Origin of the sequence: Aeromonas sp. FDAARGOS 1404, from assembly GCF_019047085.1 — a bacterium.
GTDB lineage: Bacteria > Pseudomonadota > Gammaproteobacteria > Enterobacterales > Aeromonadaceae > Aeromonas > Aeromonas veronii.
Genome location: NZ_CP077237.1, coordinates 2,425,001 through 2,467,500 on the forward strand (window position 1 = coordinate 2,425,001; position 42,500 = coordinate 2,467,500).

42 protein-coding genes, 1 tRNA gene and 2 rRNA genes (2 of these 45 running past the window's edge) are annotated in these 42,500 nt (G+C 60.5%); 28 read left to right on the forward strand and 17 right to left on the reverse strand.

Annotated elements, in window-relative coordinates; all coding sequences use genetic code 11:
* The 3 genes from I6L34_RS11255 to I6L34_RS11265 all read left to right on the forward strand — a co-directional run.
* Window positions 1-1,454: ribosomal RNA gene (locus I6L34_RS11255) — 23S ribosomal RNA — on the forward strand (it extends 1,436 nt beyond the left edge of the window).
* Window positions 1,455-1,563: 109 nt separating this feature from the next.
* A 5S ribosomal RNA gene (rrf, locus tag I6L34_RS11260) occupies window positions 1,564-1,678 on the forward strand.
* 96 nt (window positions 1,679-1,774) lie between these two features.
* Window positions 1,775-1,851 (forward strand) — tRNA-Asp (locus tag I6L34_RS11265).
* Window positions 1,852-2,118: 267 nt separating this feature from the next.
* Here I6L34_RS11265 and I6L34_RS11270 read toward each other — a convergent pair.
* Together I6L34_RS11270 and I6L34_RS11275 are read right to left on the reverse strand one after the other, a co-directional pair.
* Window positions 2,119-4,701 (reverse strand): bifunctional acetate--CoA ligase family protein/GNAT family N-acetyltransferase, encoded by a 2,583-nt coding sequence (locus I6L34_RS11270; protein WP_216954719.1) that lies wholly within the window; start codon window positions 4,699-4,701, stop codon window positions 2,119-2,121.
* Window positions 4,702-4,774: 73 nt separating this feature from the next.
* Window positions 4,775-4,966: a hypothetical protein gene (locus tag I6L34_RS11275; RefSeq protein WP_005339486.1), complete on the reverse strand. Its 192-nt coding sequence runs from the start codon at window positions 4,964-4,966 to the stop codon at window positions 4,775-4,777.
* A gap of 192 nt (window positions 4,967-5,158) precedes the next feature.
* Here I6L34_RS11275 and I6L34_RS11280 point away from each other — a divergent pair, with 192 nt between their 5' ends.
* On the forward strand, window positions 5,159-6,019 hold the full coding sequence (locus I6L34_RS11280; protein ID WP_216954720.1) for a transporter substrate-binding domain-containing protein: 861 nt from the start codon (window positions 5,159-5,161) through the stop codon (window positions 6,017-6,019).
* Here the strand turns inward: I6L34_RS11280 and ilvY are convergent.
* Window positions 6,008-6,901 carry an HTH-type transcriptional activator IlvY gene (gene ilvY, locus I6L34_RS11285; protein ID WP_005342097.1) on the reverse strand — a complete coding sequence of 298 codons (894 nt, stop codon included), beginning with the start codon at window positions 6,899-6,901 and terminating at the stop codon, window positions 6,008-6,010. The genes I6L34_RS11280 and ilvY overlap by 12 nt on opposite strands.
* 221 nt (window positions 6,902-7,122) lie before the next feature.
* Here ilvY and ilvC point away from each other — a divergent pair, with 221 nt between their 5' ends.
* Window positions 7,123-8,604, forward strand: coding sequence for a ketol-acid reductoisomerase (gene ilvC, locus I6L34_RS11290; protein WP_216954721.1), 1,482 nt, complete (start codon window positions 7,123-7,125; stop codon window positions 8,602-8,604).
* A gap of 156 nt (window positions 8,605-8,760) precedes the next feature.
* Here ilvC and pgi read toward each other — a convergent pair whose 3' ends face one another.
* The 5 genes from pgi to coaBC all read right to left on the reverse strand — a co-directional run bounded on the left by pgi (window position 8,761) and on the right by coaBC (window position 14,168).
* Window positions 8,761-10,410 (reverse strand): glucose-6-phosphate isomerase, encoded by a 1,650-nt coding sequence (gene pgi / locus I6L34_RS11295; protein WP_005339491.1) that lies wholly within the window; start codon window positions 10,408-10,410, stop codon window positions 8,761-8,763.
* A 348-nt stretch (window positions 10,411-10,758) separates the two neighbouring features.
* The gene (locus I6L34_RS11300; RefSeq protein WP_216954722.1) at window positions 10,759-11,595 is read right to left on the reverse strand and encodes a mechanosensitive ion channel domain-containing protein; all 837 of its coding nucleotides are present in this window, start codon (window positions 11,593-11,595) and stop codon (window positions 10,759-10,761) included.
* 165 nt (window positions 11,596-11,760) lie between these two features.
* On the reverse strand, window positions 11,761-12,357 hold the full coding sequence (gene slmA / locus I6L34_RS11305) for a nucleoid occlusion factor SlmA (protein WP_005339495.1): 597 nt from the start codon (window positions 12,355-12,357) through the stop codon (window positions 11,761-11,763).
* 68 nt (window positions 12,358-12,425) lie between these two features.
* Entirely contained in the window at window positions 12,426-12,884 is a 459-nt protein-coding gene (gene dut / locus I6L34_RS11310; protein ID WP_005339498.1) for a dUTP diphosphatase, read from the reverse strand.
* Between the two features lie 81 nt (window positions 12,885-12,965).
* Window positions 12,966-14,168, reverse strand: coding sequence for a bifunctional phosphopantothenoylcysteine decarboxylase/phosphopantothenate--cysteine ligase CoaBC (gene coaBC, locus I6L34_RS11315; protein WP_216954723.1), 1,203 nt, complete (start codon window positions 14,166-14,168; stop codon window positions 12,966-12,968).
* A 147-nt stretch (window positions 14,169-14,315) separates the two neighbouring features.
* On the opposite strand from coaBC, the gene radC reads away from it, so the two are divergent.
* The 6 genes from radC (at window position 14,316) to I6L34_RS11345 (ending at window position 17,978) form a co-directional block, all read left to right on the forward strand.
* Window positions 14,316-14,990 (forward strand): DNA repair protein RadC, encoded by a 675-nt coding sequence (gene radC / locus I6L34_RS11320; protein ID WP_075115946.1) that lies wholly within the window; start codon window positions 14,316-14,318, stop codon window positions 14,988-14,990.
* A gap of 136 nt (window positions 14,991-15,126) precedes the next feature.
* Window positions 15,127-15,363 (forward strand): 50S ribosomal protein L28, encoded by a 237-nt coding sequence (gene rpmB, locus I6L34_RS11325; protein WP_005307492.1) that lies wholly within the window; start codon window positions 15,127-15,129, stop codon window positions 15,361-15,363.
* A gap of 11 nt (window positions 15,364-15,374) precedes the next feature.
* Window positions 15,375-15,542 (forward strand): 50S ribosomal protein L33, encoded by a 168-nt coding sequence (gene rpmG / locus I6L34_RS11330; protein ID WP_005307500.1) that lies wholly within the window; start codon window positions 15,375-15,377, stop codon window positions 15,540-15,542.
* A gap of 93 nt (window positions 15,543-15,635) precedes the next feature.
* Window positions 15,636-16,091 (forward strand): hypothetical protein, encoded by a 456-nt coding sequence (locus tag I6L34_RS11335; RefSeq protein WP_058059079.1) that lies wholly within the window; start codon window positions 15,636-15,638, stop codon window positions 16,089-16,091.
* Between the two features lie 24 nt (window positions 16,092-16,115).
* Window positions 16,116-16,928, forward strand: a complete 813-nt coding sequence (mutM, locus tag I6L34_RS11340) for a bifunctional DNA-formamidopyrimidine glycosylase/DNA-(apurinic or apyrimidinic site) lyase (protein WP_021231536.1) — start codon at window positions 16,116-16,118, stop codon at window positions 16,926-16,928.
* A gap of 177 nt (window positions 16,929-17,105) precedes the next feature.
* The gene (locus tag I6L34_RS11345; RefSeq protein WP_058059078.1) at window positions 17,106-17,978 is read left to right on the forward strand and encodes a VirK/YbjX family protein; all 873 of its coding nucleotides are present in this window, start codon (window positions 17,106-17,108) and stop codon (window positions 17,976-17,978) included.
* Between the two features lie 93 nt (window positions 17,979-18,071).
* Here I6L34_RS11345 and coaD read toward each other — a convergent pair whose 3' ends face one another.
* Window positions 18,072-18,557 carry a pantetheine-phosphate adenylyltransferase gene (coaD, locus tag I6L34_RS11350; protein WP_058059077.1) on the reverse strand — a complete coding sequence of 162 codons (486 nt, stop codon included), beginning with the start codon at window positions 18,555-18,557 and terminating at the stop codon, window positions 18,072-18,074.
* A gap of 134 nt (window positions 18,558-18,691) precedes the next feature.
* On the opposite strand from coaD, the gene I6L34_RS11355 reads away from it, so the two are divergent.
* Window positions 18,692-19,729, forward strand: coding sequence for a glycosyltransferase family 9 protein (locus I6L34_RS11355; RefSeq protein ID WP_058059076.1), 1,038 nt, complete (start codon window positions 18,692-18,694; stop codon window positions 19,727-19,729).
* Between the two features lie 51 nt (window positions 19,730-19,780).
* Here I6L34_RS11355 and I6L34_RS11360 read toward each other — a convergent pair whose 3' ends face one another.
* The gene (locus I6L34_RS11360) at window positions 19,781-20,557 is read right to left on the reverse strand and encodes a glycosyltransferase family 2 protein (protein ID WP_216954724.1); all 777 of its coding nucleotides are present in this window, start codon (window positions 20,555-20,557) and stop codon (window positions 19,781-19,783) included.
* Between the two features lie 276 nt (window positions 20,558-20,833).
* Here I6L34_RS11360 and waaF point away from each other — a divergent pair, with 276 nt between their 5' ends.
* From waaF to I6L34_RS11380, 5 genes are all read left to right on the forward strand, one after another.
* Window positions 20,834-21,868 (forward strand): lipopolysaccharide heptosyltransferase II, encoded by a 1,035-nt coding sequence (gene waaF / locus I6L34_RS11365; RefSeq protein WP_042030388.1) that lies wholly within the window; start codon window positions 20,834-20,836, stop codon window positions 21,866-21,868.
* A 1-nt stretch (window position 21,869) separates the two neighbouring features.
* Window positions 21,870-23,135, forward strand: a complete 1,266-nt coding sequence (waaA, locus tag I6L34_RS11370) for a lipid IV(A) 3-deoxy-D-manno-octulosonic acid transferase (protein ID WP_216954725.1) — start codon at window positions 21,870-21,872, stop codon at window positions 23,133-23,135.
* A gap of 93 nt (window positions 23,136-23,228) precedes the next feature.
* Window positions 23,229-24,209: an MDR family oxidoreductase gene (locus I6L34_RS11375; RefSeq protein WP_058059073.1), complete on the forward strand. Its 981-nt coding sequence runs from the start codon at window positions 23,229-23,231 to the stop codon at window positions 24,207-24,209.
* A 74-nt stretch (window positions 24,210-24,283) separates the two neighbouring features.
* A complete protein-coding gene (locus tag I6L34_RS21955) occupies window positions 24,284-24,409 on the forward strand; it encodes a hypothetical protein (protein WP_005339521.1) in 126 nt (41 codons plus the stop codon).
* Window positions 24,410-24,546: 137 nt separating this feature from the next.
* Window positions 24,547-24,879, forward strand: coding sequence for a DUF2799 domain-containing protein (locus I6L34_RS11380; RefSeq protein ID WP_040069401.1), 333 nt, complete (start codon window positions 24,547-24,549; stop codon window positions 24,877-24,879).
* A 20-nt stretch (window positions 24,880-24,899) separates the two neighbouring features.
* Here the strand turns inward: I6L34_RS11380 and I6L34_RS11385 are convergent, their stop codons facing one another.
* Both I6L34_RS11385 and I6L34_RS11390 read right to left on the reverse strand, forming a co-directional pair.
* The gene (locus I6L34_RS11385) at window positions 24,900-25,064 is read right to left on the reverse strand and encodes a hypothetical protein (RefSeq protein ID WP_005339525.1); all 165 of its coding nucleotides are present in this window, start codon (window positions 25,062-25,064) and stop codon (window positions 24,900-24,902) included.
* A gap of 112 nt (window positions 25,065-25,176) precedes the next feature.
* Window positions 25,177-25,611, reverse strand: a complete 435-nt coding sequence (locus I6L34_RS11390) for a flagellar basal body-associated protein FliL (RefSeq protein WP_040069400.1) — start codon at window positions 25,609-25,611, stop codon at window positions 25,177-25,179.
* 145 nt (window positions 25,612-25,756) lie between these two features.
* On the opposite strand from I6L34_RS11390, the gene I6L34_RS11395 reads away from it, so the two are divergent.
* Together I6L34_RS11395 and ubiA are read left to right on the forward strand one after the other, a co-directional pair.
* Window positions 25,757-26,293 carry a chorismate lyase gene (locus I6L34_RS11395; RefSeq protein ID WP_139398996.1) on the forward strand — a complete coding sequence of 179 codons (537 nt, stop codon included), beginning with the start codon at window positions 25,757-25,759 and terminating at the stop codon, window positions 26,291-26,293.
* Window positions 26,290-27,159, forward strand: coding sequence for a 4-hydroxybenzoate octaprenyltransferase (ubiA, locus tag I6L34_RS11400; protein WP_216952367.1), 870 nt, complete (start codon window positions 26,290-26,292; stop codon window positions 27,157-27,159). The genes I6L34_RS11395 and ubiA overlap by 4 nt, the downstream gene beginning before the upstream one ends.
* Before the next feature lie 69 nt (window positions 27,160-27,228).
* Here the strand turns inward: ubiA and plsB are convergent, their stop codons facing one another.
* Window positions 27,229-29,652: a glycerol-3-phosphate 1-O-acyltransferase PlsB gene (gene plsB, locus I6L34_RS11405; RefSeq protein ID WP_019446525.1), complete on the reverse strand. Its 2,424-nt coding sequence runs from the start codon at window positions 29,650-29,652 to the stop codon at window positions 27,229-27,231.
* 204 nt (window positions 29,653-29,856) lie between these two features.
* Between plsB and lexA the strand changes: the two genes are divergently transcribed.
* From lexA to I6L34_RS11425, 4 genes are all read left to right on the forward strand, one after another.
* Window positions 29,857-30,480, forward strand: a complete 624-nt coding sequence (gene lexA, locus I6L34_RS11410; RefSeq protein ID WP_005339540.1) for a transcriptional repressor LexA — start codon at window positions 29,857-29,859, stop codon at window positions 30,478-30,480.
* A gap of 484 nt (window positions 30,481-30,964) precedes the next feature.
* Window positions 30,965-31,180, forward strand: coding sequence for a hypothetical protein (locus I6L34_RS11415; RefSeq protein ID WP_019446524.1), 216 nt, complete (start codon window positions 30,965-30,967; stop codon window positions 31,178-31,180).
* Window positions 31,181-31,390: 210 nt separating this feature from the next.
* Window positions 31,391-32,017 carry an SCO family protein gene (locus I6L34_RS11420; protein ID WP_005339543.1) on the forward strand — a complete coding sequence of 209 codons (627 nt, stop codon included), beginning with the start codon at window positions 31,391-31,393 and terminating at the stop codon, window positions 32,015-32,017.
* 74 nt (window positions 32,018-32,091) lie between these two features.
* A complete protein-coding gene (locus I6L34_RS11425; protein ID WP_254202968.1) occupies window positions 32,092-33,381 on the forward strand; it encodes an MATE family efflux transporter in 1,290 nt (429 codons plus the stop codon).
* A 13-nt stretch (window positions 33,382-33,394) separates the two neighbouring features.
* On the opposite strand, the gene trmL is transcribed toward I6L34_RS11425, so the two are convergent.
* The 3 genes from trmL to I6L34_RS11440 form a co-directional block, all read right to left on the reverse strand.
* On the reverse strand, window positions 33,395-33,859 hold the full coding sequence (trmL, locus tag I6L34_RS11430; protein ID WP_005339545.1) for a tRNA (uridine(34)/cytosine(34)/5-carboxymethylaminomethyluridine(34)-2'-O)-methyltransferase TrmL: 465 nt from the start codon (window positions 33,857-33,859) through the stop codon (window positions 33,395-33,397).
* A gap of 74 nt (window positions 33,860-33,933) precedes the next feature.
* Window positions 33,934-35,304 carry an ATP-binding protein gene (locus tag I6L34_RS11435; protein ID WP_005356054.1) on the reverse strand — a complete coding sequence of 457 codons (1,371 nt, stop codon included), beginning with the start codon at window positions 35,302-35,304 and terminating at the stop codon, window positions 33,934-33,936.
* Entirely contained in the window at window positions 35,286-35,981 is a 696-nt protein-coding gene (locus I6L34_RS11440; protein ID WP_005339549.1) for a response regulator, read from the reverse strand. Before I6L34_RS11440 ends, I6L34_RS11435 begins: the two co-directional genes overlap by 19 nt.
* Before the next feature lie 85 nt (window positions 35,982-36,066).
* Here I6L34_RS11440 and I6L34_RS11445 point away from each other — a divergent pair, with 85 nt between their 5' ends.
* The 4 genes from I6L34_RS11445 (at window position 36,067) to I6L34_RS11460 (ending at window position 39,523) form a co-directional block, all read left to right on the forward strand.
* Window positions 36,067-36,978 (forward strand): cation diffusion facilitator family transporter, encoded by a 912-nt coding sequence (locus I6L34_RS11445; protein ID WP_005339551.1) that lies wholly within the window; start codon window positions 36,067-36,069, stop codon window positions 36,976-36,978.
* Window positions 36,979-36,986: 8 nt separating this feature from the next.
* Complete coding sequence (cysE, locus tag I6L34_RS11450; RefSeq protein WP_005339552.1) at window positions 36,987-37,766, forward strand: serine O-acetyltransferase; 780 nt, start codon at window positions 36,987-36,989, stop codon at window positions 37,764-37,766.
* Window positions 37,767-37,786: 20 nt separating this feature from the next.
* Complete coding sequence (locus I6L34_RS11455; RefSeq protein ID WP_058059070.1) at window positions 37,787-39,067, forward strand: hypothetical protein; 1,281 nt, start codon at window positions 37,787-37,789, stop codon at window positions 39,065-39,067.
* A 246-nt stretch (window positions 39,068-39,313) separates the two neighbouring features.
* Window positions 39,314-39,523 (forward strand): cell division protein ZapB, encoded by a 210-nt coding sequence (locus I6L34_RS11460; RefSeq protein ID WP_005339554.1) that lies wholly within the window; start codon window positions 39,314-39,316, stop codon window positions 39,521-39,523.
* Between the two features lie 72 nt (window positions 39,524-39,595).
* On the opposite strand, the gene elbB is transcribed toward I6L34_RS11460, so the two are convergent.
* Window positions 39,596-40,246, reverse strand: coding sequence for an isoprenoid biosynthesis glyoxalase ElbB (gene elbB, locus I6L34_RS11465; protein ID WP_058059069.1), 651 nt, complete (start codon window positions 40,244-40,246; stop codon window positions 39,596-39,598).
* A gap of 400 nt (window positions 40,247-40,646) precedes the next feature.
* Here elbB and polA point away from each other — a divergent pair, with 400 nt between their 5' ends.
* Window positions 40,647-42,500, forward strand: partial view of a DNA polymerase I gene (polA, locus tag I6L34_RS11470; RefSeq protein WP_216954727.1) — the 5' portion only. The gene runs 912 nt beyond the window's last position; 1,854 of the gene's 2,766 nt are visible here — the first part of the coding sequence; it begins with the start codon at window positions 40,647-40,649; its stop codon lies off the right edge, out of view.

Consider the following 42,500-nt stretch of genomic DNA (forward strand, 5'->3'; position numbering starts at 1 on the left):
GCGACGGTTGTCCTGGTGAAAGTGCGTAGGTGGTGTTTCCAGGCAAATCCGGAGACACAACACTGAGACACGAGACGAACACACTACGGTGTGGAAGCCATTGATGCCCTGCTTCCAGGAAAAGCCTCTAAGCTTCAGATTACAAGTCATCGTACCCCAAACCGACACAGGTGGTCGGGTAGAGAATACCAAGGCGCTTGAGAGAACTCGGGTGAAGGAACTAGGCAAAATAGAACCGTAACTTCGGGAGAAGGTTCGCTCCTGACAGTGAAGTCCCTTGCGGATGGAGCAGTTGGGAGTCGCAGTGACCAGATGGCTGGGACTGTTTATCAAAAACACAGCACTCTGCAAACACGAAAGTGGACGTATAGGGTGTGACACCTGCCCGGTGCCGGAAGGTTAATTGATGGGGTTAGCGCAAGCGAAGCTCTTGATCGAAGCCCCGGTAAACGGCGGCCGTAACTATAACGGTCCTAAGGTAGCGAAATTCCTTGTCGGGTAAGTTCCGACCTGCACGAATGGTGTAACCATGGCCATGCTGTCTCCACCCGAGACTCAGTGAAATCGAATTCGCCGTGAAGATGCGGTGTACCCGCGGCTAGACGGAAAGACCCCGTGAACCTTTACTACAGCTTGGCACTGAACATTGAACCTACATGTGTAGGATAGGTGGGAGGCTTTGAAGGCGTGACGCCAGTTGCGCTGGAGCCGTCCTTGAAATACCACCCTTGTATGTTTGATGTTCTAACGCAGGGCCCTGAATCGGGCTCGCGGACAGTGCCTGGTGGGTAGTTTGACTGGGGCGGTCTCCTCCCAAAGAGTAACGGAGGAGCACGAAGGTTGGCTAATCCTGGTCGGACATCAGGAGGTTAGTGCAATGGCATAAGCCAGCTTAACTGCGAGACGGACAGGTCGAGCAGGTACGAAAGTAGGTCATAGTGATCCGGTGGTTCTGAATGGAAGGGCCATCGCTCAACGGATAAAAGGTACTCCGGGGATAACAGGCTGATACCGCCCAAGAGTTCATATCGACGGCGGTGTTTGGCACCTCGATGTCGGCTCATCACATCCTGGGGCTGAAGTCGGTCCCAAGGGTATGGCTGTTCGCCATTTAAAGTGGTACGCGAGCTGGGTTCAGAACGTCGTGAGACAGTTCGGTCCCTATCTGCCGTGGGCGTTGGATGATTGAAGGGAGTTGCTCCTAGTACGAGAGGACCGGAGTGAACGAACCTCTGGTGTTCGGGTTGTCACGCCAGTGGCACTGCCCGGTAGCTAAGTTCGGAATCGATAACCGCTGAAAGCATCTAAGCGGGAAGCGAGCCCTGAGATGAGTCATCCCTGACCCCTTGAGGGTCCTAAAGGGCCGTTGGAGACCACAACGTTGATAGGTGGGGTGTGTAAGCGCAGTGATGTGTTGAGCTAACCCATACTAATTACCCGTGAGGCTTAACCATACAACACCCAAGAAGTGTTCTAAGGCTTGTAACAGATACCAAGCGAACTACTAATTCAGTGATAATGACCTAGTCGTTATTCACGTCAGCTTTCTAGATTAAGAATTTGCCTGGCGGCCATAGCGCCGTGGAACCACCTGATCCCATGCCGAACTCAGAAGTGAAACGCGGTAGCGCCGATGGTAGTGTGGCATTCGCCATGCGAGAGTAGGACACTGCCAGGCACGCAATTAAACGGTGATGTGAAGAATCACGTCACTGGCTGCGAGGATGACACCTCACTGACGCGGCAAACAATTTAGCGCAAGCTAACCGAATGCGGAGCGGTAGTTCAGTCGGTTAGAATACCGGCCTGTCACGCCGGGGGTCGCGGGTTCGAGTCCCGTCCGCTCCGCCACTAATTTGAAGGCCTTCCCGATTGGGAAGGCCTTTTTGCTATGGGCGGTTTTCGCCCCGTGGCCCACAGATTTGTACGCAAGAACCAACACAAAGCCCGGTTTCATAACCGGGCTTTTGTATTTTTAGCGCCTTAAACCACCAATATCTGGCTTTTCCCTGCCAAGTAAGAGTGCCAGATAGCCGGTTATTTCTACCATTTTCTGGCTATATCCGAGCCCTATCAGTTTCATTCACAGCAATTTGAACGACTCTGCAGGTGGTCAAATCAGCCTTCTGCTGCTTGCTGACTACAGGGCAGTTCCATATTGACCACCCCCTCTTCCATTTGCACGTCGATCTTGAAGCCAAGCCGTTTGGCGAGGTTGACCATGCCGCGATTGCTGGGCATGGTCATGCCGGATAGCTGGCCAATCCCCTGCTCTTTGGCATAACGGATGATCTTCTCCATCATCAATTTGCCGAGCCCCACCCCTTTCAAGTCCGATCGCACCAGAATGGCAAACTCGGCATCGCTCTGGTCCGGGCTCGAAATGGCGCGTACCACGCCGAGGATCTGATCCTGCAGGTCGCCATCTTGCCCAACCGCTACGAAGGCCATCTCCCGGTCGTAATCGATCTGGGTCATGCGAGCCAGCTCTTCATGGCCCAGCTCGCCCACATCGGCAAAGAAGCGTTTGTACCTGTCTTCATCGGAGACCTGCAGTACGAACTGCTTGTGAGCAGGCTCATCTTCCGGCCGGATCGGGCGTAGCAGGATATGGCGCTGATCTTTAAGCCAGGCGCCCTCCTCCAGTTCGGTAGGATAGGGGCGGATCGCCAGTCGGTTGCTGGTCGGGATGGCGGGGCCAGCCAGCGTAAGGCTGGCATCCAGTACCACCATCTCGGTGCCGCACGCTTGTAGCGGGTGCAGGTCCAGCTCCTGAATCTCCGGAAAGGCGAGCAATAGCTCGGAGAGCTGGCAGAGCACCTGACCGAGGGCATCGATATCCAGTCGCTCCGGCGTGGCCTGTTCGCGGATCTTGCGGCTCTTGAGGGCACCGATGATCTGGTAACGAGCCAGCGCCTGATTGAGCGGTGGCAAGGCTGCTACCATCTCCTGCGGCTCGGCGCCTGATTCCCCCAGCAGGATGACGGGGCCAAAGATGGCGTCTTGCTGGATCCGCACCCGTAGCTCCAGGCCGCCGCTGCGGCGGGCCATCCGCTGCACCAGCAAGCCTTCGATGCGGGCGCCCGGATCATGTTGTCTGACCCGATCCAGAATGGCATCTGCGGCTTGCGCCACTTCGGCCGAGGTACGCAGATTGAGCACCACGCCGTGCACGGCAGACTTGTGCAGGATATCGGGCGAGCGCAGCTTCACCGCCACCGGATAGCCGATCTGCTCGGCGGTCAGGGTCGCCTCGATGGCGTCGGTGACGATCCAGGTTGGCAGGGTCGAGAGACCTGCGGCTTGCAAAATCGGGTGCACCAGATGAGTATCCAGCCTCAGCTGTTTGCGGCCTTGCGCCTGGCGGATCAGCTGCTGGCACAGCTCGACATTGAGCTGGTTGCCGTGCAGTGATGCCGGGGTTTCCATCAGTTGCTTCTGGTTGCGGCGGTATTCCACCATGTGCATGAAGGCCGCCATGGCGCTTTCCGGCGTGCGGTAGGTCGGGAAGCCCGCTTCAGTAAAGAGTTTACGCCCCTCCTGCGCCGAGTATTCGCCCGCCCAGTTGGTGAGGATATTGAAACGGCGCGCTCTGGGGTGCTGTTTCAAATGGGCGATAAGATGGCTGGCCAGCGGCGCGCTCGGTGCTGTGAGCGAGGGGGCGTGGATGATCAGGATGGCGTCGATGCCATCTTCCAGCAACACGCTGTCCAGCGCCTCCTGATAGGTGGTGATGGTGGCATCGCTGCCGATGTCGAGCGGCGGGCGAGCCAGCTTGCCGCCCCGCTCCAGCAGCACATCCACCGCCATATTGGCCAGCCCTCGGCCGTTGGAGATGATGGCGAGCCGCTCCCCCTTGAGGGTCATGGAGTGGCTGAGTGTTTCCACCGCGGCAAACAGTTCGTGGGTATCCCGTACCCGCAACATGCCGGCGCGGCGGATGGCGGCATCATAGACGTTGTCGAGACCGTGGGCCGGTTCGTGGCGCCCGCTTTTCAGTACCAGGATCGGCTTGTTGCGCGAGGCTGCCCGTGCTGCCGAGAGAAAGTGGCGGGCGTCGTGCAACTTGTCCATATAGATCAAAATGGCGCGGGTGACGCTGTCGCGGGAGAGCTGATCCAGCAGCTGGCCGAAGTCGATGTCGCAGTGATCACCTAGGGAGATGAAGGCGGAAAAGCCCAGTTCATGCTGCTTGGCCCAATCCAGAATGGTGGTGCTGACGGCGGCGGATTGCGACAGAAAGGCGACCTGTCCCGGCTTGGCGGCAATAGGGGAAAAGCTGGCGTTGATCCCCTGGCCGGGCAGCAGCATCCCCATGCTGTTGGGGCCGAGCAGGCGAATGCCATATTGTTGGCAGACCCGTTTCAGCTCCAGCCGCTCCTCGGGGGAAAAGTCGGCGGCCAGTATGATGGCAGCCCCCGCGCCCTTTTGGCCGAGCGCTTCCAGCAACGGCAGGACCCGCTCCCGTCTGGTGCAGATGATGGCGAGATCCGGGGTCAGCGGCAGGCTGGCGATATCGGGATAGGCCAGCACGCCGGCGATGGCCTTGTTACGTGGGGTGACGGGGAGGATGGGCCCTTTGAACTGGCCCGCCAGCAGGTGGCGCACGATCACATGACCCGCCTTGAGCGGGTCGGTCGAGGCGCCGATCACGGCGATTGAGTGGGGTTTGAACAGCCGATCCAGACCGCTTGCTTTCATGGGCACTCCCGACAAAAGGGGGAAGATACCAGTCTAATACGCCTTTGCTGCGGGTTCTGTGACCGGATCCTGATCACCGTTTGTTCAGGGCATTGGCACGCAGATAAAAGCGCAGTTCGCCCTGCACCCGGCGAATGGCTCCCAGGTGGCGTTCCTGCAGATAGATATCCTGCTCCCGATCGAGAGCCGTACTGGGCACGCCCATGCTCTGCAGATACTCGTCAAACAGGGTTGAACCCTTGATCTCTACCAGATGCTGTTTCATGGCTCTCCTCCCTGCGCCTTGGCGTTTGTTGATGAACGCCCAGTCTGCGATGACCTGCCGGGTTTGCCTATTGTCACTTTTGACACGAGATTTGACACGAGAGCGCTCACACATCTTTCAGAGAGGGCGCCGTTGAGGTGCTGGCTGGCGTTATAGTATGGCGAGGAGCATGAGGCACGGATGGTGCGCAGGATGATCAGAGTCTGGTGGTGGTGCATGGCACTGTGGACGGTTGGCGTATCGGCAACCGAGCAGCCTATCCGCGCCTGGAATCTGCTGCTGGATCACCCCAACCCCGCCGTCGTCCAGTTGCTGCGCCTCTCCCTCGATCTCACCGTGCCCGAATATGGCCCCTACCAGCTGATCTCCAGTCCGCAAATGGAGCAGGGGCGGGCGGTGAAGGAGCTGCGCAGCGGCGAGCTGGTTCAGGTTGGTGTCTTTGCCCCCGATGGTGAGCGAGAGCGGGAGTTGCTGGCAATCCACATTCCGCTGGCCAAGGGGCTGCTCGGCTGGCGGGTGTGTCTGGTTCGGCAGGGGGATGAAGGGCGTTTTGCCGCGATCGAGTCGTTGGCAGACTGGCATCGCGCCGGGCTCTCCATCGGTCAGCACAGATCCTGGCCAGACACCCAGTTGCTGCGGGCCAACGGCCTCAAGGTAACGGTGGGCAATCTTTATGAGGCGCTCTTCAACATGCTGCGCAAGAAGCGCTTTGACTGCTTCCTGCGCTCGGTCATCGAGGTCGAGGATGAGCTCAGGCAGCATCCCGATCTCGCCATCGAGCCCCGTCTGGTGTTTCGCTATCCGCTGGCGCTGCTGTTTTTCGTTTCGCCAAAATATCCGGAGCTGGCGCAGCGCATCGAGCTCGGCCTGCTGCGGGCGCGGCAGTCTGGTGCTTTTGACCGGGTTTTTGAAGAGGGATTTGGCAGAACTATTCGGCGGCTGAAACTGGATGAGCGGGTGCGCCTCGAGCTGCATAACCCCGACTTGCCGCAGCCCAGTCGCGTCATGATGGCCGATCCGGCCCTTATCTATAATCCGGTGTCAGCGCAGTGAGCCCTGATTCTGCGCAGTATCCCAGAAGGCGCGGATCAGCGGCTCTTCCAATCGCTTCTTGAGCACCCCGATCCCCACATCAAATGGTTTGAAGGCGGGTTTGAGGTCGATGATCCGCACTTTGTCGCCGAGCGGGCTGTGGTCGATTACCGCCGCCGGTACCAGCCCCACGCCACAACCAAGTGCCACCATGGCGACAATCCCCTCGTTACCCGCCACTTCGGCGTAGATGTTGGGCGCTATCCCCTTGTTGCGAAACCACTGATCGCTGCGTTTGCGGGCCAGCCCCTGCTCGGAGAGGATGACTGGCAACTGCTCCCAATCAGGTTCTCCCTGACGGAACCACTGGTTCAGTTGCGGGGCGTTGCGCGGCGCGATAAAGACCAGCGGCACCAGCTGAAGGCTGGCGAACTCCAACTTGGCGGGCAGGGCATCGGGGCGGGCGGCGATGGCGAGATCGGCTTCATCGGCCAGGATCTTGTCCACCGCCAGCGCCGGGTCGCCGGTCTCCAGCTTGATCTCCAGCTGGGGGTAGCGGCGGCGAAAGCGCTCCAGTACCTCGGGCAGCAGAAAGTAGCTGGCAGTGACCGAACAGAAGACCCGCAGCCGCCCCTGCAGCGGTTCATCGCTGCGTTTGAGCTCCTGCTTGAGCTGACGCCACTCCTGCAACAGGCCGCCGCCGAATTCGCGCAGCTTCTCGCCGGCGGGGGTGAGCCGTACCGAGCGGTTGTCCCGTTCGAACAGGATGCAGCCGGTCTCCTGCTCCAGCCGCTGGATCGCGCGGCTCAGGGTGGAAGGGCTGACCGCCATGGCATCGGCACTCTTGCCGAAATGAAGGGAGTCGGCGAGGTGGAGAAACAGCTCGAGATTGCGAAGATCCATCTTTCAGCTCCTGGCGCGGCTTGTGTGCCCGATATCCAGCGGTTGGCGGCTTGTTTCAGCCATCTCGCGGTACATTCAGCAGGCGATTATGAAGGGTTAACGTTTCAATTATTGCAACGTACTGTTTCGAATATATCAGTTCAGGCAATAAGTGTCCCGCGCTATAGTGGTTCAGACAACGCCGCCATCCGGCATGGAATCAATCGAACGGAGCAATCACCATGGCTAACTATTTCAACACCTTGAACCTGCGTCAGCAGCTGGCTCAGCTGGGCAAGTGTCGTTTCATGCAGCGCGAAGAGTTCGCGGACGGCTGCAACGTGCTGAAGGGCAAGAAGGTGGTGATTGTGGGCTGTGGTGCCCAGGGTCTGAACCAAGGTCTGAACATGCGCGACTCCGGGCTGGATATCTCCTACGCCCTGCGCAAGGCCGCCATCACCGAGAAGCGCGCCTCCTGGCAGAAGGCTACCGACAACGGCTTCGCGGTCGGCACCTATGAAGAGCTGATCCCGACCGCCGATCTGGTGCTCAACCTGACTCCGGACAAACAGCACTCCGACGTCGTCAAAACCGTGATGCCGCTGATGAAGCAGGGCGCTGCATTGGGCTACTCCCACGGCTTCAACGTGGTGGAAGAGGGTCAGCAGATCCGCTCCGACATCACGGTCGTGATGGTGGCGCCTAAGTGCCCGGGCACCGAAGTGCGTGAGGAGTACAAGCGCGGTTTCGGCGTACCGACCCTGATCGCCGTTCACCCTGAAAATGACCCGAAAGGCGAAGGCATGGCCATCGCCAAGGCGTGGGCCTCTGCCACCGGCGGTGACCGTGCTGGCGTGCTGGAGTCCTCCTTCGTGGCGGAAGTGAAATCCGACCTGATGGGCGAGCAGACCATCCTCTGCGGCATGCTGCAAGCCGGTTCCCTGCTCTGCTACGACAAGCTGGTTGCCGAAGGCACAGACCCGGCCTACGCCGGCAAGCTGATCCAGTTCGGCTGGGAGACCATCACCGAAGCCCTGAAACAGGGTGGCATCAGTCTGATGATGGACCGCTTGTCCAACCCGGCCAAGCTGCGCGCCTTCGAGCTCTCCGAGCAGCTCAAGACCCTGATGCGCCCGCTGTTCGAGAAGCACATGGACGACATCATCGCCGGTGAGTTCTCCCGCGGCATGATGGCCGACTGGGCCGAAGATGACGTCAAACTGTTCACCTGGCGTGAAGAGACCGGCAAGTCCGCCTTCGAAAACGCCCCGGCGTTCGCTGGCAAGATTGCCGAGCAGGAGTACTTTGACAATGGCGTGGTGATGGTGGCCATGGTCAAGGCGGGTGTCGAGCTGGCGTTCGAGACCATGGTGGCTTCCGGTATCTACGAGGAGTCCGCCTACTACGAATCCCTGCACGAGTTGCCGCTGATCGCCAACACCGTTGCTCGCAAGCGTCTGTACGAGATGAACGTGGTCATCTCCGATACCGCCGAGTACGGCAACTACCTGTTCGCCAACGCCGCCGTGCCGTTGCTGCGCGAGCAATTCATGCCGACCCTGAAAGCAGGCGATCTGGGTGCCAGCAAGGCGGAAGGGCAGAGCGTGGATAACCTGGCGCTGCTGGCGGCCAACGAAGCGACCCGCAACCACCCGATCGAAAAAATCGGCCAGGTACTGCGCGGTTACATGAAGGACATGAAACGCATCTCCGTTGGCGGTTAAGCCCGCATCGGGCTGGATGATGAAGGGGCGGGGATGACGATCCCCGTCGCCGGTCGGACTGGACACCCGACCGGCCAGCCAGAAAAATCAGCCCGACAGTCATAAAAAAGCCCCGCTCATCGAGCGGGGCTTTTGCATTCAGAAAGGCTGGATAAATCAGGCTTTCCACGCTTTCCAGGTGTTGATCAGACCGTTGGTGGAGCAGTCGTGGCTGGTGACAGCCTCGTTGTTGCCCAGCTCCGGCAGGATCTTGTTGGCCAGCTGTTTGCCCAGCTCCACGCCCCACTGGTCGAAGCTGAAGATGTTCCAGATTGCGCCCTGTACGAAGATCTTGTGCTCGTACATGGCGATCAGGGCACCCAGGGTTTTCGGGGTCAGGCTCTTGAACAGGATGGAGTTGGTCGGGCGGTTGCCTTCGAACACCTTGAACGGCACCAGATCCTTGACCTGCTCCAGGGTTTTGCCAGCAGCCAGGAACTCGGCTTCAACCTCTTCCTTGCTCTTGCCGAAGGCCAGTGCCTCGGTCTGGGCGAAGAAGTTGGCCAGCAGTTTCGGATGGTGGTCACCGATCGGGTTGTGGCTGATGGCTGGCGCCAGGAAGTCACAGGGGATCAACTTGGTGCCCTGATGGATCAGCTGGTAGAAGGCGTGCTGGCCGTTGGTACCCGGCTCACCCCAGATGATGGGGCCAGTCTGGTAGTCAACCGGCTTGCCGTTGCGATCCACGTACTTGCCGTTGGACTCCATGTTGCCCTGCTGGAAGTAGGCAGGGAAGCGGTGCATGTACTGATCGTACGGCAGGATGGCTTCGGACTCGGCACCGTAGAAGTTGTTGTACCACAGGCCAATCAGCGCCAGCAGCACCGGCACGTTCTGCTCATAGGAGGCAGTGGCGAAGTGCATGTCCATCTCGAAGGCGCCTTGCAGCAGGGCTTCGAAGTTCTCGAAACCGACAGACAGGGCGATGGGCATGCCGATGGCAGACCAGGAGGAGTAGCGGCCGCCAACCCAGTCCCAGAACTCGAACATGTTGTTGGTGTCGATACCGAACTCGGCCACGGCCTTGCCGTTGGTGGAGAGGGCAGCGAAGTGCTTGGCAACGTGGGCCTTGTCACCGGCGATATTGATAAACCAGTCGCGGGCGGTCAGGGCGTTGGTCATGGTCTCCTGAGTGGTGAAGGTCTTGGAGGCCACCAGGAACAGGGTGGTTTCCGGATCGATCTTCTTCAGGGTCTCGGCGATGTGAGTGCCATCGACGTTGGAGACGAAGTGCATCTGCAGGTGGTTTTTGTAGGGACGCAGCGCCTCGGTGATCATCACCGGACCCAGATCAGAGCCACCGATACCGATGTTGACCACGTGCTGGATCGCTTTGCCGGTGTAGCCTTTCCACTCGCCGGAGATGATTTTCTCGCAGAAGCCTTTCATCTTGGCCAGTACGGCGTTCACTTCCGGCATCACGTCCTTGCCGTCGCACTCGATGGGGCGGTCGGAGCGGTTGCGCAGGGCCACGTGCAGGACGGAGCGGCCTTCGGTCATGTTGATCTTGTCGCCATTAAACATGGCATCGATCGCGCTGCGAAGATCGGTCTCTTTGGCCAGATCAACCAGCAACTTGAGGGTTTCTTCGGTGATCAGGTTCTTCGAGTAATCAACCAGGATGTCGCCGCCGAAGGTAAGGGAAAACTTGTCAAAGCGCTTCGGGTCCTGCGCGAACAGATCCTTGAGTCGGGTCTCTTTGTTTGCTGCAAAGTGGGCTTCCAGTGCCTGCCAGGCCTGGGTTTGGGTTGGATTGATATTTTTCATAGGATTCCTGAAATGCCAAGTTGTGTTTGAACCTTGCAGGCAAGGTCCCGCCAAACCTTATTATCCGAGCATTATAGCGAGCCGGCCGAGCGGCCCGTGTAACAGATTTTTACCGATTGTCTTTTACCGCAATGGGGCAACCGTCGGGAGTATACAACCAGAACATCGGGATTATGAGTCACGAAAGCAAGGGGGATCTTGCGCTCGCTCATGATTGGGGCTGGCCCGCAGCTCTGAAATTGTTTTCATCCGGTTGGCGTGGTTATGCATCGGCATTGCCATGGGCTGGGGCCAGAAACGACAATGCCAGCCCGAAGGCTGGCATTGTCTGTTGCAGCAGAACCGCGATCACGCCTGCGTTTTTTGCATGTGCATCACCATCTGCGGGAAGGGGATCTCGATGCCTTCAGCATCAAAGGTCAGTTTCACCTTCTCGTGGAAGTCGAACCAGACACCCCAGTAGTCAGCGGTCTTGACCCACGGGCGCACCACGATATTGACCGAGGAGTCGGCCAGCGCGGCAACGGCGATGGTGGCTGCCGGCTCCTTGAGGATGCGCGGCTCTTCGCTTACCAGACGCTCCAGGATCTGCTTGGCCTTGCGCAGGTCGGAGCCGTAGCCGATACCGAAGGTCATATCGACGCGGCGGGTATCCATGCGCGAGTAGTTGACGATGGTGCCGTTGAGGATGGCGGAGTTCGGTACCACCACCATCTTGTTGTCACCGGAGGTGAGGGTGGTGGTGAACAGCTGAACGGATTGCACCACGCCAGACGTGCCTGCCACTTCGATAAACTCACCCGCCTTGATGGGGCGGAAGATGATCAGCAGGAAGCCGGCGGCAAAGTTGGAGAGCGAGCCCTGCAGCGCCAGACCGATGGCCAGACCGGCGGCACCAATGATGGCGACGAAGGAGGCGGTCTGCACCCCGACACGGCCCAGCGCGGCGATCACTACGAACACCAGAATGGCGTATTTGAGGATGCTGCCGACGAAGTGGGTGACTGTGGTGTCCAGCTTGCGGGCCTGCATCACCTTGACCACGCCACCGCTGATGAGGTTGGCGGCGATATAGCCGACCAGCAGGGTCAGCAGGGCGGCGGCGATATTGACGCCGTATTCGATCAGCAGTCCCTGATTATTGACCAGCCAGGTCTGCGCTTCGGTAATGATTTCGGGTTCCATAGGATGTCCTGTCAGGTTCTAAAAGGTTTATGGTGGATAAATCTAACACCGCAGCGCGACAGTACGGGTCGCATCTGGTACTTCTTTTCTGCCATAAAAACCTGACACAAAAAAGAAGGGAGGCTAAAGCCTCCCTTCTTTTTGCTGAATGATGCGAAAAAACCATCAGCTCTGCAGCAGTTGGCTGCGGATAAATTGCCACTGATCTTCAAAACCGGCGGTCGGCTTGAGCTTGAACTCGGAGCGCACGAACTGGCTGATGCGGCCTTCGGTGTAGGCCAGCAGCAGATTGGCCAGCATGGTCTCGTCGAGCTGGAAGCCCTGACCTTCGCGTAGCCGCTTTTCGCGCAGCACCTGCTTGATCTGGGTCTCCAGCTTGTCGAACAGGATGCTGATGCGATCCCGCAGCCGATCGTGCTCACCCAGCAGGGCGTCGCCATTGAGGATGCGGGTGATGCCGGGATTGCGCTCGGCGAACACCAGCAGCAGCTGCAGGATATGGTGGCAGCGCGCCATGGTGTCCTTCTCTTCCGCCATGATCAGATTGACCCGTGACAGCAGGGAATCCTCGATAAAGTCGATCAGCCCCTCGAACATCCGCGCCTTGCTGGGAAAATGTCGATAGAGGGCTGCTTCAGAGACGCCGACCTCGGCCGCCAGACGGGCCGTGGTGATGCGCTGACCCGGACTGGTTTCCAGCATATGGGCGAGCGCCTGCAGGATCTGATCGCGCCGACTCTGTTTCTGATTACTGCTTGCCATGGATTCCCCTAAAAAAACAATGGCTTGATTCTGTTATTAAGCACCGCCCATTGGGCTGGTGTGGTCTGTTATTGGCGACCAGAAGAACCAAAACCGCCTTCACCCCGTTCGCTCTGATTGAACTCATCGACCAGTTGGAAGCTGGCCTGAACTACCGGCATGATCACCAGCTGGGCGATGCGCTCGCCGGGTTGCATGGTGAACTCATCTTTGCCGCGGTTCCAGACCGAGACCATCAGCTGACCCTGATAATCGGAATCGATCAGACCGACCAGGTTGCCCAGCACGATGCCGTGCTTATGGCCGAGGCCGGAGCGGGGCAGGATGGTGGCACACAGACCCGGATCCTGGATGTGAATGGCCAGACCGGTCGGCACCAGGGTGGTATCACCCGGAGCCAGAGTCAGCGGCGCATCCAGCAGAGCGCGCAGATCCATGCCGGCAGAGCCCGGTGTGGCGTAGGCGGGCAGCGGGTACTCGGTACCGATACGGGCATCCAGAATCTTCAGTTCAATTTGTGTAGTCATGAATCGCTTTTTCAGTTGGATCTTGTATTGGCGCCCCTCTTGGCAAGGCGGGGCGCCGTGAGTCTTGTTCTTTCGGGACGCTCAGTGCCGGTAGTGGCGTGCAATCAGGGCGATCAGGTGACGGGCCAGCGTCAGCTTGTCGGCCAGCGGCAGCGGGGCCTGGCCCCCTTGCCAGAACACGGTCAGGGCGTTGTCATCGGCGTTGAAGCCTTGCCCCTCGCGGGACACATCGTTGGCGGCGATCATGTCCAGCCGCTTACGCTGCAACTTGTCGAGGGCGTATTGTTCCACATCCACGGTTTCGGCGGCAAATCCGACGGTGAAGGGTTTGTCTGAAAGGGCACCGACGGCCGCGATGATGTCGGGGTTTTTCACCAGCTTCACCACCATCTGGTCGTTGTCGCCGGTCTTCTTGATCTTCTGGCTGGCTACCTGCTCAGGACGGTAGTCGGCCACGGCCGCGCAACCGATGAAGAGGTCGCACTCGCCCACCCGGCTCATCACAGCCTGATGCATTTGCTCCGCGCTCTCGACATCGATGCGGGTGACCCCTGCCGGTGTAGCCAGCGCCACCGGCCCGCTCACCAGCGTCACCTCGGCGCCCGCTTCACGGGCGGCGCGAGCGATGGCGTAGCCCATCTTGCCGGAGCTGTGGTTGCTGATGTAGCGCACCGGATCGAGCGCCTCGCGGGTCGGGCCGGCGGTCAGCAGCAGCTTGACGCCCGCCAGCAAGGGTTCGGCGGCCAGCTGCTGGCAGCAGCGCTCCACAAGTTCGAGAGGATCCAGCATCCGGCCCGGGCCCACATCGCCACAGGCCTGGCTGCCGGCATCCGGCCCCCACAGCAGAATGCCGCGGCTGGCCAGGGTCTTGAGATTGGCCTGTGTGGCCGCGTTGAGATACATCTGCTGGTTCATGGCAGGTGCCAGCGCGATGGGCGCCGGGGTGGCCAGACAGAGGGTGGTCAGCAGTTCGTCGGCCATGCCTGCAGCCATCCGCGCCATCAGGTTGGCGCTGGCGGGGGCGATCAGTACCAGATCGGCCCACTTGGCCAGTTCGATATGGCCCATGCCCGCTTCGGCAGAGGGATCCAGCAGGCTGTAGGCCACCGGATGACCGGAGACCGCCTGCAGGGTCAGCGGCGTGATGAACTCCTTGGCGGAGCGGGTCATCACCACCCGCACTTCGGCGCCCTGATCTTTCAGGCGGCGTACCAGCTCGGCACTCTTGTAGGCGGCGATCCCGCCGCTGACACCCAACAGGATGCGTTTATCGGCCAATCTCATCTGCTGTTTCTCTATCCGGCTCATTCTGACTGGTCGGCTAAGATACCACAGGCAATGGATGACGACAGGGGTTGGCATCAAGGGGTGTGGTCGGGCGCGCGCAATTTTTTGCTATGTTTTTTCTCAACAGGGATGAGGGAGAGACAAATGAGCATCAAAGAGTGGCCGGAAGATGAACGCCCCAGAGAGAAGCTGCTGCGTCAGGGGCCCATGGCGCTCTCCGATGCCGAGCTGCTCGCCATCTTTCTGCGCACCGGCGTCAATGGCCTGAGTGCAGTGGATCTTTCACGTAATCTATTGAATCAATTCGGCTCTTTACGCAGTTTGCTGGGGGCGGATCAACAGGCATTCTGCGAGGCGCACGGCCTTGGCCCGGCCAAATATGCCCAGTTGCAGGCGGTGCTGGAGATGGCCAGACGCCATCTGGCCGAGCAGCTGCAACGGGGCGATGCGCTCACTTCGCCCCAGCTGACCCGGGACTATCTGCAGGCCCAGTTGCGGGATCGGCCGCGCGAAGTGTTTGCCCTGTTGTTGCTCGACAACCAGCACAGAGTCATTCAATTTGTTGAGCTTTTTTTCGGCACCATCGACTCGGCAAGCGTCTGGCCAAGAGAAATCGTGCAGATCGCGCTCAAACATAATGCAGCCGCGGTGATTCTGGCGCATAATCACCCGTCCGGCGTCGCCGAGCCCAGTAGGGCCGACCGCCAGATCACGGATCGGATCACGGCCGCTTTGGCCCTGATCGATATCAGAGTGCTGGATCACTTGGTGATCGGTGATGGCATCACGGTTTCTTTTGCCGAGCGCGGTTGGCTATAACTGTGCTCTGGCACCGTATTAGTTGATCTTTGATCACGGATGCTGTATAAAATGCCGCCTTCTGTTTGCCCCGCAATCGAAGGCCAGCGGGGCAGATATTTGCTCGAGCAATGAAGTAAGATTTGGAGAGACTGACATGTCTAGAGTATGCCAAGTAACCGGCAAGCGCCCGGCAGTTGGTAACAACCGTTCGCACGCTAACAACGCCACCAAGCGTCGTTTCCTGCCGAACCTGCACACTCACCGTTTCTGGGTTGAGAGTGAAAAACGCTTCGTAAGCCTGCGCGTATCCGCAAAAGGCATGCGTATCATCGACAAGCGTGGCGTTGAAGTGGTTCTGGCTGAACTGCGCGCCAGCGGTGTTAAGGTATAAGGAATTAGATCATGGCTAAAGGTATTCGCGAGAAAATTCGCCTGAACTCCAGCGCCGGTACTGGTCACTTCTATACCACTACCAAAAACAAGCGCACCATGCCCGAAAAAATGGAGATCAAAAAGTTTGATCCCGTTGTTCGTCAGCATGTGATCTACAAGGAAGGCAAAATCAAGTAATTACTTGATGCTGCATTCCCAAAAACCCGGCTTCGTGCCGGGTTTTTTTATGCGCCGAATTCAGTACACTGCCGGTTCAAAGGGAGGCTTGCCATGTTCAAATTGAGCCGCAAAGGCTGGAATAACGTGATCATTGTGGTGGTGCTGATCGTGATCACCCTGTTGCATCGTATGGAGACTGCCCAGCAGGAGAACAGCGCCAAGCGGGCTCGCCCCTTGCTGCCGGATGCGTCTGTGGTGCTCACCTGGCAGGGACCGAGCTGGCAGATTGAGCGGGTCGGTCAGGGCTGGCGCAGCATGCCGGATCTGGGACTCGACACAGCGCAGCTGGATGCCCGTCTGGCGCGCTGGCAGAGCTGGTTGCTGCCCCCCGGCGAGGTGGTGCGCGGCACCCCGGTGGCCATCAAGGTGTGGATTGCCGGCCAGAACGATCCGGTCGAGATCGGCCTCTATCAGAACAGCGGCCAATATGGCGCTCAGCTGCCCTCCGGTCTCTGGCTCGCCCTCACAGCCGAGCAGTATCGCGATCTGCTGCGTCCTGCTCCCTGAGTTTCTTTTCCTTGCGAGGTGCCCATGCCCGAATTGCCAGAAGTTGAAGTCAGTCGCCAGGGGATCTCCCCTTGGCTCACCGGTATCAAGGTGACGCGTGTAGTGGTGCGGGATGGCCGCCTGCGCTGGCCGATCCCCGGTGAGATTCAGGAGCTGGTGGACCTCACCATCCATCGGGTGCGTCGCCGTGCCAAATACCTGCTGCTGGAGACCGATTTCGGCACCGCCATCCTTCATCTGGGGATGTCCGGCAGCCTGCGTGTACTGGATATCGGCACCCCGGCCGAGAAGCACGACCACGTGGATATCGAGCTGGAGAATGGCAAGCTGCTGCGGCTCAACGATCCGCGCCGCTTCGGCGCCCTGTTGTGGACCCGGGAACCGGCCGAAGCTCACGCGCTGCTCGCCAAGCTGGGGCCCGAGCCGCTCACCGATGCCTTCAGTGCTGATTACCTGCGTGAGCGCGCCAAGGGACGCAGCACCGCCATCAAACAGTTCCTGATGGACAATCAGGTGGTGGTCGGGGTGGGCAACATCTACGCGAACGAGGCGCTCTATGCTGCCGGCATTCACCCCAAACGGGCGGCGGGCAATATCAGTGCTGAGCGGCTGGGAACCCTGGTGGCCGAGATCAAGCGCGTGTTGGCCGAGGCAATTCGCCAGGGCGGCACCACTCTCAAGGATTTCACCAGTGCCGATGGCAAGCCGGGCTATTTCGTGCAGCAGTTGCAGGTCTACGGCCGTGGCGGTCAGCCCTGTTTCCACTGTCACACCCTGCTGACCGAGACAAGAATGGGCCAGCGCACCACGGTTTTTTGCAGTCATTGCCAGCGCTGAGCGCACTTTTTGCCCCGATCCGGGGGAAGTTGTAACAGCGTATTTCCACTCTGTTGAAGATTTGCACAGCTGTCACTAGTATCCCGACCGTTCAGGCGGTTTGAGAATATAAAAATGACAGTTAAATCAATAGACTGGGAATATTTATCCCGGCAGGAGCGCTATTGCGCAAAATCCATGGCCCGCTTCCTCTACCCCGAGGGATGTGACCGAAAAACCTTCAATCGCGGCAAGTTCGTGCTGCGCAGCCTGCTCTATCGCAAGTCGCTGAGCCGGGTCTTCAGCCTGTTTCAGTGCGACTCGCTCAAGGCGCTTCCAGCGGTTTATCCCGAGCTGCTCGACAAGCCGATGCGTCCCTATCGCTTCGCCTGTGCCAGCGCCCGTGAGCGGGCCGAGATGCTGGAAAATCACTACCGTTTGCTGCTGGAGTGCTACCCGCAGCTGATCGACCCCCTCTATCTGGGCGAGGGGATCGCGCTGGGGCACTATCCCCAGAGTGGCTGCCGTATTCTGCTGCGTCACGATGGCACCTTCCGCCGCGAGGCCGAGCTGGCGCTCTCCATCATCGATAGCGAGGGGCTGCGTCTCTACAGCTGCGCCTTCTCGCTGGCTGGCAGTGCCGAGCAGCTGCATCTGGTGATCGGCTCCATGCAGGGGCCGGAACCCGGAGTAGCCAACGCGCAGGATAAGGTGCGCGAGCTGACCAAGGAGGGGCAGGGGCTGCGGCCCAAATCCCTGCTGGTGCAGCTGGTGCTGCAACTGGCGCAGGCCATGGGGGCGGCGGAGGTGCTGGCGGTGCGCAAGCGGGCCCACGTGTTTCAGGCCAAGCGCTACAGCAGCAAGCAGAAAGCCAATTTGCAGGCCGATTATGACGAGCTGTGGCAGGAGTTCGACGCCCGGGATGTGGATGCCAACTTCGTCGCCCTGCAAGCCCAGCCGCGCAAGCCGCTGGAGGAGATCGCCTCCAAGAAGCGGGCCATGTATCGGCGCCGCTACGAGTGGCTCGATCAGTTGGTGCAGGAGATGAATGAGCGGTTTGCCCGTCAGTAACCGGCAAGCAGGCTGACCTCTCTATAACGAGAGAGATACAACAAGGGCTACCCGCGGGTAGCCCTTGTTCGTTTCTGCCAATCAGGGGAGGGATTAGCGCTGTTGCTGTTTGGCTGCGATGGCCTGGGCCACCACGGGATCGACAAACTGACGAATGTCGCCACCGTGCAGCGCCACCTCTTTCACCAGAGTGGAGGAGATAAAGGAGTTCTCCTCCGCCGGGGTGAGGAAGACGCTTTCCAGATCCGGCATCAGGCGGCGGTTCATATTGGCCAGCTGGAACTCGTACTCGAAGTCGGAGACGGCGCGCAGGCCGCGGATCAGCACGTTGGCCTGATGCTCTTTGGCAAAATCGACCAGCAGCCCGGAGAAGCCCACCACCTTGACGTTGGGAAGCGTGCTGGTCACTTGCTGGACAAGCTGGACACGTTCTGCCAGATCGAACAGAGGTCGCTTGCTCGGGCTGTTGGCAACACCGACCACCACCTCGTCAAACAGCTTGGCGGCGCGGCCGATCAGATCGGCGTGGCCATTGGTAACGGGATCAAAAGTCCCGGGATAAATTACCCTGGTAGTCATCTTTGCGGTCCTGCAACCTGGAAATTTGGTCGCATTATAAGGTCGTCGCTTGAGAATAGCAGTGCATCAGGCAAGAATACGCCATCGCGCATCAAGCCTCCTTGCATTGGTGACAGGGAGCAAAGGGATTTTTTATGAAACGTATTCTGGTCGTTCGCAATGACAAGATTGGTGACTTCATGCTGGCGTGGCCGAGTTTCGCCATGCTCAAAGGCTCCATGGAGTGTCATGTGACTGCCCTGGTTCCGGCCTACACGGCGCCGCTGGCCCGGCTCTGCCCCTGGATTGACGAGGTGATCATCGATCCGGGCGTGCGTGCCGACAAGGAGCAACAGCGAGCGCTGCTGGCACGGATCAAGGCGGCGGCGTTCGACGCGTCCATCTGCCTCTTCTCCAACTCCCGCAACGCCATGCTGGTGTGGAAGGCACACATCCCTTATCGGCTGGCCCCGGCGACCAAGCTGGCGCAGGTGCTCTACAACCAGCGACTGGTGCAACGCCGCTCCCGTTCCCAGAAGCCGGAGTCCGAGTACAACCTGGAGCTGATCCGCCGCTTCCTGGCCGATCAGCAGGTGGCCGTGGTGGAGCCCAAAACTCCCTTCCTGCAGTTCGACGAGGAGACCTTGCGGCAGGTGCGTGAGCAGCTGGCACTCAAGCTCAAGCTCGATGCCAGCCGCCCCTGGCTGATGGTGCATGCCGGTAGCGGCGGTTCGGCCAACAATCTCTCCATCGAGCAGTATGCCCGCATCATCATCAAGCTCAATCAGGCCTGCCCCGAGCTGCAGTGCGTGCTGACCGCAGGCCCGGGCGAGGAGAAGATGGCCGAACAGCTGGCGGCCGAGCTGCTGGCCCACGGCGGCAACGGCTGGATCTACCGCTCCAGCGACGGTCTGCCAATGTTCTGTCAGGTGCTGGCCAACGCCGCCCTGTTTATCGCCGGCAGTACCGGCCCGCTTCATATCGCCGGTGCGCTCGATGTGCCGACTATCGGTTTCTTCCCGATGCGCCGCTCCGCGACTCCGCTGCGCTGGAAGCCCCTCAACAGCGAAGGGCGTCACCTTGCCTTCAGCCCGCCGGAGGATAGCGACCATCCTGAGGATATGAGCCAGCTCGATCCCAAGACCATGGTGCCGGTGATGGCCCGCTGGGCGGCGCCTTTCTGGCGCAAATAACGTATGCAGCAATGTAAACAGGGCCCCGCGGGGCCCTGTTTCGTATGACGGTTATTCCGGCTGCTGCGGCTGCTGGCGCACCCAGAGGTCGGCGTATTTGACGAAGGTGGAGTGGGCGGAGAGGATCGCCAGCAGCAGCCCCTGCTTGCCATCGAGGAAACCCGCTTTGAGCAGGTACATCTTGAGGAAGCAGCCGACAGCGTGGATCAGCCCCTGACTGAGGGAGCCCTTCTTGCCGCGAGCGGTGCGCTGATCGGCCCAGGCGCGGGCATAACCGGCGGATTTCACCAGATAGTGCTCCAGATCCCGATAGGTGAAGTGGATCAGGTCGCCATGAATATTGACGATCTTCATGTTGGCCCGCACTTCCACCTTTTCGTGCACCAGCGCCTCGTTGTAGCTGGTGAGCGCCTTGGGATAGAGGCGCAGCACCCGATCCGGATACCAGCCACTGTGGCGGATAAAGCGGCCAAAGACCCAGGAGAGGCGCGGAATCGAGTAGATGGTATCGCTGGCCGGATTGGCCATCACGTTGGCGATGGCGGTTTTCAGCTCGGGGGTGAGCCGCTCGTCGGCATCCAGCCACAGCACCCAGTCGGACTGCACGTGGGACTGGGCCAGTCGGCGCTGTTTGCCAAAGCCCGGCCACTTGGCGTTGACGAAGAAGCGTGCGCCAAACTCGGCGGCAATGGCCGGGGTCTCGTCCTGACTGCCGGAGTCCAGAATGACGATCTCGTCCACCAGTCCGTCGAGGGAGGCGAGGCACTTGCGCAGGTTGTCGGCTTCATTCTTGACGATAAGAACGGCAGCCAGAGTCGGTTTTTTCACGAAATGGGGCTCACGGTTATTGCCCGGCTGGCGGGTCGAATGCGTATTGATGGGCCATTCTAACGGAAAAACGGGTCAAAGAGAGAGCCGCCATTGCCTGTTTCTGCCAGCTGTCTGCCTGTCTCGTCTCGTCCGGTTGGAAGAGGGCCACTGCTGGAAAAATGGGGTGGCAGCAGCGTTTGGCAAGGATCTTCTGTTATTTATCCGACCATTCTTGGGGCATAATCTCGCCCAGTGATGATTAACCGCCGGGCCAGACCCGAGAGAAGACGCGTAATGAAAATATTGGTGATCGGCCCCTCCTGGGTCGGCGACATGGTGATGTCCCAGAGTCTCTACAAGGCGATCAAGGCCAACCATCCCGAGTGCGAGCTGCACGTGATGGCCCCCGCCTGGTGCTGCGCCCTGCTGGAGCGGATGCCGGAGGTGGACAAGGCGATCACCATGCCCCTTGGCCACGGTGACTTCAAGCTGGTGGCGCGCCGCCGCCTCGGCAAGCAGCTGGCGGCCGAGAAGTACGATCAGGCCATCGTCCAGCCCAACTCCATGAAATCGGCGCTGATCCCCTGGTTTGCCCGCATTCCGGTGCGTACCGGCTGGAAAGGGGAGCACCGCTTCGGCCTGCTCAACGATATGCGCAGCAACAAGTCCGCCTTCCCGCTGATGGTGGAGGGCTATCTGGCGCTCGCTTATCCCAAGGAGCAGATGAAGAGCCGGGCCGATATTCCGACCATTCCCCACCCCTCTCTGCACGTCGATCTGGTCAACCAGAGCAAGGCGCTGGAGCGACTGGGGCTGGATCGCGCCCGCCCGGTGCTGGTGCTCTGCCCCGGTGCCGAGTTTGGCCCGGCCAAGCGCTGGCCGGAGGGGCACTACGCCGTGGTGGCTCAGCAGCATCTGGACGAGGGGTGGCAGGTGTGGATCTTCGGCTCCAACAAGGATGTGCCGGTGGCCAACACCATCCGGGATCGGGTCAACCTGCTGACTCGCCCCAACTGCCACGTGCTGGCGGGCAAGACCAGCCTGCACGAGGCGATCGATCTGATGGCGCTGGCCAGCCGGGTCATCTCCAACGACTCCGGCCTGATGCACATCGCCGCCGCCCTCAACCGGCCGCTGGTGGGCGTCTATGGCTCCACCTCGCCGCTCTATACCCCGCCGCTGGCGGATCGGGTCGAGATCGTCCACACCGACATCGAGTGCCGCCCCTGCTTCAAGCGCACCTGCAAGTTCGGCCATCTCAAGTGCCTGATCGACCTGGCGCCGGAGCAGGTGGTCGATGCCTGCAAGAAGCTGGAGCAGAGTCAGTAAGATGCCCTACCGTCTGCTCTACAACCTGCTGATCCATCTGGGATTGCCGCTGGCGCTGCTGGCCCTCTACAAGCCGAAGAAAGGCAAGCCCGGCTTTGGCAAGCGCTGGGCCGAGCATCTCGGGCGGCTGCCCGCCACCGGACAGGATGCGCCGCTCTGGATCCATGCGGTGAGCGTGGGGGAGACGCTGGCCATCACGCCGCTCATTCGCGCCCTCAAGGCGGAGCGGCCCGATCTGCCGATCCTGCTCACTACTACCACCCGCACCGGCGCCGATCAGGCTGCCAGGCTGGGGGATCTGGTGATCCATCGCTACGCGCCACTCGACTACCCCTGGGCCATTGCCGCCTTTCTCGACACCTTCAAGCCGCGCGCGCTCTGGGTGATGGAGACCGAGCTGTGGCCGAACTGGCTGGCCGCCTGCGAGGCGCGCCATCTGCCGGTGACCATCATCAACGCCCGCCTCTCCGAGCGTTCCTGCCAGCGTTATGCCCGTTTCCACGGCGCCTTCGACGTCCTGAGCCGGCCACTGACCCATCTGCTCTGCCAGCATCAGGATGACGCCGACCGCTTCGCCCGCCTCGGTATCGAGCGTTCGCGGCTGGCGGTGACCGGCTCCATCAAGTTCGATATCCAGTTTGGTGACGAGGTGCAGGCCAAAGGTCGTGCCCTGCGCCAGCAGCTGGGGACAGATCGGCCGGTCTGGATCGCCGCCAGCACCCATCTGGGTGAGGACGAGCAGGTGCTGGCCGCCTTCGAGCTGCTGCTCAAACGTCATCCCGCTGCGCTGCTCATTCTGGTGCCGCGCCACCCTGAGCGGTTCGACCGGGTGGCCGAGCTGTGTGCCCCTTACGGCTGCGTGCGGCGCACTGATGGTGCTGCGGTGCGTGCGGAGGATAAGGTCTATCTCGGCGATACCATGGGCGAGCTGCCGCTGATGCTGGCGGCGGCCGATGTGGCCTTTGTCGGTGGCAGTCTGGTGAAGATCGGCGGTCACAACCTGCTGGAGCCGGCAGCCCTCGGCAAGCCCTGCCTGACGGGGTCCGCCTACTTCAACTTCAGCGATATCACTCGTCAGCTGGTGGCTCAGGGGGGCGCCGCCATCGTGGCCGATGCCGCCGAGCTGGGCGAGCAGGTGAGCCAGCTGTTTGCCGACGAGAGCTCCCGCCGCGAGATGGGCGAGCAGGCCCGCGCCGTGGTGCTGCGCAATCAGGGAGCGCTGGCGCGTACCCTCTCGCACTGCCTCACTGCGCTGGAGAACGACTGAACCCATGACGAGCACTGCGCTGGCTCTCGATTTTCAACTGCAAAAGCGTCAAAGCAGCTGATCCCCGTTTCACACGTCATCAAAGAGGCAACCATGTTCAAGGCTCTGTTACTGGAAAACCAAGACGGCAAGACTGTACCGACTCTGACCCGGCTGGCCGAGAGCCAGTTGCCGGAAGGTGAAGTGCGGGTGGCGGTCGCTTACAGCTCCATCAACTACAAGGACGGGTTGGCCATTACCGGCAAGGGCAAGATTGTGCGACAGTGGCCGCTGGTGCCCGGCATCGACTTCGCCGGTACCGTGCTCGAATCCGCCGACAGCCGCTATCAGCCCGGCGACAAGGTAGTGCTGACCGGTTGGGGCGTGGGCGAAGGGCACTGGGGCGGCATGGCCGAACAGGCGCGGGTCAAGGGCGACTGGCTGGTGCCGCTGCCCGCCGGGCTCGATGAGCGGCAGGCCATGTGCATCGGCACCGCCGGCCTTACCGCCATGCTCTGTGTGCTGGCGCTGGAAGAGGCGGGCATTACCCCGGAAAGTGGTGAGGTGCTGGTCACCGGCGCTGCGGGTGGCGTGGGCTCCGCCTCGGTCGCCCTGCTGGCGGCCCTTGGCTATCAGGTGGCGGCGCTGACCGGCCGCCCCGAAGAGCAGGGTGCCATGTTGACTGTGCTCGGTGCCAGCCGCATCGTGCCGCGCAGCGAACTGCTGGTGCCTGCCAAACCGCTGGAGAAACAGTTGTGGGCCGGTGCCATCGATACCGTCGGCAGTCAGGTACTGGCCAAACTGCTGGCCCAGATGAACTACGGCGGCGCCGTGGCAGCCTGCGGGCTGGCGGGGGGCTTCGATCTGCCGACCAGCGTGATGCCCTTCATCCTGCGCAACGTGCGGTTGCAGGGGGTCGATTCGGTGATGTGCCCGTTTGAACGTCGTCAATTGGCATGGCAGCGACTGGCACGGGATCTTCCTGCCAGCTTCTTTGAGCAGGCGGTTACCGAGATTGGGCTGGAGCAGGTAGTGGAGGCCGCCGAGGCCATTACGCAAGGCCAGATCGCCGGCCGGACTCTGGTCAAACTTTGAACTCCCTCTAACTGGCGAGCCCGACAATTCCGGATAAAATTGGAGTGCGGGTGAACTATCCAAGGAGAGTGAAGATGGGTGGACACAAGCCGGATTACGACTCCTCTGATGATGATTGGGAGCCGGATTCCTGGGAAGAAGAGCTGGATCAGTGGGAAGATGAAAGCTGGCAGGATGATGACACTTTCGATGACCAGTGAACCACGGCATTGAACGAACAGGCGGGCTTTGGGCCCGCCTGATTTTTTTGCCGCGCTCACATGGCTGAGCGTTCGTCCTTGGTCAGGGGCGGGGCGCTCGGTAGAATGAACTGCCCAAATGACGCTCAAGGATGACTATGCGACTCACCATCATATTGTTGGCTGCCCTGCTGGGTGGCTGTGTCTCCAACGATGATCCCTGCGAGAAGGTGTGGAGTGAGGTGGGGGAGGCGGATGGCAAGCTGGGCTTCACCACCGAGCGGATCGAGTTCCATCAGGGCCAGTGTGGCAAGAAGGTGGATCCCGAACTGTGGAAGCAGGGACATCAGAAGGGATTGGCATGGTATTGCCGCCCCGAGCATCTCTATCTGGCTGGCCGTTCCGGCGAGGAGTATCGCGGCGTTTGCCCGAATGATACCCAGGCACGCAGATTGTTCGAACAGGGGCGTCAGGGGTGGACCGATCAATAACGCCCTGACAGGGAGGGGCGTTACTCCTCTTTCAAGCGCAGCGGCTGGCAGAGGTAACCCTTGTCATTGGCACTGCGGGCACATTTGCTGCAGACAAACTTGGGTTTGCGGACTATCTTGCGCAACGCCTTGAGATCGGTGGGGATCTCGTGACGGCGCCATTCACACAGGGTTTTGCTGCCCATAACGACTACCTCTACGACTCGACGGCCGTATTGTAATCGATTTTCATTTCGAATAAACCGGCAAAGCTCGCTTATTGGCCGATATGCCAATAAGCGATTGTTTCGGGATGGATTACTGGTAGAGGAACTTGGTGAAGATAAGCTCGCGCACCGCTTTCTTGCCGGTCTCTTTCACCAGCAGTTCGTTGACGGTTGTCTCGCACTCCTTGCGCAGCTCTTCTCGGTTGGTCAGGGACTTCACTTGATCGGCATTTTTGCTGCCAATCAGACGGATGATGGCATCGCGGATCAGCGGGTCATGCTGCTCCAGCAGCTTGAGATCGGCTTCGTTTTCCGCCATCAGCTCTACCGTGACCCGGATATAACCGAGGGTTTTGCTATCACTCAGGTAGTTGGTGATGATGTCGGGATCGAGCGCGTGGTAGGAGAAACCGGGCTTGGCAGCCCCCTCCGTGCCCTCGGCGGGCGGCTCATCTTCAGCCAGAGCTTGCTGCTGCAGGGCGCCACAGCTCAGTAACAACACCAGCAGAATTTTGAATATCTTCATATAGATGGCTCATCAGCAAGAGATAACCCATTTTTGATGTTGCCATCGGGGCCGTCAAGCACGGATGTTCTTACATTTCGCTATTGATTTACGGATAATAAACCGGATTTTAACCTGAACACGGAAATCTCTGGATGGTGAAGCTGTGAAGTCCGAGTTGACTGTTCCCCTCACGCCGTTAAGCGGCTGGCTGGCCCCCGAATGTTGCGAATTGCCCGCCAGCTTGCGCCCCTGGCTGCTGGAGCCCGGCTCCATGACCCGGCGGCTGCGTCAGCACAATCGCCACTTTTCGGTGGAGTGGCTGGGCAATCACCCGGTCGCCCTTACTGCCGATGAGCAGTGGCTGGTGGATTCGGCCTCGCCGGCCGGTACCTGCCGCGAGGTGATCCTGCACGGGGATCGTGGGCCCGCCGTGCTGGGCTGGACCCTGTTTGCCGATGACGCATTGCAAGGGAGCGGCATTGCCGAGCTTGGCGAGCAGCCGCTGGGTGAGCGGGTATTTGGCCATGAGCCTGCCCGCCGCGATTATCTGCAGCTGGCCCGTTTCGATATTGCCGCCAATCCCCGTTGCCCGGCCGCCACTGTCTGGGGGCGTCGTTCCCGTCTGTTTCTGGGGCAGTGGCCACTGCTGGTGCACGAGCTGTTTCTGCCCTCTCTCGTCTGTGACAAGGAGTTGGAGTGAATCTGTTAACCAAGGAGCGGGGACTTGCCTATATGCAGTTGGCCCGCGTCGACAAACCCATAGGCACTCTGCTGCTGCTGTGGCCAACCCTGTGGGCGCTCTGGCTGGCCGCTGGTGGCCTGCCCAATCTCTGGGTGCTGGCCGTGTTTGTGGTCGGCGTCTTTCTGATGCGCTCGGCAGGGTGCGTGATCAACGACTATGCGGATCGCAACTTCGACGGCCATGTCAAACGCACCGCTGGTCGCCCCTTGCCTACGGGCAGAGTCAAGCCGTGGGAGGTGTTGGCGCTCTTCTTCGTGCTGGCGCTTATTTCGTTTGGTCTGGTGCTGACCATGAATCCGCTCACCATCGGCCTGTCGTTTGTCGCCCTGCTGCTGGCGGTGAGCTACCCCTTCATGAAGCGCTTTATCTCGAACCCCCAGCTGGTGCTCGGGATGGCCTTCTCCTGGTCGATCCCGATGGCCTATGCGGCCCAGGCGGATGCCCTGCCGCTGGTGGCCTGGCTGCTCTTCTTCGCCAACCTGCTCTGGACCGTGGCTTACGACACCCAGTACGCCATGGTGGATCGGGATGACGACCTCAAGATCGGCCTCAAATCCAGCGCCATCCTGTTTGGTCGTTACGACAAACGGATCATCGGCGCATTGCAACTATCGACGCTGCTGCTGTTGCTGGCGGTCGGGCAACTGATGACGCTGGGGGGCTGGTATTACTGGGGATTGCTGGGGGCTGCGGTGTTGTTTGTCTATCAGCAGCGGCTCATTCGCGAGCGGCAGCGGGAAGCCTGCTTCCAGGCGTTTCTCAACAACAACTATGTGGGGGCGCTGGTGTTTGCCGGTCTGGTGCTTGACTACCTGCTGGCGTGACATGTTCCCGCGCAGACTCCGATAAAAATGAAGGCCGCATCATGCGGCCTTCTTTGTTTGCGTTGCAGATTAGAGCTGATTGCCTGCCTGAATGGTGCGGCGGATCTTGTTGCTCAGCAGCGGCACTATGTTGTCTGCCAGCGCCTGGAAGCGGCCGAGATCCGGCTTGCACTCGGGGGAGAGGTAGCCCTCCTTGCGCAAGGTGTGGATCAGGGTGCTGAACAGCTTCTGGTCGAAGAACTCGGGGGCGTTGATGCCGTGCAGGGTGCCGAGGCGCTCTGCCATCATCAGGCCATCCGCCTCCAGCTGCTCCGCCTCGATATGGGGCTGGGCCAGCACCCGGGTCAGCACGATGGCGTAGCGTTGCAGGGTCTCCTGAATGCTCTCCGCCAGCAGCAGCAGGCGCATCTGGTTGGCCGGATTGACCCAGTAGCCGTCATCGCGGGTCTCGATCAGTTGCTGGGTCTGCAGCGCGTCGAGCAGGCTGTCGACCAGCGCCGGCAGCTCCTCCTCTTCATAACGCAGGAACAGCTCGGTCTTGAGCAGCGGATAGATGTCGATGCAACGGGCCATGATCTCGCTGCGGGAGATCCCTTCGCACCGTTCGATCAATGCCGCCACCAGAGAGGGCATGGCGAACAGGTGGAGGATGTTGTTGCGGTAGTAGGTCAGCAGGATCGCCTGATAGCGGTCCAGACTGATGATCTGCCCCAGTTTGTCCTCGCTCACCTCGAACTTGTTGAGCTCCATCGCCTGATCCAGCAGGGTCTTGGCATCCTCATCCGGAATGGTGCTCTGCGGGCTGTAGGGCACCGCCTTGAGCAGATCCAGATAGGTGTTGAGCTGGGCCTGCAATTCGTCGCGGGTCAGGGCGTGGCGCTCGGCGGCCAGCAGCGCCAGCGCGCTCAGGGTCAGGCCGTTGACCGCGGCAGCGCCGTTGATGCGGGTCATCAGCAGTTCGGCCAGATTGTTGACGGTGCCCGCCATCCACTCCGGACGCTCCTCTTCCCCGATGTGCTTTTTCCAGTCGGGGATATGTTCGCTCAGGTAGCTGTTGAGGGTCAGCGGCTCGCCGAAGTTGACGAAACCACGGCCGTAGTTGCGCAGCTTGCGCAGGATGCCGAGCACCTGCAGGAAGCTCTCTTTCTCCTTGCGACTCCCCTTGAGCTCGTTGTGGTAGGTGTTCACCTCCATCACGTGCTCGTAACCCAGATAGACCGGCACCAGAGTGACCGGCCTGTCCAGCCCGCGCATCATTGCCTGCAGGGTCATCGCCAGCATGCCGGTCTTGGGCGGCAGCAGACGGCCGGTACGGGAGCGACCACCTTCGGTGAAGAACTCTACCGAGTAACCCTTGGCAAACAGCAGGTTGAGGTATTCACGAAATACCGTGCTGTAGAGCGGGTTGCCCTTGAAGGTGCGGCGAATGAAGAAGGCGCCGCCGTGGCGGAAAATCGGGCCCGCCGGCCAGAAGTTGAGGTTGATGCCTGCCGCGATATGGGGCGGCACCATCCCCTGGTGGTAGATGACGTAGGAGAGCAGCAGGTAGTCCATGTGGCTGCGGTGGCAGGGGACGTAGACGATCTCGTGCCCTTCCTGCGCCAGCTGGCGCACCTTCTCGGCGCCATTGACCGACAAACCGCGGTAGAGTTTGTTCCACAGCCAGCCGAGGAAGCTCTCGCCCAGGCGGATCAGCCGGTAGGAGAAGTTGGAGGCGATCTCGTCCATGTAGCCATGGGCACGCTTTTGCGCCTTCTCGAGGCTGATCCCTTCGCGCTGGGCCTCCTCTTCAATCGCCTGCTGGATCACCGCGGAGTCGAGCAGCTGCTTGAACAGCAGGTTGCGGTTCGGCAGTTTCGGGCCGGTAGCGGCCAGCTGCTGGCGGCTGAAGTGGGTACGGGCCACTCGTGCCAGCTTGTGGGCGATGGCCTCGTCGGTGCCGTGCTTGTCGGCCATGTAGCGCAGGGAGAGCGGCGGCGAGAAGCGCACCAGATTTTCGCGACCCTTGAGGATCACGATAAGTGCCTTCTTCAGCCGGTTCGGCGCCAGGCTGCTGATGATGTTGAGGCCGGAGGCTTCTTCCCCTTCCCGACCCGGAGCGCGGCCCCAGAACAGGGTGACGGGCACCACCTGGATATCCAGCTCGGGATCCTGCTTGTGCAGATCCAGCAGCTGGTGGAACTCCTGCAGGAAGGGGAGCGGTTTGCTGCGTTTGCCAAACAGGGGAGGCGGACGATCCAGACAGACATAGCGCGGCAGCAGCTGGCCGTTCAGTTCCAGCGGCGTGAAGGGACCGGGCAGACCGAGATCCTCGCAGCACTGCTGCAGGGTCATCAGGTCGGTGATCGAACTGGTTTTCAGGGCATAGACGATGGGTCTGGCCGGATCCAGATTGAGTTCTGTGATGGGATTTTCCGGCAGGCTCTTGTGATTGACCAAGCCGCTGACCGGCCATTGCAAGATGGCTCTGGAAATCTTCTGTCCTAGGGACATGTGCGTCTGCTCTCCAAAAAAATGCGGCGTGAGCATAGCAAATCGACAGCCCCTTGTCGCCGAGAGGTACGATGAGTCGGCTGCGCAGGATCAAAACAGCAGTAAATGAGGGGTTGGTCGCGACAAATGTCAGCTGCGCCTTGCCTTGGCCACTGCACTGTATATACTGCCAGTGTGCTGTATAAAAAGACAGGTGCCAATTCTATGAAACCCCTTACCCCCCGCCAGGCCGAAGTGCTGGAGCTGATCAAGGTGAACATGAGCGAGACCGGTATGCCGCCGACTCGTGCCGAGATTGCCCAGAAGCTTGGTTTCAAGTCGGCCAATGCGGCCGAAGAACATCTGAAGGCCCTGGCCAAAAAAGGGGTCATCGAGATCATGCCGGGCACGTCCCGCGGCATTCGCCTGTTGCTCGAAGAGGAAGAGGTGCTGGAAGAGAGCGGCCTGCCGCTCATCGGCAAGGTGGCCGCCGGTGAACCCATTCTGGCTCAGGAGCATATCGAGAGCCACTATCAGGTGGATCCCGCCCTGTTCCACCCGCGCGCTGATTTTCTGCTGCGGGTGCAGGGGATGAGCATGAAGAACATCGGCATTCTGGATGGCGATCTGCTGGCGGTGCACAAGACCCAGGAGGTGCGCAACGGTCAGGTGGTGGTCGCCCGTCTCGATGAGGATGTCACCGTCAAGCGCTTCCAGCGCAAGGGCAGTCAGGTATGGTTGCTGCCGGAGAATGAAGAGCTCTCCCCCATCGAGGTGGATCTCTCCTGCCAGCAGCTCACCATTGAGGGGCTGGCTGTCGGGGTGATCCGCAACGCCGACTGGATGTAATCATCCCCGCCAACTGCGTTTGCCACACGGCCTCCTTCGGGAGGTCGTGCTGTTTCTGGCGCACTTTCCCTGTCATATCAAACAGATCATCGGTGGCGGCATTTTTGTCCTGCGCGACCGGCTACCAATCATCCATTTCAGATATATGCTCAGATCAGTGCCCTGTCGCCGAGACAGGGCTTGGCACCTCCCTCTGACCATCACAATGCGCCGGGACGGGAGGGCCGGTAACAACGAGAATCGGGCAGTACACCTTCACGGGATATGAAGGGGGAGTGGGGAGATCCCGAGCCTTGTCAGGCAAAGGGGACCACTCGTAATGGTTGCAGATAGTCGTGACGGGCCTGTTCCCAGTTCAGGCCGACGAAGCAACATGACCTGTCGGTCAAGGAGGACTGGTATGGCATCAAGATCGCCATGGGATTCAGAGGCTGGGGCTGCGCCAGCGGAATCGTCAATCACCCGTTTTGTCAAAGGTAGCCGGATGACCTGGTTTTACGGTCTCTGGCTGCACCATCGAGGGTCGCACTGGACGCTCTGGCTGGGATGTCCGAAAGAGAAGGTGGTGCGTCTGGTGCTGCTGTTCAAACGTGGTCATGGCGATCGCCAGGGGGAAGAGGGCTGGCTGGCCCCCGTGATTCCCATCGGCGTGCGGGCCATCGGCAAGATGTTGCAGCAGGGGCGTAACGCTCGCCCCTGAGCAGAAGAGACAAACAAATCCATCCATAACCGGCACCCGAGGGGGCCGGTTTTTTTATGGCCGCAACTGGCGATTAATTATGCCAAATGGTCGACTCCTGATAGGGCGTTGCACAAGGTTGAACCACCTTGGCGGCTCGCTGGGGTACAATGCCTCCCTCTTGTCCGGTCACTGCTGGCCATCTGCCTCGAACTGAAAGGGTCTCTTGTTATGATGAAGCTCCGCTATCCCCTGCTCTTTCTGCTGCTGACAGCCTGCCTGATCCTGGTGTTCTACGCCACGCAGCCAGAGCAGCCTGAACAGGCTGACTACTATCCGGCGGGGCGGGACATCAATGATTTCGCCTTTACCGATGCGGACAACCAGCCGTTCACCCCTGCCAACCTGAAGGGGCACTGGACCTTCCTGTTTGTCGGCTACACCTTCTGCCCCGATATCTGCCCCACCACCCTGGCAGATATGCGCTCCGTCTATGACCAGCTGAAGAAGATGGCGCCCGACAGTCAGGTGGTGTTTATCTCGGCGGATCCCCAGCGTGACGATATTCCGCGCCTCAAGACCTATACCGCCTTCTTCAATCCCGAGTTCAAGGCGGCCACTGCCCCCCACGACAAGCTGTTCCCGTTCGTGCGCAATCTGGGGCTCATCTACTCCATCGCCAATCAGGGGGAGAAGGATTACCTGATCGATCACTCCGCCTCCATCGTGCTCATCAATCCCAAGGGCAAGCTGCAGGCGGTGTTCCGCCCGCAGGTGGCGCCGGGTCAGGTGCCCAGGGTGCAGATGGCCACCATGCTCTCTGATTTCGCCCGCATTCTGAAGCTGGCAGGCCACTGAGCGTGACCCCAGCTGTTGCCCCCTGGTGGCGAGATCCCTCTCGCCACCGCGCCGTCTTTGCGCTCGCCCTGCCCATGGTTTTCTCCAATATCACCACCCCCTTGCTGGGGCTGGTGGACACCTGGGTGATCGGTCATCTCGGTCAGGCCTGGTTTCTGGGGGGCGTTTCGGTCGGTGCAACCCTGATCAACCTCATCTTCTGGCTGCTCGGCTTTTTGCGGATGTCGACCACCGGCCTGACGGCGCAGGCGCACGGCGCCGCCGACGGTCGTGCCCAACTCGATACCCTGCTGCGGGCGCTGGGGTTGGCCATTGCTCTTGGCCTGGCGCTGCTGTTGTTGCTCTTCCCCCTGTTGCCACGACTGATCGTCCTGAGTGGCGGCTCGCCCGAGGTGCAGCTTTATGCGGGCCAATATGTGGCGGTGCGGATCTGGAGCGCCCCGGCGGCGCTCTGCAATCTGGTGATCATGGGGTGGCTGCTGGGGATGCAGGATGCCCGCAGCCCCATGGTGATGTTGATCCTCACCAATCTGGTCAATATGGCGCTGGATGCCCTGTTTGTGCTGGGGCTCGGCTGGCAGGTGCGGGGTGTGGCGGCGGCCTCGGTCATGGCGGACTACTGCGCGCTGGCGGTCGGGATCTGGCTGGTACGCCGTCAGCTGCGGCAACTGGCGCCGACGGTGTGGCAGGATGGTTGGCAGCGCTGGCGGCAGCTTGCGCCCATGGTGCGGTTGCTCGGCCTCAACCGCGATATCTTCCTGCGCTCCCTCTGTTTGCAGCTCTGTTTCGCCTTCATGACTCTGCAAGGGGCACGACTGGGGGATGTGGCGGTGGCCGCCAATGCGGTGCTGCTCAATTTCCTGATGCTCATCTCCTATGGGCTCGATGGTTTTGCCTATGCGGTGGAGGCCATGGTAGGACGAGCCATCGGTCAGCAGGATCGGCAGAAACTGCGGGAGGCCATCGTGCTCAATCTGGGCTGGGCCGCCCTCATTGCCAGTGGTTTTACCCTGGTGTTCGCCCTCTTTGGTGCCCACCTTATCGGCTATATCACCGATATTCCGGCCGTGGTGGCGGAGGCACATCGTCAGCTTCCCTGGCTGATCGCCATGCCCTTGCTGGCGGTCTGGTGTTTCCTGCTGGATGGCGTATTCATCGGGGCGACCCGGGCACGGGAGATGCGCAATAGCATGTTGCTGGCCGCGTTTGGCGGCTTCTTCCCGATCTGGTGGCTCTGTCAGTTGTGGGGCGTGGCCGCGTTATGGGCGGCGATGGCGGCGCTGATGGTGGGGCGCGGCCTGTCGCTGGGGGTCACTTGCTGGCGGCTGGAGCGCAGCGGGCATCTGCTCGACGCCCGCCACTGATCATCGGTGGCGCTTACATGGCACCGTCGTAGCCGAGCTGGCGCCAGCTCTCGTAGACAAAGACAGACACCGCGTTGGAGAGGTTCATGCTGCGGCTCTGGGGCACCATAGGGATGCGTAGCCGCTGCTCGAATGGCAGACTCTCGATGATCTCGATGGGCAGGCCGCGACTCTCCGGGCCAAACAGCAGGGCGTCGCCAAGGGCATATTGAGCTGCCGAGTGCGCGGTGCGGCCCTTGGTGGTGCAGGCAAACACCCGCTTGGGCGCCACGGCGGCCAGAAAAGCCTCATAGCTCGGCCAGCGCTTCACCTCGGCAAATTCGTGATAGTCGAGTCCCGCCCGCTTTACCCGCTTGTCATCCCACTCAAACCCCAGCGGCTCGATCAGATGGAGCCGGTAACCGGTATTGGCGCAAAGCCGGATGATATTGCCGGTATTGGGCGGAATTTCCGGCTGGTAGAGGACGATATCGAGCATGACGAGCTCCTGCAAAGAGATGTAAAGCCAAGAAGGGGCGCCAGCATACCCAGCGCCCGTCCGGATGAAAAGGATCAGGCGATGGGCAAGCGGATGGTGATGGTCAGCCCGGTCGGGTGATTGTTGCTGGCCGCAATGGTACCGCCGTGGCGCTGGATCGCCTCCGAGGCGATGGCCAGCCCCAACCCGGTGCCGCCAGTCTTGGCGTTGCGGGCGTCATCGACCCGGAAGAAGGGCTGGAACAGCAGCGCCTGCTGCTCGTCTGGCACCCCGGGGCCGTCATCCCGAATGGTCATCACCCACTCCAGTCCCTCCCGATACCAGTCCACCTTGATGAACTCGCGGGCATATTTGAGGGCATTGCGCAGGGGGTTCTCCACCGCCCGGGCCAACAGCTCGGGCCACATCTGGATCGACTCGGCAGGCAGCGGCGGCAGTCTGAGCTGTTTGCCGCTCTGGTTTGCCTCGAACATGGCATCTTCGAGGATGGGCTCCAGCAGGTCGGCCAGCGGGTGTACCACCGGCGCCTCCACATGCTGCTGCACCCGCGACAGATCCAGCAGATCGCCGATCAGCTTGTCCAGCCGCCCAATCTCCGATTCGATCCGCGCCAGCTCGGCGCTGTCACCCTGTTTGCGGCGGATCAGCGCCTGCGCCAGTTGCATCCGGGTGAGGGGGCTGCGCAGCTCGTGGGAGATATCGGAAAGCAGCTGTTTCTGCTTCTGGATCATGCTCTTGAGTGTCTCCACCATGCGGCTGACGTTATCCGCCAGCTGGCCGATCTCGTCGCCCCGTCCCAGGTTGGGGATCTGTACTTCCAGATTGCCAGCCGCCAGTTGGGAGACCGACTTCTGTAACTGCAGGATGGGGCGGGTCAGCCGCCAGGCGAGCAGCAGGCAGAGCGGGGTGCTGACCAGCATCGAGATGCCCAGAATGCGGATCGGGTGATCCAGCACCTGAATGAACAGGAACAGATAGGGGTTCTCGGCATTGAGGCCGAAATAGACGTGATAGCGATGGCCGTGGTGCTCCATCAGGAAGGGGCCGGCGATCGCCTTACGATCCTCGTTGCCCAGCATGGGATTGGCCGGGTCATCGGCATCCACCATAAAGCGCACCACGAACTTGCGCGGATGGGTGGTGGACTGGATCTGCCCCTTCTCGTCGCGCAGGTAGACGTTGTCCACCGGCAGCATGGCGATCTTGTCCATCGCTTTGGCCAGATCGAAATCCTGATCCGGCTCGGCGGCGTTGAGCAGGGCCTGCACGTTGTTCTGCATCCGCGCCACTTCGTGGGTCGGCAGCGGGATCTGGTTGCGGGGATCCAGGGTCGGCAGGCTGATCACGGCGGCCAGCATCACCAGCAGCATGAACCAGAACCAGAGGAAGATGTGGGTCGAGATCCCGTTGAGGGAGTTGATGCGCTCTATTCTTGCTCTAGCCACAGGTACCCGCGCCCCCGTACGGTTTTGAAGCGGGGCTGGCCATCGGTGCGGTCCGGCAGCTTCTTGCGCAGGTTGCTCAGGTGCATGTCGATGGCCCGATCGAAGGGTTCCAGCTTCTTGCCCAGCACCTGCTCGGAGAGGTGGCTCTTGCTGACGATCTGGCCGGGATTGCGCAGCAGGCACTCCAGCAGGCCAAACTCGGTGGCGGTCAGCTCCAGCAGCTGTTCGCCGCAGCGGGCCTGCTGTAGGCCGGGTTGCAGCACGATATCCATGAAGTGCACTTCGTCGGAGGAGTTGCCGCGCTGGGGCGGGGCGCTCTGGGTACGGCGCAGGATGGCGCGTACCCGGGCCAGCAGCTCCCTGTCATCGAACGGCTTGGCCAGATAGTCGTCGGCACCCGCTTCCAGACCGTTAACCCGGTCCTGGCTGTCACCGCGGGCGGTCAGCATCAGCACCGGGGTGTCGTGGGTCTTGCGCAGCTTGGTCAGCATGGCAAAGCCGTTGAGCTTGGGCATCATCACGTCCAGCAGCACCAGATCGAAGCTCTGTTCCGCCAGCCGTTGCAGCCCCTCTTCACCATCCTCGGCGACCGTGACCTGAAATCCCTCCAGGGTCAGAATTTCGGTGAGCAGTTGGGTCAATTCAAGATCGTCGTCGACCAGGAGTATTCTGTTCATCTGGTGTTATTCCGCAGATTTTCGCGCCAAACTGACGCCGGGGTCAGGGTATAATAAGTTTTTCATCGCCAGAGGAAAGCCGGTTTTGAGCCATCAACAATATTCCCGTTGGGTGACCTTTGCCAGCATAGCGGCGGTCACCACAGCTACCTTGCTGATCATCGGCAAACTGATCGCCTGGCTGATGACCGATTCGTCGACCCTGCTGGCGTCGCTCACTGACTCCTTCATGGATGTGAGTGCCTCCATCATCAACCTGCTGGCCATTCGCTATGCGCTGGCTCCCGCTGATGACGAACACCGTTTCGGTCACGGCAAGGCGGAGTCGCTGGCGGGCCTCATCCAGTCGGCCTTTATCTCCGGCTCCGCCCTGCTGCTGGTGATGCACGGAATTTCATCCCTGCTCAATCAGGCGCCTATCCTGCGGCTGGAAGCGGGTCTCTGGGTCAGCGGCGGATCCATCGTGCTGACCCTGCTGCTGGTCAGCTTCCAGAGTTTCGTTATTCGCAAGACCAACAGTGTGGCCATCAAGGCCGACATGCTGCACTACCGTTCCGATCTGCTGCTCAATGCCGGTGTCTTGCTGGCGCTGGTGCTGGCGGGGCAGGGGTGGTACTGGGCCGATGGCCTGTTTGCCATCCTGATCGGGCTGTTCCTGTTGTGGGGGGCGGGACACATCGGCTACGAGTCGGTGCAGGCCCTGCTCGATCGTCAGTTGCCAGCGGAAGAACAAGCGAGAATAATGGCGCTCTGCTGTGCCGTAGAAGGTGTACACGGCGTACATGACCTGCGCACCCGTCAATCCGGGCCGACCCGATTCGTACAGTTGCATCTTGAACTGGATGATCAGATCCCCCTGGTCAAGGCCCATCAGATCGCCGATGAAGCCGAACTGGCGGTACGCCAGGCATTCGAGCGGATGGATGTCATCATCCACATGGACCCCATCTCGGTGCTGACAAAAGAACAACAGAGCCCTCACCCAGAACAACAGTAGGCTGCAACATGGATGAACTGGTTGCCAAAACCTGGCACAAAATTCAGCAAGAAGCGGAGTGCATGGCGGCCCAGGAGCCGATGCTGGCCAGCTTCTTCCACTCCACCATTCTCAATCACAAGAACCTGCGTTCGGCCCTCAGCTTCCAGCTGGCCAACAAACTCGACAGCGCCACCATGCCCGCCATCGCCCTGCGCGAGGTGATCGAGCTGGCCCTGCGCAGCGAGCCCGAGCTGCTGACGGTAGTGGCGGCCGACATCTGCGCCGTGCAGGAGCGCGATCCTGCGGTCGATCTCTTCTCCACTCCGCTGCTCTATCTCAAGGGGTTCCATGCCCTGCAGGGCTATCGGGTCGCCAACTGGCTGTGGCGGCAGGGGCGCCGCTCGCTGGCCCTCTATCTGCAAAACCAGATCTCGGTGGTGTTCGGGGTGGATGTGCACCCGGCCGCCCGCATCGGCAAGGGGATCATGTTCGACCACGCCACCGGCATAGTGGTGGGCGAGACGGCGGTGATTGAAGATGATGTCTCCATCCTGCAGAGCGTGACCCTCGGTGGTACCGGCAAGGAGAGCGGCGATCGCCATCCCAAGATCCGCGAAGGGGTGATGATAGGGGCGGGCGCCAAGGTGCTCGGCAATATCGAAGTGGGCGTGGGTGCCAAAATTGGCGCGGGCAGCGTGGTGATCAACCCGGTGCCGCCTCATACCACGGTCGCTGGCGTACCCGCCAAGATCGTCGGCCGTCCGGAGTGCGACAAGCCTTCACTGGATATGGATCAGTGTCTCTGATCTCCCGGCCGGAGTAGTCGATGGCCAAACGCTGGTCGGGTTATCTGATTTTGGGGATGTGGCTGCTCAACTTGCTGCATCTCTATCTGGGACTCTCCCCCTGGCCAGCGGCCATTGCGGCCTGGGGGGCGTCGCTGCTCACCTGGCCCTGGCTGGTGGGAGCCGCCAAGCGGCAGGCGCTGGCCTTGTATGGCGCGGCGCTGTTGCTGCTCATCTTTTCCTGGTGGCAGGGCGCGCCCCTCACCGCCGGTGACTGGCTGCTGCCCAACATCAATATGCTCACCATGTTTGCCGCGGTGAGCACCCTCAACCTCGCCACCTCGGGTCTCTTGACCGGCACCACCTCCTGGACCGGGCGAAAGGGGCTGTGGAGCACCATGGCCAGCCTCAATCTGCTGGGGGCGGTCATCAACCTCTCGGTGTTGTTTATCATCGGCGATCGACTGGAGCGCAATGGCACCCTGGAGCGGCGTCAGGTGATGGTGCTGAGCCGGATCTTCTGTGCCGCTGCCTTCTGGTCACCCTTCTTTGTCGCCATGGCGGTGGCGCTCACCTATGCGCCGGGCTTGCAGCTCTCCCATATTTTGCCGTTCGGGATCCTCGCCGCCTTGCTGGCGATGGGACTGACCGCCTGGCAGGTGGAGCGGATCGGGGTGGCCGACTTTGCCGGTTATCCGCTGCGGTTGCAGACTCTGGGGCTGCCGGTCACGCTGGCGTTGCTGGTACTGCTCATCAAGCAGGTCTGGCCCCAGCTCGGCATTCTGGCGGTGATCGCGCTGGTGGCCCCGCTGCTGGCGCTGCTCTTTATGCCGAGGGTCGGGCGCAAGGCGGCCCTCAAGCGGCAGGTGGTGGAGCGCTTTCCCGCCATCGGCGGTCAGCTGGTGCTGTTTCTGGGGGCCGGTTTGCTGGCAGCAGGCATCAACAGTGCGTTGTCGGTCATCGATCTCGGCTCCGGTCACGGTCTGCCGCTGTTCAACCACTTTGGCTGGCTTGAGGCATCCCTCACTCTGCTGCTGATCCTGCTGGTGGCCATCGTCGGGGTACATCCGCTCATCAGTATCTCCGGGCTGGCGCCGCTGCTCTGGCCGCTGGCGCCGGATCCCAGCCTGCTCGGCATGTGTTTCCTGCTGGGATGGGGGCTTGCCACCGGCACCAGTCCGCTCTCCGGATCCAATCTGGCGCTGGCCTCCCGCTACAACCTCAGTGCCGGGCTGATCCTGCGCTGGAACCTGCTCTACGGCCTGCTGATGTATGTCGTCGCCTGTCTGTTGCTGGGGGCTTATATCGCCTTGCATGGATAACGGCGGCGCCGTCAGGAGGGTGCCAATGATGCGCGGGTGGCGGGGCTTTTTACGCACGCTTCAGTGTGTTGTCGCGGCTCGGGCGCAGGATGCGAGAAAAATAGACGCATATTTAGACAATACATCTATGGAAGGCGCATTTTACAGCGCACTGGCTTGTTTGTGCCGATGCGCTCGGGGTATGCTGGCTTCACGCGCTTGAATCGCCCTCTGTGGGGCATCGCAATTGAACAAACAGGTATGCATATGTCACTAGAAGTCCTTGAGCAACTCGAATCCAAAGTACAATCCGCCGTCGACAACATCTCCTTGCTGAAGATGGAGCTGGACGAGCTGAAAGAGCAGAACAGCAAGCTGCAAGACGAGAACCATCAACTGCGCAACGAGCACACTGCATGGCAGGAGCGTCTGCGTGCCCTGCTGGGTAAAATGGATCAGATGGGCGAAACCATCTAATTCATCGCCTTTAGGCAGAATTGACAACGGGCCGCTCCATGAGCGGCCCGTCTGTTTTTGGCAGGGTGAGGATTATAGCGCCAGCAGTTGCTTGACCGTCTTCTCGATGCCGTCCGCCGCTTCGACTATGTTGCTGGCCAGCATGTAGGCGGGGGTGGAGATCACCTTGCGCTCCTGATCCACCACGAACTCGTTGACTGGGCAGTTGAGATGGCTGCCACCCATCGCCTCGATGGCGTTGGCGGTGCCTTCGTCATGGCCGATGGTCGCCAGCGTCCCGGCACCATAGATCAGCGGGATCATGGCGGGCGCGATGCAGATATAGGCGGCCGGTTTGTTGGCTTTGGCAAAGCTCTGGCACGCTTTCAGCACATCGGGCTGGATCTGGCACTCGGCTCCTTTGATAGCGAAGTTGCACAGGTTTTTGGCCGCGCCAAAGCCGCCGGGCACCAGCAGCGCGTCGTAATCGGCCGCATCCAGCTCGGCCACATCCTTTATCTGGCCACGGCAGATGCGGGCCGCTTCGACCAGCACATTGCGGCTCTCTCCCTCGCTCACTTCGCCGGTCAGGTGGTTGATGACATGGAGCTGCGCCACGTTCGGGGCGAAGCACTGGACGGCGGCTCCCTGACGGGCCAGCGCCAGCAGGCTGATGACGGCCTCGTGGATTTCGGCCCCGTCAAAGACACCGCAGCCACTCAAAATCACGGCCACTTTTTTCATGGCAAACTCCTCGTTGTTGAAAATGTGAGCCAGGATGGATTGTTGTACTTTTGTATGGTTATCGCTCGCCCTCCGCTGGTCAAGTCATCTTGCTGTGCTAGGATTGTTTCGCTTTGGATCCTGCCGTACCTACTCCCTTAAATCTTTTTCCACATTGATCGAGATCATTCTAACTGTCTCACGATCGGTTTTTACGATCTCAATGCATTGTTTTTAATGGCTTTTTATATTCTTATGCACAGTTTTATAACTGTGTGCTCTGATGCGTCCCATTTTTGAACACAGAGTTATCCACAGACTGAGTCCCTTAATCAGGCGCTGTGTGCTGTTGCTGCGCCCCTTGGTGTGAGGGGGGCCCTGTGGCATCCTAGCGGCTGTTTATCTCTGGCAGGACGATTTCATGGCCCCTAGCAACCCCCTTATTCTGGTCGACGGCTCCTCTTATCTTTACCGCGCCTTCTTCGCCTCCCAGCAGGCTGATCTGCGCACATCGACCGGTTTGCCGAGCGGCGCCGTCCGTGTCATGGCCAACATGATGCGCAGCCTGCGCAAGCAATATCCTGACTGTCATGTGGCCGTGGTGTTTGATGCCAAGGGCAAGACCTTCCGCGACGACATCTATCCCCAGTACAAGGCGACCCGCGCCAGCATGCCGGACGATCTGCGCAGCCAGGTTGCCCCTATCCACCAGATGATCAAGGCGATGGGTTTCCCCTTCCTGATGGTGGAAGGGGTTGAAGCCGACGACGTGATCGGCACCCTGGCCCGCCAGGCGACCGAGAAGCAGCTGCCGGTACTGATCAGCACCGGTGACAAGGATATGGCACAGCTGGTCTCCGACCATGTCACCCTGATCGACACCATGAAAGATGTGAAGACCGATCGGGAAGGGGTGATCGAGAAGTTTGGCGTACCGCCCGAGCTCATCATCGACTATCTGGCCCTGATGGGTGACAAGGTCGACAACATTCCCGGTATGACCGGTGTCGGCGAGAAGACCGCACTGGCTCTGCTGCAGGGGATTGGCAGCATCGACGAGATTGCCGCCAACCTCGACAAGGTAGCTGCGCTCGGTTTCCGTGGCTCCAAGGCCTTTGCCGACAAGTTCCGCGAGCAGGAGGAGCAGGTTCGTCTCTCCTATCGACTGGCGACCATCAAGACCGATGTCGAGCTGGAACAGAGTCTGGAAGAGCTGTTGCTCAAGCCGGTCGACAAGGAGTCCCTGCTGGCGGTCTATCGCGAATACGAGCTGCGCAACCTGATCAAGGAGCTGGAATCCGGTGGTGAAGAGGGGAGCGAGAGCGGCGGACAGGACGAAGCTGGCGATGAGAGCGCTGCTCCGGTTGCCGCCATCGAAACCGACTACCGCTGCATTCTGGACGAAGCCGAGTTTGACGGCTGGCTGGAACAGTTGAAATCGGCACCGCTGTTTGCCTTCGATACCGAAACCACCAGTCTCGACTATATGGAGGCACGGATTGTTGGCGTCTCCTTCGCGGTTGAGCCGGGCAAGGCTGCTTATGTGCCGTTTGGCCACGACTATCTGGGGGCCCCGGTACAGCTGAGCGAGGCCGTGGTGTTGGGCAAGCTCAAGCCGCTGCTGGAAGATCCGACCCATCTCAAGGTGGGGCAGAACCTCAAGTACGACCGCAACGTGCTGCTCAACCATGACATCGACCTGCAGGGTATCGCCTACGACACCATGCTCGAGTCCTACGTGCTCAACTCCACCGCCAGTCGTCACGATATGGATTCGTTGGCCAAGCGTTACCTCGGGGTCGAGACCACCGCCTTTGAAGATATCGCGGGCAAAGGAGTGAAACAGCTCACCTTCAACCAGATCGAGCTGGAGCAGGCGGCCCCCTATGCGGCGGAAGATGCCGATATCACCCTGCGTCTGCATCAGGCGCTGTGGGGTCAGCTGGAGGCCGTGCCGGGTCTCGCCAAGGTATTCAGTGAGATTGAGCTGCCGCTGTTGCCTGTACTGGCGCGGATGGAGTTGCTCGGCACCACTATCGATCCCAAGTTGCTGCACCAGCAGAGTCAGGAGATCGAGCTGCGGTTGGCAGAGCTGGAGAAACAGGCTCACGAGCTGGCCGGGCAGGAGTTCAACCTCTCCTCGCCCAAGCAGTTGGGGGAGATCCTCTTCACCAAGCTGGGGCTGCCGATCATCAAAAAGACTCCGAAGGGGGCACCGTCCACCGCAGAAGAGGTGCTGGCCGAGCTGGCGGAGACCTACGAGCTGCCGCAACTG

Bases quoted from the DNA above. Each gene is read 5' to 3' on its own strand.
- I6L34_RS11270 (WP_216954719.1), bottom strand. From the start codon at position 4,701: ATGAAAGCAAGCGGTCTGGATCGGCTGTTCAAACCCCACTCAATCGCC.
- I6L34_RS11275 (WP_005339486.1), bottom strand. From the start codon at position 4,966: ATGAAACAGCATCTGGTAGAGATCAAGGGTTCAACCCTGTTTGACGAG.
- I6L34_RS11280 (WP_216954720.1), top strand. From the start codon at position 5,159: ATGATCAGAGTCTGGTGGTGGTGCATGGCACTGTGGACGGTTGGCGTA.
- ilvY (WP_005342097.1), bottom strand. From the start codon at position 6,901: ATGGATCTTCGCAATCTCGAGCTGTTTCTCCACCTCGCCGACTCCCTT.
- ilvC (WP_216954721.1), top strand. From the start codon at position 7,123: ATGGCTAACTATTTCAACACCTTGAACCTGCGTCAGCAGCTGGCTCAG.
- pgi (WP_005339491.1), bottom strand. From the start codon at position 10,410: ATGAAAAATATCAATCCAACCCAAACCCAGGCCTGGCAGGCACTGGAA.
- I6L34_RS11300 (WP_216954722.1), bottom strand. From the start codon at position 11,595: ATGGAACCCGAAATCATTACCGAAGCGCAGACCTGGCTGGTCAATAAT.
- slmA (WP_005339495.1), bottom strand. From the start codon at position 12,357: ATGGCAAGCAGTAATCAGAAACAGAGTCGGCGCGATCAGATCCTGCAG.
- dut (WP_005339498.1), bottom strand. From the start codon at position 12,884: ATGACTACACAAATTGAACTGAAGATTCTGGATGCCCGTATCGGTACC.
- coaBC (WP_216954723.1), bottom strand. From the start codon at position 14,168: ATGAGATTGGCCGATAAACGCATCCTGTTGGGTGTCAGCGGCGGGATC.
- radC (WP_075115946.1), top strand. From the start codon at position 14,316: ATGAGCATCAAAGAGTGGCCGGAAGATGAACGCCCCAGAGAGAAGCTG.
- rpmB (WP_005307492.1), top strand. From the start codon at position 15,127: ATGTCTAGAGTATGCCAAGTAACCGGCAAGCGCCCGGCAGTTGGTAAC.
- rpmG (WP_005307500.1), top strand. From the start codon at position 15,375: ATGGCTAAAGGTATTCGCGAGAAAATTCGCCTGAACTCCAGCGCCGGT.
- I6L34_RS11335 (WP_058059079.1), top strand. From the start codon at position 15,636: ATGTTCAAATTGAGCCGCAAAGGCTGGAATAACGTGATCATTGTGGTG.
- mutM (WP_021231536.1), top strand. From the start codon at position 16,116: ATGCCCGAATTGCCAGAAGTTGAAGTCAGTCGCCAGGGGATCTCCCCT.
- I6L34_RS11345 (WP_058059078.1), top strand. From the start codon at position 17,106: ATGGCCCGCTTCCTCTACCCCGAGGGATGTGACCGAAAAACCTTCAAT.
- coaD (WP_058059077.1), bottom strand. From the start codon at position 18,557: ATGACTACCAGGGTAATTTATCCCGGGACTTTTGATCCCGTTACCAAT.
- I6L34_RS11355 (WP_058059076.1), top strand. From the start codon at position 18,692: ATGAAACGTATTCTGGTCGTTCGCAATGACAAGATTGGTGACTTCATG.
- waaF (WP_042030388.1), top strand. From the start codon at position 20,834: ATGAAAATATTGGTGATCGGCCCCTCCTGGGTCGGCGACATGGTGATG.
- waaA (WP_216954725.1), top strand. From the start codon at position 21,870: ATGCCCTACCGTCTGCTCTACAACCTGCTGATCCATCTGGGATTGCCG.
- I6L34_RS11375 (WP_058059073.1), top strand. From the start codon at position 23,229: ATGTTCAAGGCTCTGTTACTGGAAAACCAAGACGGCAAGACTGTACCG.
- I6L34_RS21955 (WP_005339521.1), top strand. From the start codon at position 24,284: ATGGGTGGACACAAGCCGGATTACGACTCCTCTGATGATGATTGGGAG.
- I6L34_RS11380 (WP_040069401.1), top strand. From the start codon at position 24,547: ATGCGACTCACCATCATATTGTTGGCTGCCCTGCTGGGTGGCTGTGTC.
- I6L34_RS11385 (WP_005339525.1), bottom strand. From the start codon at position 25,064: ATGGGCAGCAAAACCCTGTGTGAATGGCGCCGTCACGAGATCCCCACC.
- I6L34_RS11390 (WP_040069400.1), bottom strand. From the start codon at position 25,611: ATGAAGATATTCAAAATTCTGCTGGTGTTGTTACTGAGCTGTGGCGCC.
- plsB (WP_019446525.1), bottom strand. From the start codon at position 29,652: ATGTCCCTAGGACAGAAGATTTCCAGAGCCATCTTGCAATGGCCGGTC.
- lexA (WP_005339540.1), top strand. From the start codon at position 29,857: ATGAAACCCCTTACCCCCCGCCAGGCCGAAGTGCTGGAGCTGATCAAG.
- I6L34_RS11415 (WP_019446524.1), top strand. From the start codon at position 30,965: ATGACCTGGTTTTACGGTCTCTGGCTGCACCATCGAGGGTCGCACTGG.
- I6L34_RS11420 (WP_005339543.1), top strand. From the start codon at position 31,391: ATGATGAAGCTCCGCTATCCCCTGCTCTTTCTGCTGCTGACAGCCTGC.
- I6L34_RS11425 (WP_254202968.1), top strand. From the start codon at position 32,092: ATGGTTTTCTCCAATATCACCACCCCCTTGCTGGGGCTGGTGGACACC.
- trmL (WP_005339545.1), bottom strand. From the start codon at position 33,859: ATGCTCGATATCGTCCTCTACCAGCCGGAAATTCCGCCCAATACCGGC.
- I6L34_RS11440 (WP_005339549.1), bottom strand. From the start codon at position 35,981: ATGAACAGAATACTCCTGGTCGACGACGATCTTGAATTGACCCAACTG.
- cysE (WP_005339552.1), top strand. From the start codon at position 36,987: ATGGATGAACTGGTTGCCAAAACCTGGCACAAAATTCAGCAAGAAGCG.
- I6L34_RS11455 (WP_058059070.1), top strand. From the start codon at position 37,787: ATGGCCAAACGCTGGTCGGGTTATCTGATTTTGGGGATGTGGCTGCTC.
- I6L34_RS11460 (WP_005339554.1), top strand. From the start codon at position 39,314: ATGTCACTAGAAGTCCTTGAGCAACTCGAATCCAAAGTACAATCCGCC.
- elbB (WP_058059069.1), bottom strand. From the start codon at position 40,246: ATGAAAAAAGTGGCCGTGATTTTGAGTGGCTGCGGTGTCTTTGACGGG.